Origin of the sequence: Actinomycetospora atypica, from assembly GCF_042653685.1 — a bacterium.
GTDB lineage: Bacteria > Actinomycetota > Actinomycetes > Mycobacteriales > Pseudonocardiaceae > Actinomycetospora > Actinomycetospora atypica.
Window position 1 is genome coordinate 1 of the sequence record NZ_JBHSIV010000003.1, and the last position, 56,579, is coordinate 56,579.

Sequence of the window (56,579 nt, forward strand, 5' to 3'; positions counted from 1 at the left end):
CATGCTGCGGCTGGCGCGCCGCCTGGCGGCCACGGGGCACGGTCGGGTGCTGCCCGCGCTGGAGCTCACGGCCGGCGCGCGCGACTCCGTGGGGCACTCCCCGGCGGCCCGCGCCGCGAACCTGGCCGCCCACCTGCGCGTGCGGGCGGGGCCGCTGCGCGACGCCGACCGGGGGCTGCCGGTGGTCCTGCTCGACGACGTCGTCACCACCGGCGCCACCGCGGTGGCCGCCGCCCGGGCCCTCGCCGGCGCGGGCCTGCCGGTCGACCTGCTGCTCGTGGTCACGGCCGTCGGGGCACGGCGTCCGGTGGTGCCGGGCGGGCGGGTCCCCCGGACGGGCGTACGCCCACCGAGGGCGATGGACCGTCCGGGGACGTCCCCCGACCCGGGGACGCTCTCCCGACACCTTCCCGCCACCCGCCGGACTCGATAGCGTGGCCACTCCCACCGGTCAGGCCGACCGAGAGGAGGGCGCGAACGTCGTTCCGCGACGCCACGGGTCGCGCAGGGCCGGGCCCCCGCCCCATCCCGCGACCACCTCGGACGAGGTCGGCCCACCGACGGGCTGCGCGTGGCACCGCTTCCTCTCTTCCCACGGGAGTTGAATGTGGAGATCGTCATCTGCGGCCGCAACGTCGAGGTCCCGGAGCACTTCCGCGACCACACGACGGAGAAGCTGACCCGTCTCGGACGGTACGACCACAAGATCATCAGGCTGTCCGTCGAGTTGTCGCACGAGCCCAACCCGCGCCAGGCCAAGACCTGCCAGAGCATCGAGATCACCGGCCGCGGCAAGGGCCCGGTCGTCCGCGCCGTCGCGTGTGCCGGCGACTTCTACTCGGCGCTCGACCTCGCCCTCGGACGCCTCGAGGAACGCATGCGCCGCCAGCACGACCGGCGGCTGCACAAGGCCGGACGCCGCCGCGTCACCGTCGGTGCCGGTGCTCCGGGCGACGGCCTCCCGACCTCGGGCGCCGAGCTGGACGAGGCCCTGCCCGAGTCGCTGCGCGAGGGCGACGACCAGGACCGCCACGACCACGCGCCCCTGCCCGAGCCCGACACGATCCCGGCCGCCCGCGAGGCGCTCGACGACCGCTTCGGTCGCGACGTCCAGGGGGACGGACCGGGGCGCATCGCCCGGGTGAAGGAGCACGAGGCGGTGCCGATGACCGTCGACGACGCGCTCTCCCGGATGGAGCTCGTCGGGCACGACTTCTTCCTGTTCTCCGACAAGGCCAGCGGCCGGCCCAGCGTCGTCTACCGCCGCCACGGCTACGACTACGGCGTCATCCACCTCGTGTAGCGACCGCGTGCCCGGTCCGGGGCAGCACGCCCCGGCCGGGCACGACGGCGGCGCGCTTACCATGGGTGCTGCGCCCGCAACGCTCGCGAGGTGCGCCGCGGCGGGGGCCGTCCGACATCGGTGGGCCTCACCGCGGTCCCGGGACGACCCGACAGGGTCGCCGGGGATGCCGATGAGAGCCAGCGACGACGAGGACGAGCGAGGTCACCCAACGTGGTGCTGAACCGACTGCTGCGGGCGGGCGAGGCGAGGACGGTCCGCCGTCTCGGCGCGATCGCCGACTACGTCGACACGTTCGCCGAGGAGATCGAGAAGCTCTCCGACGCCGAGCTGCGGGCGAAGACCGTGGAGTTCCGCGAGCGCTACGCCGGGGGCGAGTCGCTCGACGACATGCTGGGCGAGGCGTTCGCCGTGGTCCGCGAGGGCGCCTCGCGCACCCTGGGCCAGCGCCACTACCGCGTGCAGCTCATGGGCGGCGCCGCGCTGCACCTGGGCAACGTCGCCGAGATGCGCACCGGGGAGGGCAAGACGCTGGTCTCCACGCTGCCCGCCTACCTCAACGGGATCACCGGCGAGGGCGTGCACGTGGTCACCACCAACGACTACCTCGCGCGCCGCGACTCGGAGTGGATGGGCCGCGTCCACCGCTTCCTCGGCCTCACCGTCGGCGCGATCTACGCCGAGATGCCGCCCGACGAGCGCCGGGCCGCGTACGCCGCCGACATCACCTACGGCACCAACAACGAGTTCGGCTTCGACTACCTGCGCGACAACATGGCGTGGGCGCGGTCGGAGTGCGTCCAGCGAGGCCACGTCTACGCGATCGTCGACGAGGTCGACTCGATCCTCATCGACGAGGCCCGCACGCCGCTGATCATCTCCGGGCCCGCCGAGCAGAGCGCCCGCTGGTACTCCGAGTTCGCGCGGCTCGCCCCGAAGATGGTCAAGGACCTCCACTACGAGGTCGACGAGCGCAAGAAGACCGTCGGCGTCACCGAGGACGGCGTCTCGTTCATCGAGGACCAGCTGGGCATCGAGAACCTCTACGAGGCCGCGAACACCCCGCTGGTGGGCTACCTGAACAACGCGATCAAGGTCAAGGAGCTCTTCCTCAAGGACAAGGACTACATCGTCCGCGACGGCGAGGTGCTGATCGTCGACGAGTTCACCGGTCGCGTGCTCGCGGGCCGGCGCTACAACGAGGGCCTGCACCAGGCGATCGAGGCCAAGGAAGGCGTCGAGATCAAGCAGGAGAACCAGACCCTCGCGACGATCACGCTGCAGAACTACTTCCGGCTCTACGAGAAGCTCTCGGGCATGACCGGTACGGCCCAGACCGAGGCCGCCGAGCTGTCGAAGACCTACAAGCTGGGCGTCGTCCCGATCCCCACGAACCGCCCGCCGCAGCGCGTCGACCAGCCCGACCTGGTCTACAAGACCGAGGCCGCGAAGTTCGAGGCCGTGGCCGACGACATCGCCGAGCACTACGAGCGCGGTCAGCCGGTGCTGATCGGCACCACGAGCGTGGAGCGCTCGGAGTACCTCGCGAAGCTGCTGGTGCAGCGCGGCGTGGAGCACTCGGTGCTCAACGCCAAGTTCCACGAGCAGGAGGCCGGGATCATCGCCCAGGCCGGCCGCCGCAACGCGGTCACCGTCGCGACGAACATGGCCGGCCGCGGCACCGACATCGTCCTCGGCGGCAACCCCGACTTCATCGCCGACTCGGAGCTGCGGGCCAAGGGGCTCGACCCGGTCGAGATGCGCGAGGAGTACGAGGCGGCGTGGGACGACACCCTCGCCCGCGTCAAGGACGAGGTCCGGCGCGAGGGCGAGGAGGTCAAGAAGGCCGGCGGCCTCTACGTCCTCGGCACCGAGCGGCACGAGTCGCGCCGCATCGACAACCAGCTCCGCGGCCGCGCCGGCCGCCAGGGCGACCCCGGCGAGTCGCGCTTCTACCTCTCGCTGGGCGACGAGCTCATGCGGCGGTTCAACGGCGCCATGGTCGAGACGATCATGACGCGGTTCAACCTGCCCGAGGACATGCCGATCGAGGCGAAGATGGTCTCCCGGGCCATCCGCAGCGCCCAGACGCAGGTCGAGCAGCAGAACTTCGAGATCCGCAAGGACATCCTCGAGTACGACGAGGTCATGAACCAGCAGCGGACGGTGATCTACGAGGAGCGCCACCGCGTGCTCGACGGGGAGAACCTGTCCGAGCAGATGCAGAACATGATCGTCGACGTGGTCACCGCGTACGTCGACGGCGCCACCTCCGAGGGCTACAGCGAGGACTGGGACCTCGAGAAGCTCTGGGAGGGCCTCCGCCAGCTCTACCCCGTGTCGGTGCGCTGGGAGGACGTCTCCGAGGAGCACGACGACCTCGACCGCGACCTCCTCGTCGAGATCCTCACCGAGGACGCGCTGGAGGCCTACCGGCGCCGCGAGGCCGAGATCGACGGCATCGTGCCCGAGGGTGGGATGCGCGAGCTCGAGCGGCAGGTCGTCCTCTCGGTGCTCGACCGCAAGTGGCGCGAGCACCTGTACGAGATGGACTACCTCAAGCAGGGCATCGGTCTGCGCGCGATGGCCCAGCGCGACCCGAAGATCGAGTACAAGCGCGAGGGCTACGAGATGTTCGCCTCCATGATGGAGGGCATCAAGGAGGAGTCGGTCGGCTTCCTGTTCAACCTGACGATCCAGGTCGAGGAGGTCGCCCCGGTCGACGCCGTACCCGGCGCCAACCCGAACACCGACACCGCGATGCAGCCCGCCGTCCGCCCCGACGACGAGGACACCCGCCGCCGCTCCACCGCGGGCGCGGCCCCGGTCTCGGCGCCCACCCGGCCGGTCGGCCCGATGCCCACCGGGCAGCCGGCCCGGCCGCGGATGGTGCCGCCCGACCCCCAGCGCCCGGACCCGCAGCGCCCCGACCCCCAGCAGGCGGCCGCCTCCGCCCCGACCACCGCGATCCCCGCGGCCGGTCGTCCGGTGGACCGACCGAGCGGGCCCCACCAGGCCCCGCAGCAGACCGGGCCGGGCGCCCGCCCGAACGTCCCCACCGGACGTCAGGGCCGCCCGCGGCACGCGCCGCCGGCCGCGCCCGCGGCCGGTCAGGGCCCGCCCGCGCACGACACCGCCGCGGCCGGATCGGCCATGTCCCAGCTCGGCGGCGGCCCGGTGCCCCCGGCCCTGCGCGGGACGGGGCTCGGCGGGCACCGTCCGCAGCAGCTGAACTACTCGGGTCCCGACGAGCCCGACGGCGACCGGGCGCGCCACCGCGGCGGCAACGGGAACGGCAACGGGAACGCCCAGCAGGCCCGCCGGACCGAGACGCCGTCGCGCAACGCGCCCTGCCCCTGCGGGTCGGGCCGCAAGTACAAGCAGTGCCACGGGGCGCCCGCCCGCAGCTGAGCGGGGTTCACACGACGAGCAGCTCGGTCAGCCGCCACGTCGTCCGGTCGGTGGCGAGCTCGAAGCGCGCGGCGACGGCCCGGGCCCGCGGTGGCGGGCCGGGGCGGTCGTCGGGAACGGGTGCGCAGAGCGCGGCGGCCACCTCGACCGCCAGCACCGGCGTCCCGCCGGGGACCGGGGCGAGCACCGGGCACATCCGCAGGCCCCGGACCCGCGCACCCCGCGGGAGCCCGGCCCCGGTGGCGGCGACCCGCACCCGGTCGACGACCGCCGGGGGACAGATGCGGCCCAGGTGCTCCGGCGGCCGGCGCCCGTCGAGCACCTCGGCCACCGCCGCCAGCACCCGCAGCGCCACGGGCCCGACCTGCGACCGGGCGCCGGCCAGCGCCGCCTCCCACGCGGGGGTGGACGCCTCCGCGCGGGCGAGGGGCGGGGCCTCGTCCACGGGCCGGGCCGCCCGCTCGACGAGGTCTTCCACGAGGGGCCGCACCCGCGGGGGCGGCCGCCGGTCCATGCGGCGGGCGAGCCCCGGGCGGGTCCGCCCCCGCTCGCGGGGCCGGACCCCCACCGCCGGCGGCGTCCGGTCGGTCCCGCCTCCCGCCGGGGCCGGCCCGGCGTCGCCCGGTGCCAGGGTCATCGCGTCCTCCCGCCGTGGTGCCGCGGCGGCACCGGTCGGCGCCCGCCGTGGTCGCGGGCGGGAGGTCCCGCGACCGGGCTCGACTGTAGGACGGGCCCGCGCGGGGGAGGTGCCGTTCCGGGCAACTCGCGGTCCGTCAGACGATCGGGCGCCGCGTCAGCTCGAAGCAGGCGAGGGTCGCGGCGCAGGCGGCGTTGAGCGACTCGACGCCGGCCGCCATCGGGATCGCCACCGTGCCGTGCAGCTCGCCGCGGACCTCCTCGGTGAGGCCGTCGGTCTCCCCGCCCACCACGAGCGCGGTCCGCGGGGCCAGCTCGACGTCGAAGAGCGACGACGTCCCGGTCCCGTCGAGCCCGAGGAGCACGAACCCCGCCTCGGCGAGCGCCGCGACCCCGGCCGCCGCGGTCCCCGCCCGCAGCACCGGGGCGTGGAAGGCGATCCCGGCCGAGGCCTTGACCACCAGCGGGTCGATCGACGGGGCGCCGCGGCGGGGGAGCAGGACGCCGTCGAGGCCCGCCGCGGTGGCCGAGCGCAGGATCATCCCGACGTTGGCCGGGTTCGTCAGGCCGTCGAGCACGAGCACGCGGGCCCCGGCGTCGGGGCCGAGCGCGGCGAGGAACTGCTCGACGGTGCGCATCCCCGGCGCGACGACGTCGGCGATCACGCCCTGGTCCTGGCGCCCGTTGCCGGCGAGGACCTTCACCCGGTGCGCCGACGCCCGCTGCACCGTGATCCCGCGGGCCCTCGCGGCGTCGAGCAGGGGGCGGACCGAGCGGGCGTCCGCGTCGGAGGACAGGACCACCTTGTCGACCTCGAGCGCCGGGTCGGCGAGCGCCTCCAGCACCGGTTTGCGGCCGTAGACGGTGACGAAGCGGTCCTTGGGGGAGACCGGTTCCGCCGGTTCCTGGGGTGACATCGGCGACCACTCTCGCAGACGGGGCGCGTGGGGCGGCGTGCGAGGATCGACGTCATGCCGGACCGCCTCACGGCCCTGGACGCCTCCTTCCTCTACATGGACCAACCGACCACGCCGATGCACGTCGGGAGTGTCGCCGTCTTCCGCAAGCCCCGGTCCGGCTTCGACTACGAGCGCCTCGTCGACCTCATCTCCGGCCGGATCGGCCTGGTGCCGCGGTACCGGCAGAAGATCCGCCAGATCCCCTACGGGGTGGCCCGGCCGGTGTGGGTCGACGACACCGACTTCGACGTCACCTACCACGTGCGCCGCTCCGCGCTGCCCGGTCCGGGCACCGACCGGGCGCTGAACGAGCTGGTCGCCCGGCTGATGTCGCGCCCGCTCGACCACACCCGCCCGCTGTGGGAGATGTACCTGGTCGACGGCCTCTCCGGCGGCCGGGTGGCGATCGTCAGCAAGACCCACCAGGCGATGGTCGACGGCATCGCCAGCATCGACATCAGCCAGGTGGTGCTCGACGACTCGCCCGACGGCCGCGACGAGGCCGACGACGACTGGGTCGCCCGCCCCGAGCCGGCGCCGTGGCGGCTCGTGCTCGACGCCGTCGGCGAGGCCGTCGCCCGCCCCGGCAACGCCGTGGAGGCCGCCCACGCCGCGGTCCGCGACGCCGCCGACACCGTCACGAAGGTCGCCGGGGTCGCGGGCGGGCTGCTCTCGGCCGTGCGGACCGCGGTGCGCCCGGCGCCGACGAGCCCGCTCAACGTCCCGATCTCCACACAGCGCCGCTTCGCGCACACCCGCACCGAGCTCGAGGACTACCGCGCCGTCCGCCGCGCGCACGGCGGCACGATCAACGACGTCGTCCTCACGGTGATCGCGGGCGCGATGCGCAACTGGCTGCTCTCGCGGGGGGCCTCGGTCACCCCGACGACGACCATGCGCGCGATGGTGCCGATGTCGGTGCGCGGCGAGGCCGAGACCACCGGGTCGATCCACGGCGCCGGGCTGCTGGGCAACCGGATCACCTCCTACCTCGTCGACCTGCCGGTGGGGGAGCCGAACCCGGTGCTGCGGATGCACCACGTGGCGCACGCGATGCGCGAGCACAAGCAGTCGGGCCAGTCGGTCGGCGCGAACGCGCTGGTGCGGGTGGGCGGGTTCGCGCCGCCGACACTGCACGCGCTCGGCGCCCGCGCGGCGAGCGGGCTCTCCCGGCGGCTGTTCAACGTCGTCGTCTCGAACGTGCCCGGCCCGCAGCACGCGCTCTACGCGGGCGGCGCGCGGATGCTCGAGATGTACCCGGTGGTCCCGCTGGCGAAGGGGCAGTCGCTCGCCGTCGGCCTGACGAGCTACGACGGCGGGGTCTTCTACGGCTTCAACGCCGACCGCGACTCGATGGCCGACGTGGACGAGTTCGGCGACCTGGTGACGGAGGCCCTGGCGGAGCTCCTCGCGACGGTGCCGCGGTGACGGCCGGGAAGGGACGCCCGCCGTCGCGCCGGGGCCTCGTCCTCGGCACCGGGGGCTCGCTGGGCTACGCCTGGACGGTGGCCGCCCTCTCCACCTGGCAGCAGGCCACCGGCCACGACGCCCGCGAGGCCGACGTGATCGTCGGGACGTCCGCGGGGTCGATCGTGGCGTCGGCGCTGGCCAGTGGGGTCGCCGTCGACGACCTCGTCGAGCACCTGCTGCACCCGAAGCCGTCGTCGGACACCCCCCGTCCCCGCCGGGACGGAGCGCGGGGCGGCCTCCCGCCGCTGCCGCGCGTCGGCCCGGGCTCGATCCGCCTCCTCGCCGCCGTCGCGCGCGCCCCGAGCCGGTTCCCGCCGCTCGCGGTGGCGTCCGCGCTGCTGCCCGTGGGCCGCGCCGACACCTCGGGGGTGGTGCGGCTCGTGTCGTCGTTCGCGCCGGAGACCTGGCCGACCGAGCCGCAGCTGCGCATCGTCGCCACCGACTACGACAGTGGCGCCCGCGTGCCGTTCGGCCGCGACGGCGCCCCGCCCGCCTCCCCGGCCGAGGCGGCGAGCGCGTCCTGCGCCGTGCCGGGGTGGTTCAAGCCGGTGCGCATCGGCGGCCGGCGCTACGTCGACGGCGGGGTCTGCTCGGCCACGTCGGCCGACCTGCTGCTCGGGTCCGACATGCCCGCGCTCGACGAGGCGCTGGTGCTGGTCCCGCTGGCCCGGCGCGGGCGCGTGCGCCTGTCGGTGGGGGGCGCGGCCGACGGGCTCTTCCGTGGCATCGTCGGGGGCCGCAGTGCGCGGGAGATCGCCCGGCTCCGCGGGTCGGGACTGAAGGTCACCGCGCACGCCCCCGGCCCCGAGGAGCGGGCGGTGATGGGCTGGAACGTGATGGACGCCAGCCGGCAGGGCGACGTGGTGCGCACGGCGCTGCGGACGACGGCGGCCTGGTGGGCGCGGGAGGACAGGGACACGTGAGGATCGGCCTGGGCGAGCGGAGCGACGGGTGAGGATTTATGTCCCGACCACGGTGGCGGGTCTGCAGAAGCTGGTCGCCGACGAGCAGATCCAGCCGCTCTCCGGGACGGCGTTCGCCCTGACCCCGGCGCTGCGCGAGGAGTACGTGGCGGGCGACGAGGAGGAGCTCGAGTACGCCGCGATGAGCGAGGCGGCCCGGGCCTCGCTGCGGCTGCTCGCGAGCGAGCTGGGCTCCGACCCCGACACCCCGCCCCGCCGCGCGGTGGTCGCCGCCGACGTCGACGACGTGACCCTGCGCCCCGACCTCGACGCGGCCGTCGTCCGCGTGACGGGCCCGATCCCGATGCGCCGCCTCGCCGCGATCCACCTCGACGTCGCCGACGCCGGGGAGGCCGTGCGGCACGCGGCCCAGGTGATCGACGCGGCCGACCTGGGCGACGAGGACGCCGAGCTGGCCGTCGGGGACGCCCAGGACCACGACCTGGCCTGGTACGGGGTGCAGGAGCTGCCGTTCGTGCTGGAGCTCGAGGACCTCACGCCGTAGGCACGCGGCCCAGGAACGCCTCCCCGGCGCGCTCGCCCTCGGCGATCAGGCCCTGTAGGAAGGCCGGGGACCGGTCGCCCGCCGAGGCGGAGTCGAGCTGGCGGCCGAGCTCGATGCGCTCGATGCCGACCTCCCGGTAGCCGGCGCCCTCGAGGTACCCGGCGCGCAGGAACTCGTTGATCTTCTCGATCGTGTCGATCTCCTGCTCGAGGGAGAGGTTCGACGTCAGCTCCGCGCGCCGGTCGGCGATCGCGCCGGGCGAGCGTGGCTCGGTGGCGATGGTCCGCGGGAAGAGCTGGACGATCCAGATCGCGTCGGGCGCGAGCGCGGGCAGGTCGCGGACCGGCGGGTTCTCGGAGAACACGCCGTCCCAGTAGACGCCGTCGTCGGTCTCCACGGCCCGGAACAGGGTGGGGATGGCGGCGCTGGCCAGCACCGAGTCGACCGTGATCTCGCCGCGGCGCGAGTCGAAGCGCCGGAACCGCCCGGTGCGCACCTCCACGGCGCCGACCTGCAGCACCGGGCCCTCGTCGCGCGGCAGGGCGGCCAGGAGCCCGAAGTCGACCCAGCGCTCGAGCAGCTCGCGCAGCTGGGCCCGCGCGATCTGCGGGAACCGGTAGGGGTCGAAGGCGGGCAGCGGCAGCACGCCGAGGTCGCGCAGGCGCAGCAGGCCCACCCCGAGGGCGTTGCCGATCGCGTCGACCGGGCCGGTGGCGGCGTTGTCGCGCCAGAACCCGTCGAGCAGCTCCACCGCCCGGCGCGGCCCGCCGGTGCGGTAGCCGTACCAGGCGAGGAGGGCACAGATCGCGCCGCCGGACGTGCCGGTGAACGCGACCGGTTCGACCTCGGGGGAGCGGAGCAGCGGTTGCAGCACTCCGGCGGTGAACGCCGTCTGGCTGCCCCCGCCCTGACAGGCGAGCGCGACACGGACCACGTCGCCATGGTGCCCCGGTCGGGCCGGCCCTAGACGCCCTGTCGGGCGGCGACGGTGTCGGGCTGCTACGGCATCCCCTTGCGCCAGGCCGTGTAGCTCTGCAGCCGCCCGCCGCGGGGGCGGAAGAGCCAGGCCCAGGGGTGCACCTCGGCCGGTCCGACGGCCGCCGCGTGCCGCCGGAAACCCGGGACCGGGGCGAAGGTGACCGCCGGGCGTCGTCCGGACAGCTCCTCGGGCACCCGGCCGCGGTGGATCTCGACCGGGCGGCGGGTGGCCAGGTCGGCGAGGGTCTCGGTGAGGAACACCAGCCGCTTGCCCGAGAGCCGGAGCTTCGCGAGCAGCGGCTCGTCGAACACGAAGACCGCGGGCACGTCGGGGTGGGCGAGCAGGGCGGGGTCGTCGTCGCCGAGCGACTCCGCCGTCAGCCACACGGCGTCCACCGCCGAGGAGGACGGCGGCGTCGTCGCCGGCCCGCCGGTGGCCTCCGGGTCGGGGTCGCCGCGCAGTCCCTCGGGCGGGGTGAGGCTGGTGGTGCGCTGCTCGTCGGGCCAGTCGGCGATCGGGCAGTCGCTCTTCAGGACGCACTCGGCGCAGAGCTTCGGCGCCCGCTTCTGCACCTGCGACCGGGAGAACCCGTAGGCCTTGCCGGTGCCCGACCCCACGGTCCACTGCCAGCCCAGCCGGTTGGCCGCCCGCGAGCCGTCGAGCAGGTGGGTGAAGAACGCGTCGTCGCCGTCCTGCCAGCGGGCGCCGGCCCGCACGGTCCACTGGCTGGAGAGCCACATGCGGCACTGGTTGACCAGCCAGCCGTCGTCGTGGAGCTCGGTGAGGTTGACGTCCATGCAGTTCATGTCCCGCGGCCACGGGTCGTCCCAGGTCTCCGCCGGGCGGGGAGGGTTCGCGCGCAGGTCCTCGCCGAGCGCGGGCCCGATCCGGGCGTAGACGTGGCGGGCGTACTCCTGCCAGGCGAGCTCGTCGCGGTACTTCGTCCGGTCGCGCGTCGGCGCGTCGGCGACGTGCTCCCACAGCGCGGGCAGGGACAGCAGCCCGTACCGGATGTACGGGGACATCCGGGAGGCCCCGCGGCGCTCCGGGGGCCACACGTCGTTGCGGCGGCGGGCGTAGTCGGTGACGTCGAGCGCGGCCAGCGCCGCGTCCGCCGCCGTCTGCCCGCCCCGGAACGCCCCCGACGGCGCGGGGGTGTCGCAGGTCAGGTCACCCAGGTGCTCGGTGACGAAGGCGACCGCGGCGTCGGTGGTCGGGTCCGGGACGGGGAGCTGCACACGGCTGCGTACCCGCTCAGGCCGATGTGTCCCATCCGGCCTTGTCGAGCAGCTCGACCGAGACCTCCCAGAGCTGCCGGGCGGCCTCCGGGTCGAGGGCGTAGGCGCGGACCCCGTGGATGCCGTCCACGATCTCGTCGACCACCTCGGCCTCGTGGCAGTCCTCGAAGTAGCGGCCGCCGACGCCCGCGAGCTCGGGGGAGGTGGCGAGCAGCACGGAGGTGGCCGCGCCCTGCTCCGGGGTCTTCATGATCGGCGCGGCCGTGACGGAGAGCTCGTCGATGACCTTCGGGTCCCAGTGCTTCTGCAGGTTCGTCCAGATCCCGCCGGGCATGAGGGAGTTCGCGACGATGCCCTCGTCGGCCCAGCGGCGGGTGAGCTCCACGGCGAACAGCGCGTTCGCGGTCTTCGACTGCCCGTAGGCCAGGCCGGGGTCGTAGGCGCGCCGCTCGAAGAACAGGTCGTCGAACACCACCGGCGAGCTGCCGTGGCCGCTGGAGGACACCACGACGACGCGGGCGTCCCCGGCCGCGGTCAGCGCCGGGTGCAGGCCGAGCGTCAGGGCCATGTGCCCGAGGTGGTTGGTGGCGAACTGCAGCTCCCAGCCCTGCTCGGTGTAGGTCTCCGGGGTGTCCATGACGCCCGCGTTGTTCACCAGGACGTGCAGCGGGCCGGTCCAGGCGTCGGTGAAGGCGCGGACGGTGTCGAGGTCGAGCAGGTCGAGCCGGGCCGCGGTCACCCGGTCGTTCCCCGTGGTCGTCCGGATGTCGGTGACGGTGCGCTCGGCCGCGGCGAGGTCGCGGGCGGCCACGGTGACGGCGGCGCCGGCCGCCGCGAGGGCCCGCGCGGTCTCCACCCCGATCCCCGACGAGGCCCCGGTGACGACGGCGGTGCGCCCGGTCAGGTCGATGCCCTCGACCACCTCGAGCGCCGTGCTCGACGCGTCGAACGCCGTGGTGATGCCCATGTCGTGCTCTCCTCGATAGTGACCATCCGGTTGGTTTCCTACCGTAGCAGAGGAAGCCAACTGGTTGGTCACTCACGGCGGTGGCAGGCTCGCGGCCATGCCCCGCACCCTCGCGATCACCGGCGCGACCGACGGCCTCGGTCGTGCGCTCGCGCTCCGCCTGGCGGGCGACGACGTCCGCCTCGTCCTGCACGGCCGCTCGGCCGAGCGCCTCGACGACCTCGTCGCCGAGCTCGGGCCGGTCGCCGCCCACCCGCCGCTGACCGTGCGGGCCGACCTGGCCGACCTCGCCCAGGTCGCCCGCGCCGCCGACGAGATCGCCGAGCGCGCCGGCGAGCTGCACGTGCTGGTCAACAACGCCGGGATCGGCGGTGGGGAGCCCGACGGGCGGACCCGGCGCACCAGCGCCGACGGGTACGAGCTGCGGTTCGCGGTGAACTACCTGGCCGACTTCCTGCTCACCGAGAAGCTCCTGCCGCTGCTGCGCTCCTCCGCGGACGGCACGGCCTCCCGGGTCGTCCACGTCTCCTCCGGCGCCCAGCAGCCGCTCGACTTCGACGACCTCATGCTCGAGCGGCACTACGACGGCGGCCGCGCCTACGCGCAGTCCAAGCTCGCCCAGATCCTCTACGCGGTCGACCTCGCGGAGCGGCTCCCGGTCGAGGAGGTGGCGGTCAACGCCCTGCACCCGGGCACCTACATGCCGACCAAGATCGTCCTGTCCGAGGTCGGCCGGTCGGTCGACACCCTGGAGACGGGCGTGGAGTCGACCCGCCGACTCGCCGTCGACCCCCGCCTCGACGGCGTCACCGGCCGCTTCTACGACCGCTTGGAGCCGGCGAGCCCGAACCGGCAGGCCGCCGACCCCGCCGCCCGGGCGACGCTGCGGGAGCGGAGCCTGGAGCTGGTCGCCGGACACCTGGCATGAGCGACCCGCTCGACCGCGCCCGCGAGCTCGCCGCCGGCCCCGGACGACGCGTCCTCGGCATCGCGGGCGGCCCGGGCGCCGGCAAGTCGACCCTGGCGGACACGCTCGCCGGGCCGGGCACGGTCGTCGTCGGGATGGACGGCTGGCACCTGGCCAGCTCGACGCTGGACCGCCTCGGGCGCCTCGACCGCAAGGGCGCCCCCGACACGTTCGACGCCGCCGGCTACGTCGCCTTCCTCGAGCGCTTCCGGACGACCGCCGACACCGTCTGGGCGCCGGAGTACCGGCGCAGCGTGGAGGAGTCGATCGGCGGCGCGATCGAGATCCCGCCCACGACGACGCTGCTCGTCACCGAGGGGAACTACCTGCTGCTCGACTCCTCGCCCTGGGACCGGATCCGGGACCTGCTCGACGAGGCGTGGTTCCTCCGTCCCGACGAGGCCGTGCGCCGGGAGCGCCTGATCGCGCGGCACGTCGCCGTCGGCCGCACGCACGACGAGGCCGTCGCGCGGGCGGACGGGTCGGACGCGGCCAACGCCACGCTGATCGCCGCGACCGCGTCCCGCGCGGACCGGGTACTCGACGGTCCGTGAGCGACACCATCGTCGGGAAGCGCCTGAAGTACACCTACGGCAACGGCTGGGAGTACGAGCTCTACGTCAAGAACGACACCACCGTCGACTACCGGATCCACTCCGGGCTCGTCGGCGGGCGGTGGGTGCGCGACCAGTACGCCTACGTCGCGCGGCTGCGCGAGGGCGTGCACACCGTGCACTGGACCGAGCCGACGGGCACGTCGGTCTCGATCGTCGCCGACCTGGAGAACCGCACGACCCATGGGACGATCTTCTTCCCGCGCTGGGTGATGGACGACCCGCAGGCCACCGTGTGCTTCCAGAACGACCACCTCGACGAGATGCGCCGCCGCCGCGACGCCGGGCCGACCTACCCGATCGAGGTGGTCGACGAGCCGAGCGAGATCACGCTGCTCGAGGACCCGGGGCCGGACGACGAGACCGTGATCAGCGCCGCGCCGTGAGCCTCCCCGTTCCCGGCCTCGACTTCCTGGCGCACGTCGAGGTGGAGCTGGCCGAGCCGGTCGACCTCGGCGTCACCGACGCCGGGCACCGCCGGATCGTCCCGATCGTCGGCGGGACGGTGACGGGGGAGCGGTTCTCCGGCGTCGTCGTGCCGGGCGGCGCCGACTGGCAGGTGATCCAGGCCGACGGCGCCACCACGATCGACACGCGCTACCTGCTGCGCGCCGACGACGGTGCACACGTCTACCTCCGCACCGCCGGAGTGCGCTCCGGGCCCCCGGAGGTGCTGGCCGCGCTCGCCCGCGGGGAGGACGCCGACCCGTCGTCGTACTACTTCCGCGTGCACGCGACCTTCGAGACCTCCGCCCCGCAGCACGCGTGGCTGACGCGGGTCCTGACGATCGGCGTGGCCCGGCGGCGGGCGTCGGCGGTGGTCTACGACGCCTACACGGTCACCTGAGGCTCAGACCTCCCAGGCGGGGATGCGCAGCGAGGTGAGGACCCGGCGCAGGGCCTCGAGCCGGCCCGCGGAGAGCCCGCCCGCCTCGACCAGCGGGTCGAGGGCGCACTCCGGGTCGGCCGGCGGCCCGAGGTGCGAGCAGCCGCGCGGGCAGTTCTCGACGACGGCCGCGAGGTCGCCGAACGCGGCCACCACATCGTCGGGGGAGATGTGCGCGAGCCCGAACGACCGGATGCCGGGGGTGTCGACCACCCAGCCCCCGTCGGGCAGGGCCAGGGCCACCGCGGAGGTCGACGTGTGACGGCCCTTGCCGACGCCGCTCACCACCCCGACGGCCCGCAGGGCGTCCGGCACGAGGACGTTGACCAGCGTCGACTTCCCGACCCCGGAGTGCCCGATCAGCGCCGACACCTGGTCGCGCAGCATCTCGCGGAGCTCGCCCGGGTCCTCGTCCTGGCGCGTCACGACGATCGGGAGGTCGAGCTCGGCGTACTCGGCGGAGAACGGCCCGGGGTCGGCGAGGTCGGCTTTCGTCAGGCACAGCACCGGCTCGAGGCCCCCGGCGTAGGCCGCGACGAGGCAGCGGTCGACGAAGCCGGTGCGGGGGACCGGGTCGGCGAGCGCGGTGACGATCACGAGCTGGTCGGCGTTCGCGACGACGATCCGCTCGTAGGGGTCGGTGTCGTCCGCGGTGCGGCGCAGGACGCTCGAGCGCTCGGCGACCCGGACGATGCGGGCGAGGGTGTCGTCGGTGCCGGAGACGTCGCCGACGAGGTCGACCTGGTCGCCGACCACCACCGGGGTGCGGCCCATCTCGCGGGCCCGCATCGCGACGACGCGGACGTCGGGCTCGTCGTCGGGGGCGCAGGTCCAGCGGCCGCGGTCGACGCCGACCACCATCGCGGTGCGGGCGTCGGCGTGCTCGGGCCGGCGCTTCGACCGGGGGCGGCTGCCGCGGCCGGGGCGGACGCGGACGTCGGACTCGTCGTAGCGGCCGGCGGCGCTGCGGGGGCTCATCGGGCCGGTCCGTACATGGCCCGATCGTGACGTTGAGTGTCAGCATGGCCGCAGTGCTGACACCTCACGCCGGGACCCCCGCGCCGCCGACAAGCGCGGGCCAGTCGGTGGCGAAGTCGGGCAGCGTCTTCGTCGTCGCGGCCACGTCGTCGATCTCCAGGCCCGGCACGACGAGGCCGAGAAGGGCCCCGGCCGTGGCCATGCGGTGGTCGGCGTAGGCGCCCCACGGCCTCGTCGGGGCCAGGCCCGATGCGGGGTGCACCTCCAGCCCGTCCTCGGTCTCGGAGACCCGCGCCCCGAGCGACGTGCACTCCGCGACGAGGGCCGCGAGCCGGTCGGTCTCGTGTCCGCGGATGTGCCCGACCCCGCGCAGCCGCGAGTGCTCGCCCGACAGCCCGGCCACCACGGCGAGCGCGGTGACGGTGGGGGTGAGCTCACCGATCTCGCCGAGGTCGACGTCGACCCCGCGCAGCCGGTCGGGGCCCTGCACCGTGAGCCCCTCGGGACCTTCGTCCACCGAGGCCCCGAACGCCTCCAACGCCCGCCGGACCGCCGCGAGCGGCTGCAGGCCGGGGAGGTCGTGGCGGGACTGGTCGTGCCGCTCGGGGTTCGCGGCGGGTCGTCGCTCGGGCCAGCCGGTGATCGTCACCCGGCCCCCGGTGATCATGGCGGCGGCGAGGTAGACCGCCGCGCCCGAGAGGTCGGGCTCCACGACGAACCGCGCCTCGGGCGTCACGGGGCCGGGGGAGACCGCCCAGCGCTCCGTCTCGGAGGTGACGGTGACCCCGGACAGGCGCAGCATCGTCACGGTCATGTCGACGTGCGGCAGGGAGGGCACCGGGCCGTCACCGCGGTGGGTGACGACGACGCCGCGGTCGTAGCGCGCGCCGGAGAGCAGCAGGCCCGAGACGAACTGCGACGAGGCCGAGGCGTCCACCGTCACCGGCCCGCCCGCCACGGCGCCCGAGCCCAGCACGGTGAACGGCAGCCGGTGGGCGTCGGCGGGGTCGAGCGCGACGCCGAGCCCCCGGAGGCCGGCGAGCACCCCGCCCATCGGGCGGGTCCGCGCGTGCGGGTCGCCGTCGAACGCCACGGGCCCGTCGGCGAGCGCGGCGAGCGGCGGGAGGAAGCGCATCACGGTGCCGGCGAGGCCGCAGTCGACCCGGCCGGCCCGCAGCCGCTCGGGCGCGGTCACCGCGACGTCGATCGTCCCGTCCCGGCCCGCGGTGATCTCCGTACCGACGCCCAGGGCCGCGAGGCCGTCGACCATCAGCGTGGTGTCGCGCGAGCGCGCGGCGCCCGCCACGGTGCGGGTGGCGCCGTCGCCCGCCAGCGCGGCGAGGACGAGGGCGCGGTTGGTGACCGACTTCGAGCCCGGGACCGCGACGGCACCGTGCACCGGACCGTCGGCGGCGGGCGCGCTCCAGGGACTGCTCACGGCCCCATCCTGGCAGGATCGAGGACATGTGCGGTCGCTACGCCCTCGCCAAGGATCCGGCCGGTCTGGCCGAGGAGTTCGACGCGCGCGACGCCACCGACGGCGCGCTCGACACCCCGGAGTACAACGTCGCGCCCACGCTGACGATCCCGGGCGTCGTCGACCGCCACCCGCGCGACGACGACGGCACCCCCGACCCCTCGGCGGTGGAGCGCTCGGTGCGCGCGATGCGCTGGGGGCTCGTGCCGTCCTGGGCGAAGGACCTCTCGGTCGGCAACCGCCTGATCAACGCCCGGGCCGAGTCGCTCACCGAGAAGCCCGCCTTCCGTCGGGCCGCGGCGTCCCGACGATGCCTCGTGCCGGCCGACGGCTGGTACGAGTGGCTGCGCGACGGCAAGCACAAGACGCCCTACTTCATGACCTTCCGCGCCGACTCCGACCTCGCCGGGCACTCGCTCGCCCTCGCGGGGCTGTGGGAGACGTGGCGTCCGGAGAAGGGTGCCGACCCGCTGGTCTCCACGACGATCGTCACGACCGACTCCGCCGGCCCGCTCACCGAGGTCCACCACCGGATGCCGCTGGTGATCCCGGCCGCGCGCTGGGCCGAGTGGCTCGACCCCGACAACGACGACCCCACCGACCTGCTCGCGCCGTCCGAGGAGATCCTCGCCGCGATCGAGATGCGGCAGGTGTCGTCGAAGGTCAACAACGTGCGCAATCACGGGGCGGAGCTCGTCGAGGAGGTCCACGAGGTGCCCGAGCAGCAGGGGCTCGACCTCGAGGCGGTCAACCCGTCGTGATCGTCGAGCTCGACGACTTCGAGGTCGCGACGCCCCACGGGCCGGCCCGCGTCCTCCTGGAGAGCCCCGGCTACTGCGGCGGCCTCCTCGTCCTCGGCCACGGCGCGGGCGGGGGTGTCGAGGCCCCGGACCTGCTGGCGGCGGCCGAGAGCGCCCCGGTGCCGATCGCCGTGGCGCGGGTGCTGCAGCCCTACCGGGTCGCCGGGCGGAAGGCCCCGGCGCCGGCCGCGCAGCTCGACGAGGCCTGGGCGTGCGTCCTGGCCGAGCTGACCCGCCGCTTCCCCGACACCGACCAGGTCCACGGCGGGCGGTCGTCCGGCGCACGGGTGGCGTGCCGCGGCGCACTCGTGGCCGACCCCGCCCCGGTGGGCGTGCTCGCCCTCGCGTTCCCGCTGCTCGCGCCCGCCCGCAGGGACGGCACCCGGCCCGACCGGTCGCCCGAGATCGACGCGGTCGACGAGGCCGGGATCCCGGTGCTCGCCGTGTCCGGCGAGCGCGACCGCTTCGGCGTGCCGCCGCCGGCGCGGCACCGCGAGGTGGTCACCGTGAGGGGTGACCACTCGCTCAAGGCCCGCGGCCCGGTCCGCGACGCGGTCGCCCCGTGGATCGCCCGGTTCTTCCCGCCGCTGCCCGACGGGCTCGTGATCCTGTAGTCAGCCCGCCCGGCGACGCAGCTCCCGGAACAGGTCCCGCACGCGCTCGGCGGACGGCGCGACGACCGCCGGCTGCGGGCCGAGGCCCGACAGCGTCGTCGTCGTGACCGTCTCGCCCGGCACGAGCGTCTCGGTGACCCGCCGCAGCCGCCCGGTGGCGTCGACCCAGACGTCGACCGGCACGGCGGCGAGCGGGAGCTCGGCGCGCAGGCGGTCGGCGGCCCCCCGCAGGTCGGGCGCCACGACGGGCAGGCGGGCGAGGTCGACGCCGCCGCGGAAGTGGATCGTCGGCGTCCCCTCGATGGTCTCGGGCCCCACCACCCGGACGTCGTCGGTGAGGGCCTCGAGCACCGTCGCGAGGTCGGCGGGGTTACCGGTGATGCCGGTGGCGAGCTGGACGGTCGTGTCGGCGTAGAGCCCGAGGTCGACCCGGTCGAGGTCGACCGACACCCACGTGCGACCCCGGGCGATGTCGTTGATCGCGCGCGGCGGCAGGGCGCCGTAGGCGGTCCGTCCGACCGTCAGGGCGTCGACCCGCCCGAGGTCGCTGATGCGCAGCGCGAGGCTCGCGGCGCGCCCGCGCAGGTCGACCGACCCGGTGCCGCTGGTGGTGACCGACCGGTCGCGGGCGGGGCCGCGCGAGCTGACGGCGACGGTCGCGCCGCCGGCCGCGGCGGGCGCCGGGGCCGCGGACCGGACGGCCTCGGCGGTGCCCGGGTCGGTGCGGTCGCGGGCCGCGGCCCCGGCCGCGGTGTCGTCGCGGCCGATCCCCGTCCCGCCGAGGGACGAGCAGCCGCCGAGCACGGTCAGGGCCGCGAGCAGGACGGCCAGCAATCGTGTCCGTGCTGCCACGGGCCCAGTCTTCGGGCGGTGCCGCTGTCGTCGCCGGAGCCCGCGCGGGAAACCACCGGATCAGGGGGCGAACGCGCGCCGCGCCACCCGGGCCAGCGCGTCCCGGCGACGCGCGTGGTCGGGCGCCGGGTCGTCGGGGGCGGCGGAGACCACGGTCGCGGCGGGCGACCAGCTCATCGAGAGCGAGATGACCATCGAGTAGACGTCGCGGGGGTCGAGGTCGGGGTCGACGAGGCCCTCGGCCTGGGCGTCGCGCACCGCGGCCAGCTTGCGGGCCACGTCGTCGGGGATCGACGTGAGGAGGTCGCCGGTGGGCACCCGCTCGAGGCGCGCCCACGTGGCCAGCAGGATCACCGAGGGCTGCTGCAGGTAGGCGTCGTAGAGGCGCACGACGTAGCCGGGCAGGTCCCGCGCGTCGAAGGGGACGAGGTCGACGATGAGCGTCAGGTGCTCGGCGAAGACGGCGTCGAACAGCCCGTCCTTGGAGTCGAACCACGCGTAGATCTGCGCCTTGTTCGCCCGGGCGGCGTCGGCGATCCGGTCGACCCGCGCGCCCGCGATCCCGTGGCAGGAGAACTCCGCGGTCGCCGCGTCGAGCAGGCGGCGTCGGGTGGCACTCCCGTCCTTCGGCACGACAGGAGTGTAACCAACCGGTCGGTCACGCACCCGCGACGGCCGCCGTGACACCCCCGGCCGTCGCGACGAGGTCGGCGGGCGCGAGCTCCATCTGCAGTCCGCGTCGCCCCGCGCTGCAGAAGACGGTGTCGAAGGCGAGCGCGGAGTCGTCGAGCACGAGGGGGAGCCGCTGCCGGGTCCCCAGCGGGGAGATGCCGCCGGTGACGTAGCCCGTGAGGCGCTCCGCGGCCGCCGGGTCGGCCATCGTCGCCCGCTTGCCGCCGCGCGCCGTGGCGAGCGCCTTGAGGTCGAGCGACCCCGAGACCGGCACCATCGCCAGGACCGGCCGCCCGTCGACCTCCGCGACCAGGGTCTTGAACACGCGGTGCGGGTCGAGGTCGAGGGCCTCGGCCGCCTCGGTGCCGTACGCCGCCACGCCGGGCGCGGTGTAGGGGTGCGTGCTCACGGCCACACCCGCGCGGGCGAGCAGGGCCAGGGCCGGGGTCGCCGCGCGTGCCACGGCGAGCGACGCTAGCGGGGAATCCCCTCCCCGTCGCCCGTGTTCTCCCGGAAGGAAGAGGGAGAGGTGACATGCCGACGATGACGATGGAGCGGGCCGCCCCGGTGGCGGACCGCACCGTGATCCGGCTGCCCGACGGTTCGGCCGGGGGTGCCGCCGGCTCGACCGGGGTAGCCTCCCGTCGATCCGACGCCACGACCAGGACGTGGCGCGAAGGGAGCACGGTGTCCGAGGCGGTCGATGCAGCGGCGGTGGACGCCGCCACCGACGTGAGCCAGGGCGGGTCCACCCCCGCCGACCTGGAGACCGAGACGGTCGCGGATCGCGCGGCGCGTTTCGAGCGGGACGTCATGCCGATGGTCGACCAGCTGTACGCGGCGGCCATGCGGATGACCCGCAACCCTCCCGACGCGGAGGACCTCGTCCAGGAGACGGTGCTCAAGGCCTACTCGTCGTTCACGTCGTTCCGACCGGGGACGAACTTGAAGGCCTGGCTGTACCGCATCCTCACGAACTCCTACATCAACACCTACCGCAAGAAGCAGCGCCAGCCGCAGCAGAACTCCACCGACGAGATCACCGACTACCAGCTCTCGCAGTCGGCCGAGCACTCGTCGGCGGGCCTGCCCAGCGCGGAGGCCGAGGCGCTCGACCGGCTGCCGGACAACGACATCCGCGAGGCGCTGCAGGCACTGCCCGACGACTTCCGCATGGCGGTCTACCTCGCCGACGTCGAGGGGTTCGCCTACAAGGAGATCGCCGAGATCATGGGGACGCCGATCGGCACCGTGATGTCGCGGTTGCACCGCGGACGCAAGCAGCTGCGCGACGCCCTCACCGACACCGCCCGCGACCGCGGGTTCATCCGGGAAGAGGTGACCGGGTCATGAGCTGCGGAGAGGCCCACGAGACCGACTGCTCCGAGGTCCTCGCCGAGGTCTGGCTGCTGCTCGACCACGAGTGCGGCGAGGAGCGCGACGCCCAGCTGCGCCGCCACCTCGCGGAGTGCGGCCCGTGCCTCGCGCGCTACGGGCTCGAGGAGAAGGTCAAGACGCTGCTCGCGCGCTCGTGCAGCGGCGACCGGGCACCCGACACGCTGCACCGGAAGCTCCGCGAGCACATCCGGGCGACGGTGCTCGAGCAGGCCCAGGTGACCGTCGAGCGCACCCCCGCCGGCGGCACGGTGGTCGAGGTCAACTCGACCCGCGTGGAGTCCTGGCGACAGGGCTGACGACACACGAAGGGCCCCCGGTGATCACCGGGGGCCCTTCGTCGTCCTCGGACGGCATGCGCGTCAGCTGTTGGGACGCTTGCCGTGGTTGCTGGCCTTCTTCTTGCGGTCCCGCTTCTGGCGTGCGCGCTTCGACATGAGCCGATTCTCCCACGCGCCCTCACCCGGGCCCGTCGATGGTTGGATGACGCCGTGGCTGACGAGATCCGCGCGGAGATGGTGGCGAACGTCCTCGAGGTCGTGGCCGCCGCGGGCACGGCCGTGACGGACGGCGACACGATCGTCCTCCTCGAGTCGATGAAGATGGAGATCCCGGTGCTCACCGAGGTGGCGGGCACGGTGGTGTCCGTCGCGGTCAAGGAGGGCGACGTGGTGCAGGGGGGCGACCTGATCGCCGTCATCGAGAGGACGGAGTGACCCGCACGTGTCGACGCTGAGCTTCCTGCTCGCGACGCACACGTCGCTCTCCGGCGACGAGGTCGCGCACCTGCAGCGGCTCGCCTCGGAGTGGCAGCTGCTCTCCGACCTCTCGTTCGCCGACTTCCTGCTCTGGGTGCCGGTCACCTCGGAGACCGGGGAGCCGTACTTCCTCTGCGTCGCCCACAGCCGCCCGACGACCGCGCCGACCGCGCATCCCGAGGACATGGTGGGCGGCACGGCCACCGCGGCGCAGCACCCGCAGCTGCGGCGGGCGCTCGGCGACGCCACGATGCGCCGCGAGGAGCAGCCCCGCTGGCACCGGGGCCGGTCGATCCGCCGGGAGGTCGTGCCGGTCGGCCACGGCCCGGGCGAGCGCGGCGACGGGGGTGGGGGCAAGCGGGTGATCGCGGTCCTCGGGCGCGACACGAACCTCGCGGCCCCGCGGGTCCCCTCCACGCTCGAGATCTCCTACCTGGCCGTCGCGGGCGACCTCTGCCAGATGATCGCCGACGGCACGTTCCCCGCCCCGGGGGGCGACGACGAGGGCCGGTCGTCGCCGCGGGTGGGCGACGGGCTCGTGCGGGTCAGCACCGTCGGCACGATCCTCTACGTCAGCCCCAACGCCGCGTCGGCGTTCCACCGGCTCGGCTGGACCGACGAGCTCGTCGGCGCCGACCTGCCGACGGTGGCCCGGCGGGTGTCGGCGGACCCCTTCGAGGGCGCCGAGACCGTGACGATGCTGCGCGACGCGCTCGCCGGCACCCCCTCGGCCCGCACCGAGATCGAGAGCCGCGGGGCGACGGCCGTGGTGCGCGCCCTGCCCCTGCGCCCCCGCGGCGTGCCGGCCGGCGCGCTCGTGCTCGTCCGGGACGTCACGGAGGTGCGGCGCCGGGACCGGGCGCTGATGAGCAAGGACGCGACGATCCGCGAGATCCACCACCGCGTGAAGAACAACCTGCAGACGGTCGCGGCCCTGCTGCGCCTGCAGGCCCGGCGGACCCGCCACGAGGAGGCCCGGTCGGCGCTGTCGGAGTCGATGCGCCGGGTGGCGTCGATCGCGCTGGTGCACGAGTCGCTCGCGGCGTCGGTCGACGAGCGGGTCGACATCGACGAGGTGCTCGCCGGCGTGGTGCCGATGATGAACGACCTCGTCCGCCCCGGGACCGGGGTGGAGCTGCGCCGGGAGGGCCGGGCGGGCGTGCTCCCGGCCGTGATGGCGACGCCGCTCGTCCTGGTGGTGACCGAGCTCGTCTCCAACGCCCTGGAGCACGGCTTCCCGGTGGCGACGCCGCAGTCGGTGCCGGGCACCGTCCGCATCGTCGCCACCCGCACCGCGAGCCTGCTGCAGATCGACATCTCCGACGACGGGCTGGGCCTGCCGGAGACCTTCTCGCTGGAACGGGCGCCGGGGCTCGGCCTGCAGATCGTGCGCACGCTCGTCGACTCCGAGCTCGGCGGCACGCTCTCGCTGCGCCCCGACCCCGACGGCGGCACCCGGGCGGAGCTCCGGATCCCCCTCAACCGCCGCTGAACCGGCCGCTGACGCACGAAAGGCACCTCCGGCGGACCGAAGGTGCCTTCCGTGTGTTCACGTCGAGCGCGAGGCGGACGCGTGGGGAGCGAGCGTCCGCCCCGGGTGGATCAGGCCTGCGCGTCGACCCGCACGCCGTAGCGCTTCATGGCACGGCGCTCGTCCTCGTCGGCCCCGCCCCAGACACCGGCGTCCTGGCCGGACTCGAGGGCCCAGGTCAGGCACTCCGACATCGCCGGGCAGCGACGGCACACGGCCTTCGCCTGGGCGATCTGCGTGAGAGCGGGGCCACTCGTCCCGATGGGGAAGAACAGTTCCGGGTCCTCGTCGCGGCAAGCAGCGTCGTTCCGCCAGTCCATCGTGCTGGTCTCCTCAGCTGGGTGCGCCTCGGGGTGCGCACCTGGTTGCGTCGTCGTGGGCGATTCCGTCGGCTGCGGAATCCCCTGGAACCGTGGTACCGGTCCCTGCGTACCGTTCTCGTATGCGGGGAGTCGGGGTCTCCGGCCTCCGACCTGCGACGTCCTTGCCGCCGGCCGGACATCGGAGGTGATGTCCGTCTCCCGTGCCCTCCGGTTCCGGCTGATCGCTCCGGTTCCCGGGGACCGGCCGTGCAGTTCTGCTCTCGCATTCCTGCCCGGCTCTCGCGGGGGATGACCAAGAATCTGCAGGAGGATCGCCTACGGATCGAGCCCCAAGCGGCTCGACGGGCTTGCGCGGGCGGTGAGTGGAGATGGGCGCACCGTGACGGGACGAGGACTGCGACGAGCGGAAAACGCGGCACGACGAGGCGCAGACCCGGACGCCGAGGGGCGACGAGCGGTCTCTAGGATCGCACCGAGGCCTCCCGCTTCCCGGGATCGACCCGCCGGAGTCCCCCGAAGGCCGGATCAAGTCGCCGTTCACCGGGCTGCGACCGACGCCTGTCGGCCTGCGAGGTGACCCGGGTCACCGCCCGGACGGGTCGGACGACGCCGGATCGCGTCAGACCACGACCCGCAGGGCGTCGGGTACGGCCACGAACTCCACGTCGCTGCGTCGCCCGAGGTGGTCGCCGTCGACCTGGAGGTTGACCGGCTCGTCCGAGGTGATCCGCAGGGCGGGGACGTCGTCGTCCCGGATCACCGAGCCCAGCGACCGGAAGCCGCCGTCGGTCAGGATCTGGTGGACGGTGCGCGCGATCGTCGGCAGGCCCAGGTTCCGCATGCCGAACAGGCCCAGGCCCGTCTCGAACGAGCAGCCGGGGTTGGTGCGCACCGCGGACCCACCGAGGTAGGTCCACGGGTCGGTGTTGGAGACGATCGCCATCTTCGCGCCCTCGATCGGCTCCCGGCCGGGGACCTCGATCGTCAGCGTCGGCGGGTTCGCCCGGGCCCGGGCCCAGCGGCGGAACGCGGTCCGCACGTAGCGGGTGGGCGTGGCCTCGCGGCCCCGGTCGCGCTGGTGCTCCATCGCGGCGATCACGTCGGCGTCCCAGCCGAGCCCGGCGTTGAAGCTGAACCACCGCTCGTCGGCCCGCCCGAGCCCCACCGATCGGCTGCGGCCCGCGGCGAGGGCCCCCAGCAGCTGGTGGGTGGCCTCCAGCGGGTCGCGGGGGACGCCGAGGGCCCGCGCGAAGACGTTGGCCGAGCCGCCGGGCACCACGCCCAGCGCGGGCAGCCGGGGGTGCGGGCCGTCGACGAGCAGGCCGTTGAGGGCCTCGTTCACGGTGCCGTCCCCGCCGAGGACGACGACGACGTCGACCCCCTCGGTCGCCGCGCGGGCGGCGAGCTCGGCGGCATGGCCCCGGTAGCGGGTGGCCACCACCTCGAGCTTGACCTCGCTCGCGAGGGCGTAGGCGATGACGTCGCGTCCGGCCGCCGTGGTGGTGGTGGCCGAGGGGTTGGCCACGAGCAGGGCGCGCACGGCACTCACCGTAGCGCCGCGGTCCCGCGCGTTGGGCCGGGCGTGGTGCACGCATCGCCCGGGCGCGGCGCCACCTACTCTGGAGAGGTGGTGACGACCTCTCCGCCCCGCCCGGTCGTCGTGGCGTCGGCGGTGTGCGCGCTGCAGGGTCTGGCGCTGTTCGTGGGCGGGATCGTGCTGCTCGTGCTCGAGGGCACGGTGGCGGTGTGGGGGTTCGTCATCCTGCTCGGCGCCGCGGTCGCGGCGGCCGGCGTGGCCCTGGCCCGCGGCTCCCGGGGCGCCCGCGGACCCGTCGTCGTCGCCCAGCTCATCGGCCTGGGCGTGGCGTTCTACGCGGGGGTGACCTCGTCCCGGCCCGACCTCGGGGCCCCGCTCGCCGTCGTCTGCGCGGCCGTCCTCGCCGGGGTGCTCTCCCGGGCCGGGCGCGACTGGGCCGAGCAGTAGGGACCCGGCGCAGTGCCGCCCTAGTTCCGGTCGGCCGGTGGGGGCGGCGGCTCGACGAGCCCGCCCGGGGCGTTGAGCAGGTCGATGCGGTGCTCACCGCGCTCGTGGCCGAGCACGGTCACCGACGCCGGGTCGAAGGCGAAGCCGACCCCGGCCGAGGGCGCCAGGGAGAGGTAGCGGGCGATGAGCACCCGCGAGGCGTGGCCGTGCCCGACGAGGATGACGTCGCGGACCGCGAGCTCGGCGTCCGCGTCGGCGATGACGCGGTCGATGCGCGCCGCGATCTGCTCGTGGGTCTCGCCGTGCGGCACCGGGTGCGTCCACACCGTCCAGCCCGGGTCCTCCGTGCGGATGTCGGGCGTGGTGCGGCCCTCGTAGTCGCCGTAGTCCCACTCCGCGAGGTCCTCGCGGACGTCGTCGACCGTGAGCCCGGCGAGGGCGGCGGTGTCGCGGGCGCGCCGGCGGGGGCTGCACCAGACCACCGGGTCGGGCTGCGCGTCGCCACGCAGCACGGAGAGCAGGTGGCCGGCCGTGCGGGCCTGCTCCTCGCCGCGCTCGGTCAGGGGGAGGTCGGTCCGCCCCGTGTGCTGCCCCGAACGCGACCACTCGGTCTCGCCGTGACGCAGCACGAACACGCGCCCGACCGGGCTCTCGCTCACTGCACTCTCCCCACCCTCGCCGGACACGACGACGCCCGCCCCGGATCGTCGGGACGGGCGTGTCGGGAAACGCAGGACCTCAGGCGGCAGCCTTCTTGGTCTCCCAGAAGATGTCCGAGATCTCGTTGATGTACCCGAGGAGCTCGTCACCGGTCTGCGGGTCGGTGGACCCCTTCGTGCCGGTGGCGCCGGCGGCCTTGGTGGCCTTGTTGAACAGCTCGTGGAGCTGCGGGTACTTCTCGAAGTGCGGCGGCTTGAAGTAGTCCGTCCACAGCACCCACAGGTGGTGCTTCACCAGGTCGGAGCGCTCCTCCTTGATCTGGATCGCGCGCTCCTTGAACACCGGGTCGTCGGAGTCCTGGTACTTCGACTGGATCATCTTGACCGACTCGGCCTCGATGCGAGCCTGTGCCGGGTCGTACACGCCGCAGGGGAGGTCGCAGTGCGCGGTGGCCTCCAGGCGCGGACGGAGGATGCTCGTGAGCAGTCCCATGTCGCCTCCCTTCGTGCCCCCCACCCGTGCGGGGGGCGGTGATCGTTCCGACCGCCGCCCAACCTACTCCCGCGCGCCACCCCGGGCAGCCGAGGTGAGGTGAGGGCGACCAGGCGGGGCGACGGGCGGCGACGGAGGGCATCGGTGCAGGTGGGGCGGGGTCTCCGAGCGGCGTTTTCGCGTGCGCTCGCCGGGGTACCGCGCCGCGTCCTGGTCCGCGGCGACTCCATGGCGCCGACCCTGCACGACGGCGACGTCGTCCTCGCCGTCCCCGCCCTGGCGCCCCGGGCGGGGGACGTCGCCCTCGTCCGCTGGCCCGCGCGGCCGGGACAGCTCTCGGTCAAGAGACTGGCGCTGCCGTGGGATCCGACGGAGCCCGACGAGGGCGGCTGGTTCGCCGTCGGCGACCACGCCACGTCGTCCACCGACTCCCGCACGCTGGGCCCGGCGCAGGCGTCGGCGGTCGTCACTCACCGTCTGTGGCCGCACCCGGGCCGGCTGCCGCGCCGCTGACCCACCTCCGTGTCGATCACGCCCGGACGGCCGCGACTCCGCGACACCGCGTCGTCACGATCGGTGGATCCATCGCCGTGTCGGTAGCGTCATGCCGCCATCCCGCGACAGTCCCAGGTATCGGGCGACAGGATCGGGGAGCGGCGTGGGTGACGAGCGGGGACCGTGGATCGGCTCGGCGTGGATGGTGTCCACCGAGGCGGGTCCGGCCCGTGCTCCGCGGCCCCGCGTCCTGCTGTCCTGGGGCGTCGGGCTCGTCGTGATGCTCGGGGCCCTCGGCGCCGCCGGCCCCGCCGCGCCGGTGACGGCCGCGCTCACCCTGCCCCCGCCCGACACCAGCGAGATCGGCGCCACCGGCCGCGTGCCCGAGGCGGGCGTCCCGCCCGTGCCCGGCGACCTGCTCCCCCCGGGCCTGCCCGACCTCGGCGGCACCGGCACCGGCAGCCTCGGCGGCGCCGACTCCGGCATCCCCGAGACCGTGCTCGCCGCCTACCGCGGCGCCGAGACCGCGATGGGGCGCACCGCCCCGGGCTGCGGGCTCACCTGGCCGCTCGTGGCCGGGATCGGCAAGGTCGAGTCGAGCCACGCCTACGGCGGCTCGGTCGACGCCTCCGGCACCACCACCCGCCCGATCCTCGGTCCGGCGCTGAACGGCACCGGCGGGAACGCCTCGATCACCGACACCGACGGCGGCGCCCTCGACGGCGACACCACCTGGGACCGCGCCGTCGGCCCCACCCAGTTCATCCCCACCAGCTGGGAGGTCTACGGCGCGGACGGCAACGGGGACGGCCGGTCCGACCCCGACAACGTCCACGACGCCGCCCTCGCCACCGGCCGCTACCTCTGCGCGGGGGGCACCGACCTCGACACGCCGTCCGGGCGCCACGACGCGGTCTTCCGCTACAACCACTCCGAGTCCTACGTCGCGACCGTGCTCCGCTGGGCCGACGGCTACGCCTCCGGCGCGCTGCCCGTGCCCGACTCGACCGGCGGCATCCCCGACCCCGCGCCCGCCTCCGACCCCGGCTCCGACATCCTCGCCGCCGGCTCGCCCGCCAGGCTCGCCGCGCTGCCGCAGCCCCTCCCGACGACCCCCGGGCCCGGCTCCGCGCCGCCGCCCGGGCTGCTCGGGGGCTCGCCGGTGGCCGCTCCCGGGCCGGGTGCCCCGGCGCCGCTCCCCGTGGCCGCGGGTGCGGCCCTGTCGTCGGGTGCGTCGTCGTCGTCCGTGGCCGCGCCGCCCGTCGTCGCGCTGCCCGAGCGACCGCCGTCGCCCGCGCGGCCCGAGGCCGGCACCACCACCCCCGCCGCGCCCACCACTCCTCGACCGACGACCCCCGGGCCGACCACGACCACGCCCGCCCCGCCGTCCACCACCACGACCACCGCGCCCCCGACCACGACGACCACCGCCGCGGCCGCCGCGCGCTGCCAGAGGTCGCTGCCGACGGTGGCGAAGGCGTTCGCCGTGCCGGTCGCCCAGCTCACGGCGGCCACCGGCGCCGGCCCGAAGGCCGGTCAGGTCACCTGCACCGTCAGCCGGAGCGGGAAGCCGCTCGTGGTGGCCGTCGTCGCCACCACCGCCTCGGCCCCCGCGCCCACGGCGCCCGCCGGGGTGCACCGCGCCGCTGCCGGGGGACGGGTGATGCTCGCGGTGCCGCCCGGCGCCGGGGTCCCCGACGCCACGGCGCGCACCGCCCTCGCGTCCCTCGCCGCCGCCTGGGGCTGAGTGCCTGGGCCAGAGCGTTGCATGATCAACAGACCGTCACGTGGGTCAAGACCACGCCCCGAGCCACGTGAGGTTCCGTTGGACGCGTGCCGACAGGGTCAGGAGCCGCTGAGCTCCGCGACCCGGGCGCGGCAGGCCTCGGCGTCGGGCAGCGCGCCCGCCGCGAGGGCCTCGGCGAGGGTCGGGGCGTCCGTGTCCTTGTCGGAGAGCACCAGCTCGTCGGCCGGGAGGTACTCCGTCCACGGGAGGGCGAGCTCCGGGTCGAGCGGGCTCACGCCGTGCTCCGCGGTCGGGTTGTAGGGCGTGGAGCAGAGATAGGTGGCCACGGTGTCGTCGGCCAGGGCGAGGAAGGCGTGGCCGAGCCCCTCGGAGAGGTAGACCGCCCCCAGGCCCTGCCCGTCGAGCCGGACGGCGTCCCACCGGCCGAACGTGGGGGAGCCGACGCGGATGTCGACCACCACGTCGAGCAGCGCGCCCGCGGTGCAGACGACGTACTTCGCCTGCCCGGGGGGTACGTCGGCGTAGTGCACCCCCCGGACGACACCGCGCCGGGATACGCTCGTGTTGGCCTGCGCCACATGCAGCGGGTGCCCCACGGTCCTGGCGAACACCTCCGCCTGGAAGGGCGCCGCGAACGCACCGCGCGCGTCGGGGAAGACCGGCGGGGTGAACGACCACGCACCGGGCACCGCGAGTTCCTTGGCGTCCACGGCGACGGACCGTACCGGCCCCGCGGCATCCTCCGTGTGACCGGCCGGACCCCACCGGAGCGCAGACAACGGCGCGGGGACCCGACAGGATCGACGGGTCCGGGCCACCCACGCCCGACCTGCCCCGCGCGCGCCCACCCGCGTCGCGCCGACGGACCCGGTCGATCGACCGCGCAGCCCGTACCCCTGTCCTCCCGTCGCGCCCGCCGGCCCCGTCCCGGGCCGCGACCACCACAGGCCCACCACAGCAGGAGCAACCGTGAGCAGCACCAGCCCCGCCCCCGCCGGGACGAACGAGGCCGACACGAGCGGCCGCGGCCTGACCGACGACGAGATCTTCACTCCGCACGAGGGGGGCAAGCTCTCGATCACGCCGACCGTGGCGCTGGAGGGCCGTCGTGACCTCTCCATCGCCTACACGCCCGGGGTGGCGAAGGTCAGCCGGGCGATCGCCGACGACCCCGCGCTGACCGCCCGCTACACGTGGACCCACCGGCTGGTCGCCGTCGTGAGCGACGGGACCGCCGTGCTCGGCCTGGGCGACATCGGCCCGCGGGCCTCGCTGCCGGTGATGGAGGGCAAGTCGGCCCTGTTCAAGGCGTTCGCCGACCTCGACTCCATCCCGCTGGTGCTCGACACCACCGACGTGGACGAGATCGTCGCGACCCTGACCCACCTGCGCCCGAGCTTCGGCGCGGTGAACCTCGAGGACATCGCCGCCCCCCGCTGCTTCGAGATCGAGCGCCGGCTCATCGAGGCGCTCGACTGCCCGGTGATGCACGACGACCAGCACGGGACGGCCATCGTCGTGCTGGCCGCCCTGCGCGGGGCGGTCGCGGCGCTCGGGCGGGAGCTGGAGCCGCTGAAGGTCGTCGTCTCCGGGGCGGGGGCGTCCGGCGTGGCCTGCGCCAAGATCCTGCTCGCGGCCGGGGTGACCGACGTGACCGTGCTCGACTCCCGCGGGGTGATCCACGCCGGGCGGGAGAACATGAACGTCGCGAAGTACGAGCTGGCCGACCTCACCAACCCGCGCGGCCTGCGCGGCGACCTCGCCACGGCCCTCGAGGGGGCCGACGTCTTCCTCGGGCTCTCGGGCTCGACCGTCCCCGAGTCCGTCATCGCGTCGATGGCCGAGGACTCGATCGTGTTCGCCCTGTCGAACCCCGACCCGGAGATCGACCCCGCGATCGCGCGGAAGCACGCGGCCGTGGTGGCCACGGGGCGCAGCGACTACCCGAACCAGATCAACAACGTGCTCGCGTTCCCGGGCGTCTTCGCCGGGGCCCTCGACGCCGCCGCCCGCCGCATCACCGAGCACATGAAGCTGGCGGCGGCCGACGCCATCTTCCGCATCGCCGCCGAGGAGATCGGGGTCGAGCACATCGTGCCCAGCGCGCTCGACCCGCGGGTGGCCCCGGCCGTCGCCGCGGCGGTCGCCGAGGCGGCGGGGTCGGACGGCGTGGTGCGCACGCATGTGGCCGAGGTGACGGCGACGGACTCCTGAGATGGCGACGACCTAAACGTGACGAGACGAACGGCACGGACGTCCGGGTGAGGCGAATGCGTCGATCGTGCTCCGAATGCCGGTCACCATTCGTCAGGTACCGCTGGTGACGGCCGGATCGCACGCTTCGTGCCGGCCGACACGCGTCTGAGTGAATGCGAACCTGATGTAACGACACGCGGTGGAGCGTGTGCCGTTCGTCGCCCGAGCCCGCCGTCCGTGTACCGCTCACCGTCCGAGTTGAGACGAACACGGAGGACTTGATGCACGCGGTCGCGCCAGGGCGATCGGTCGGCGCGTCGAGGCACTCGACGGGGTGATGCGGGCGGACCCCCGCGGGGTCTGCTTCGTTGCGTTGATCAGACGGTGGGCGAGCGACCCGATCGGGTCGCGTCCGGATACCCATCGGTGTGAGGAGTCGATCGCGTGAGCGGAGCGGGGCGCATGCCACGGCTCGCCGTCGTCCGGACGTCGGACGGCGACGGGGTCGCCGCAGCGCGCGTCCGGGACGCCGAGGTCGACCAGGTGCCCGCCCAGTCCTGCCCCGACGCCTCCCGCGCCGACGTCGACCGTCGGGAGCAGGGACCGGTCGACGCGGACACGCTCCCGACCGTCCCGCGGGCGCGCCCCGCCCGCGGCGGTGCGCCCGCCGCCCCCGGGTCCGTCGCTCCCACGACGACGGCCCGGCCCTCGCCCCGGCCGCGACGGACCTTCCCGGTCCCCGGGGCCCGGTCCGCCGCGGACGACCGCCGTCCGGCCGCGGTCGACGCCGCCACCATCGCGGCCGCCCCCGTCGCCGACCCGCTGCTCGAGGTCCTCCCCGACGGCCCGGCCGTCGTCTACGACACCGAGGGGCTCGTCGTCGCGGTCTCCCCGGAGCTCGCCTGCCTCGCGGCCAGGCCCGCCCCGGAGCTCGTCGGGCTCCCGCTCGACGCCGTCGTCGTGACCTCCGGGTCGGCGGGCGGCACCAGCGAGCGCGGCGAGGTGCTGCGGGCGGGTGCCCCGCCGGTCCCGGTGCGCCTCCTGCGCTGGAGCCGGCTGCCGGGCAGCGCCCACCGCGCCCTCGTCCTCGTCGACGTCAGCGACGCCACGGGGACCGCCGACGTGCGCCGCACCGTCGACGCCGCGGTCGCCGACGAGCGCCGCCGCCTCGAGGAGCTGACCCGCCTCGCGGGCGTCGGGTCCTGGGAGCACGACGCCACCCGCGGCTCCTGGTCCTTCACCTCCGTGGCCCGCGCCCTGTGGGGCCTCCCGCCCACCGGCACCTACGGCCTCGCCTCGCTCGCCGAGTGCGTCCACCCCGCCGATCGCGGTCGGGCCTCCGCGCGCTGGGACGCCCTGCTCGAGCAGGGGACCCCGCTCGACATCGAGGTCCGCGCCTCGCACGACCCGATGCGGATGCTGCACGTCCGGGGCGCCCGCACCGCGGTCGCCGGGCGCGCGGTGATCGTCGGGTCCGTCGAGGACGTCACCGAGCGGCGCGCGATCGAGACCCGGCTGCGGACGTCGTCGCAGCGCTTCACCGATCTGCTCGCCGTCGCGCCGGTCGGCGTCGCGATCTTCGACGACCACGAGCGCCTCGTGCAGGCCAACCAGTCGCTGTGCCGGCTGCTGGGGGAGGGGCAGGAGACGCTGCGCGGCCGCCGCGCCGACGAGCTGCTCGACCTCGCCGCCGAGTCGGGCACCCCGACCCCGCTGCTGGCCCGTCCCGCCGGGTCGGCGGGCTCGATCAGCTGGTCGTGCGCCGCGCGGGCCCTGCGCCGCCGCGAGCGCGGGGCCCGGGGCTCGGCGACCGAGGCCGTGTGGTGCGAGCTGCACGTGTCGGTGTCGGTCGACGACACCGGGCACGCCACCCACCTCGTCGTCTTCACCGACGTCACCGAGAACCGGCGGGTCGAGGCGTCGCTGCGCCACCAGGCCATGCACGACGAGCTCACCGGCCTGCCCAACCGCCGGGCGCTGACGCGCACGGTGTCCCGCCTGCTCGCCGGGCCCACCGCGCGACGCACTGCGGTCCTGTTCTGCGACCTCGACAACTTCAAGCGGGTCAACGACTCGCTGGGCCACGACGCGGGCGACGAGCTGCTGGTGTACCTGGCCGAGCGGCTGCGCGAGGGCCTGCCGCCCGGCTGCAGCGCGACCCGGCACTCCGGCGACGAGTTCGTGGTGGTCTGCGCCGACGTGGACGCGCACGGCGGCCTCGACACGCTCACGGAGGTCGTCGGGAAGCTCCTGCGCACGGCGGTGCCCGTGCACGGGCAGCTGGTGCGGGTGTCGGCGACGATCGGCGCCGCGGTCGGGGCGGCCCTCGGGCTGCCCAGCGTGGCCGGGGAGTTCGTCGGCGACCCGGCCGGCGACCCGGTGGGGCAGATCCTCGAGGCGGGCGGCTGGGACGTCGCGTCCGCCGCCTTCCCCGTCCACCCGGCCACCGGCGACCTGATCCGGTTCGCCGACGCGGCGCTGTTCGAGGCCAAAAGCGGGAGCACCCGTTTCGCCCTCGCCGACGAGGCGATCATGCGGGGCGCGGACGAGGCGCTGCGCATGGAGTCGCAGCTGCGCCAGGCGATGGTCAACGACGAGCTCGTCCTGCACTTCCAGCCCGTGGTCGGCCCGGACGGCAGCGTGCAGACCGCCGAGGCGCTCGTGCGCTGGCAGCACCCCGAGCACGGCCTGATCTTCCCCGACAAGTTCCTGCCGATCGCCGAGGCCGCGGACCTCATGGGCGACCTCGACCGCTGGGTGCTGCGCTCGGCCGTGCGGCAGGCGGCGACCTGGCCGTCCTACGGCGACCGGCCGGCGGCGTCGGTCGCGGTGAACCTCGCCGGGCTGCTGCCCGGCGACCCCGACTTCCTCACCACGGTGCACGAGATCGTCACCGAGTCCGGGCTGCCGTGGGACCGGCTGGTGCTCGAGCTCGTCGAGACCTGCCTCGCCGACCTCCCGCCCTCGACGCTGCGCGAGATGAACGAGCTCATCGCCGCGGGCGTGCGGTTCGCGGTCGACGACTTCGGCACCGGCTACTCGTCGCTCTCGCGGCTCACCGGGCTGCCCGCGCAGATCGTGAAGCTCGATCGCGGGTTCGTCCGCGGCGTCGCCACGGGGGAGTCCGACCGGGCGGTGGCCCGTGCGGTCGTCGAGCTCGCGGCGGCCATCGGGCAGACGTGCGTGGCGGAGGGCGTCGAGGACGCCGACCAGTTCGCGGTGCTCCGGGACCTCGGGGTCGACGCCTACCAGGGCTGGCTGTTCGCCCGGGCGATGCCGTCGGCGAAGCTCGCCGAGCTGATCCGGCGGGGCCCGATCGCCCCCGAGGTGGCCGACGCCTCCTGATCGGGCGGCTTCGTGAGCGGAGCTCGCGGGGGTCGGCTACGGTTCTGCGACCCAGGCGGCCGGCGAGGCGCCGCCCGTGGCCCGCGGAGGACGTCGCGGTGATCGAGTTCTCCGACGTCGGCAAGTCCTATCCGGACGGCACCGTCGCTCTCCAGTCGCTCTCCCTCACCGCGAAGGCCGGTGAGATCACGGTGCTCGTCGGGCCCTCGGGCTGCGGCAAGACCACCACGCTGCGCATGGTCAACCGGATGGTCGACCCGACGGCGGGCAAGGTCCTGCTCGACGGGGTCGACGTGTCCGGGCAGGACCCGCCGACCCTGCGCCGCGGCATCGGCTACGTCATCCAGAACGCCGGCCTCTTCCCGCACCGCACCGTGCTCGACAACATCGCCACGGTCCCGATGCTGCGCGGCACCGGCAAGGCCGAGGCGCGCCGGCACGCGGGCGAGCTGCTCGAGCGGGTCGGCCTCGACACGAGGATGGCGAACCGCTACCCGGCGCAGCTCTCGGGCGGCCAGCAGCAGCGGGTGGGCGTCGCCCGCGCGCTGGCCGGCGACGCGCCGGTGCTGCTCATGGACGAGCCGTTCTCCGCGGTCGACCCCGTGGTGCGCGCCGACCTGCAGGACGAGCTCCTGCGCCTGCAGTCCGAGCTCGGCCGCACCATCCTGTTCGTCACCCACGACATCGACGAGGCCATCCGCCTCGGCGACATGGTCGCGGTCCTGCGGGTCGGCGGCACGCTCGCCCAGTTCGCGCACCCCTCGGAGCTGCTCGCCGCCCCGGCCGACGACTTCGTCGCGGGCTTCGTCGGGCGCGACCGCGGCTACCGGCGCCTGCAGTTCGTCGGGGCCGGGGAGCTGCAGCTCAAGGACTTCCCGTCGAAGGGCGACGGCTGGCTGCTCGTCGTCGACGACGACAACCGGCCCACCGCGTGGCGCCAGGGCGACGAGCACGTCGCGCTCGGCGCCGTGCACCACGAGGGCGAGTCGCTGCGCAGCGCGCTCGACGCCGCGCTCAGCTCCCCGTCGGGACGCGGGGTCGCCGTGGACGACGACGGCCGCCTGCTCGGCGGGATCGAGCCGGAGGCCGTCATCACCCTGCTGCACTCCACGGATTCCTCCCCCGGCGCTCCGCTCGCCGAGGGCGAGGGCGCCCTGCGATGAGGCTCTTCGGGGCGGACATCCTCCCGCTGGCGCTCGAGCACATCGTCCTCGCGCTCGTCCCCGTGTTCGTCGGGCTGGTCGTCAGCCTGCCGCTCGGCTGGTGGGCGTGGCGCGCCCCCGCGGCCCGGCGCATCCTGCTGCCGGTCACCGGGGTGCTCTACACGATCCCGTCCCTGGCGCTGTTCGTCGTCATGCCGATCATCCTCGGCACGCGCATCCTCGACCCGGTCAACGTGGTCGTCGCGCTGACGGTCTACGCGGTGGCGCTGCTCGTGCGCAGCGTGGTCGACGGTCTGGACGAGGTTCCCGACGAGGTCATGACCGCGGCGGTCGCGATGGGCTACCGCCCCTTCGGCCTGCTCACCGGGGTCCAGCTCCCGCTCGCCGTGCCGGTGCTCATCGCCGGGGTCCGGGTGGCCACGGTGAGCTCCTTCAGCCTCGTCGCGGTCGGCGCGATCATCGGCCAGGGAGCGCTCGGCACCCTGTTCACCCAGGGGTTCGAGCGCTTCTACACCGCCCAGATCGTGTTCGGCCTCGTCGCGATCGTCGTCCTGGCCCTGGTGCTCGACGCGGTGTGGGTCCTCGTCGGGCGGCTCCTCGCGCCCTGGGCCCGCCGCGTCACGTCCCCGGCGAAGGGGGTGTGACGTGCTGACGAGCCTGGTCGACTGGTTCTCCGCCCCCGCCCAGTGGTCCTCGACCACCGGGATCCCCGCCCGGCTGCTCCAGCACCTCGGCTACACCGCGCTCGCCGTGCTGGTCGGCGCCGTGATCGCCATCCCGGTCGGCGCCGTCATCGGCCACACCGGCCGCGGCCGGCTCGTGGTGGTCGGCGCCGCCAACGGTCTGCGCGCCCTGCCCGAGCTCGGGGTCCTGGTGCTGTTCGTGCTGCTCATCGGCCTGGGGCTGACCCCGGTCGTGCTCGCCCTGACGCTGCTCGCGATCCCGCCGCTGCTCGCCGGGACCTACGCGGGGGTCTCGGGCGTCGACCGGGCCGCCGTCGACGCCGCGCGCGGCATGGGCATGACCGAGCGGCAGATCCTGCTGCGGGTCGAGATCCCCAACGCGCTGCCGCTGATGGTCGCCGGGCTGCGCACCGCGGTGCTGCAGGTGGTGGCCACCGCGACCATCGCCGCGTTCGTGTCCCTCGGCGGCCTCGGGCGCTACATCGTCGACGGCCAGGCACAACGCGACTTCACGCAGATGGCGGGCGGCGCGATCCTCGTCGCCCTGCTCGCGATCGTGCTCGAGGTGACGCTGCAGGGTCTGCAGCGCGCCGTGACCCCCGGCCGCCGCGCCGTCCGACAGTCCGTACCGAAGGAGACCGCCTCGTGAGATCCGCCCGCCTCCTGGGGGCTGCGCTCGTCGCCGCCGCCACCCTCCTGCTCACCGCGTGCGGTGGCGGGGGAGGAGACCCGCTCCAGCAGCAGCCGCAGCCCCCGTCGGCGGCCGACACCATCCGGGTCGGCTCGGCCAACTTCACCGAGAACCGCCTGCTCGCCGAGATCTACGCGACCGCGCTGTCGATCCGCGGCGTGAAGGTCGAGCGCCAGTTCGGCATCGGCAGCCGCGAGACCTACTTCCCCGGCCTGCGCGACGGCTCGATCGACCTCGTGCCCGAGTACACCGGCAACCTGCTGCAGTACCTGGACGCCCAGGCCACCGCGACCGCCCCGGCCGACGTCTACGCCCAGGTCACGCAGAAGCTGCCGCCGCCGCTGAAGGTGCTCCAGGCCAGCCCGGCCGAGGACAAGGACGCCGTGGTGGTCACCCGCGCGTTCGCCACCCAGAACAACCTGACCTCGCTCGCCGACATCGGGCGGCTCTGCCCGACGATGGCGTTCGGTGGCCCGCCGGAGTTCCAGACCCGGCCCTACGGCATCCCCGGCATCCAGAAGACCTACGGGTGCACGTTCAAGGAGTACCGCTCGCTCGACGCCGGTGGCCCGCTCACCGTCGCCGCGCTGCGTGACGGCTCGATCCAGGCGGCCGACCTGTTCACCACCGACGCCTCGATCCCGAACAACGACTTCGTCGTCCTCGCCGACCCGCAGTCGAACTTCGCGGCGCAGCAGGTGGTGCCGCTGGTCAACGGCAACAAGCTGACGAACCCCGCCGTGGCCGACGTGCTCAACCTGATCTCGCAGAAGATGGACACGGCGACGCTGACCGACCTCAACCGGCGGCTCGACGCGCCCGACAAGCCCGACCCCGCCCAGGTGGCCCGCGACTGGCTCAGCGCGGCCGGGATCGGCTAGGTGCCTCCGGCTCGTGAGCACTTTTCCGTGCCAGGGCACGGAAAAGTGCTCACGAGGACGTCAGTCCACATCGTCGTCACGCGCCAGGAACACCGCGAACCGGTCGGCCGCGCCGGCGTGCTCGGGGTGGGCGTCGACGAAGGCGCGGAGGCGGTCGGCGACGAAGGCCAGGGAGACCTCCTCGTCGCCGCGCCGCTCCTCCAGCTCCTCGATCCCGCGGTCGGTGAAGTACACGGCCGCTAGTCGATCGCCTCGGCGATCAGCGCCTTCTGCTCGACCTCGTGGACCTTCGCGACCCCGGCCGCGGGGGCGGCCATGCGGCGGCGCGAGATGCGGCGCAGGCCGCGCAGCCGCTGGATCTTCTCCGGCAGCATGAGCCCCAGGAACGGCCACGCGCCCTGGTTCGCCGGCTCCTCCTGGACCCAGGCGATGTCGTCGGCCGTGGAGTACCGGTCGAGGATCGCCGAGATGTCGTCGCCGGCGATCGGGTAGAGCTGCTCGAGCCGCACGATCGCGATGTCGTCGCCCTTGCCGGCCTTCTCCCGCGCCGCCACCAGCTCGTAGTAGATCTTCCCGGCGCAGAGCAGGACCTTCGACGCGCCGGAGGCCTTGGCGTCCGAGGTGAACGACGGGTCGTCGAGGATCGGGCGGTAGCCGCCGGAGGTGAACTCCTCCACCGGGCTCACCGCGGCCTTGTTGCGCAGCATCGACTTCGGCGTGAAGACGACCAGCGGGCGGCGCACGCCGTCGAGGGCGTGGCGGCGCAGCAGGTGGAAGTAGTTCGACGGCGACGACGGCAGCGCGACGGTCATCGAGCCCTCCGCGCACAGCTGGAGGAACCGCTCGATGCGCCCCGAGGTGTGGTCGGGGCCCTGGCCCTCGTGGCCGTGGGGGAGGAGCAGGACGACGTCGGAGGTCTGGCCCCACTTCGCCTCACCGGACGAGATGAACTCGTCGATGATCGACTGGGCGCCGTTGACGAAGTCGCCGAACTGGGCCTCCCAGAGGACCAGCGCGTCGTGGTTCACGACCGAGTAGCCGTACTCGAAGCCGACCGCGGCGAACTCGGAGAGCGCCGAGTCGTAGGGCATGAACTTGCCCTGGTCGTCGGTGAGGTGGCGCAGCGGGAAGTACTCCTCGCCGGTCTTGCGGTCGATCAGCACCGAGTGGCGCTGGGTGAAGGTGCCGCGCCGCGAGTCCTGGCCGGAGAGCCGGACGAGCTTGCCGTCGATCAGCAGCGAGCCGAACGCCAGCAGCTCGGCCCAGGCCCAGTCGATGCCGTCGCCGGTCTCCGGGTCGGCCGCCTTGCCGCGCCGCTCGAGCACGGGCTTGACGCGCGGGTGGACGTTGAAGCCCTCCGGCGGGTGGGTGAACGCGTCGGCGATCGTCGTGACGACCTCGAGCGGGACGTTCGTCTGCAGCGAGTTCGGGACCCGCTGCTCCCACTCGACCGACGGGCTCGGCTCGATCTCGGCCTTCTCGAGCTCGCGGACCTCGTTGAACACGTGCTCGAGCTGGCTGCCGTAGTCGCGCAGCGCGTGCTCGGCCTCGTCGAGCGAGATGTCGCCGCGGCCGATCAGCGACTCGGTGTAGGTCTTGCGCACCGAGCGCTTCGCGTCGATGACGTCGTACATCTCGGGCTGGGTCATCGAGGGGTCGTCGCCCTCGTTGTGGCCCCGGCGCCGGTAGCAGACCATGTCGATGACGACGTCGGAGTTCCAGCGCTCGCGGAACTCGACGGCCAGGCGCGCCGCCCAGACGCACGCCTCGGGGTCGTCGCCGTTCACGTGGAAGACCGGCGCGTCGATCATCTTCGCGACGTCGGTGCAGTAGTGCGTGGAGCGGGTGTGCTCCGGGGCGGTGGTGAAGCCGACCTGGTTGTTCACGACGACGTGCACGGTGCCGCCGGTGCGGTAGCCGCGCAGCAGCGCCAGGTTCAGGGTCTCGGCGACCACGCCCTGGCCGGCGAAGGCGGCGTCGCCGTGCATGGCGACGGGCAGCACGGTGAAGCCGTCGGGGCCCTTGTCGAGCATGTCCTGCTTGGCCCGGACGATGCCCTCGAGCACCGGGTCGACGGCCTCGAGGTGCGACGGGTTGCTCGTCAGGGAGACCGTGGTCTCGCCGTCGCCGAACATGCGGAAGAACTTGCCCTCCGCGCCCAGGTGGTACTTCACGTCGCCGGAGCCGTGCGCCTGGCCCGGGTCGAGGTTGCCCTCGAACTCGCGGAAGATCTGCGAGACCGGCTTCCCGACGATGTTCGCGAGCACGTTGAGGCGGCCGCGGTGCGGCATGCCGATGACGACCTCGTCCATCTCGTGCGCCGCGGCCTCGTCGAGCACCGCGTCGAGCAGCGGGATGACGGTCTCGGCGCCCTCGAGCGAGAAGCGCTTCTGCCCGACGTACTTGGTCTGCAGGAAGGCCTCGAACGCCTCGGCGGCGTTCAGCTTCGACAGGATGTACTTCTGCTCGGCCGCCGTGACCTTCTGGTGCGGGACCTCGATGCGCTCCTGCAGCCAGGCCCGCTTCTCCGGGTCGAGGATGTGCATGTACTCCACGCCGATGGTGCGGCAGTAGGAGTCGCGCAGCACCCCGAGGATGTCGCGCAGCTTCATGCACGATCGGCCGGCGAACCCGTCGACCGGGAACTCCCGGTCGAGGTCCCAGAGCGTGAGCCCGTGGCTCTGGATGTCGAGGTCGGGGTGCTTGCGCTGCGGGTGGTCGAGCGGGTCGGTGTCGGCCATCATGTGGCCGCGGTTCCGGTACGCGTCGATCAGCTCGAGGATGCGGGCCGTCCGGTCGATGTTCGACTCGGGCAGGTCCTGGCTCCACCGGATCGGCTCGTACGGGATGCGCAGGGCCGCGAAGATCTCGTCGTAGAGGCCCTCCTCGCCCAGCACCAGGTGGTGGATGGTGCGCAGGAAGTCGCCCGACTCGGCGCCCTGGATGATCCGGTGGTCGTACGTCGAGGTCAGCGTGATGATCTTGCTGATGCCCATGTTCGCCAGGCGCTCGTCGCTGGCGCCCTGGAACTCGGCGGGGTACTCCATCGCGCCGACGCCGACGATCGTGCCCTGGCCGACCGTCAGGCGGGGCACCGAGTGGTTGGTGCCGATGGTGCCCGGGTTGGTGAGGCTGATCGTGACCCCGGAGAAGTCCTCGGTGGTCAGCTTGCCGCCGCGCGCCTTGCGGACCACGTCCTCGTAGGCGGCCCAGAACTGCGCGAAGTTCATCTTCTCGCAGCCCTTGAGGGCGACGACGACGAGCGAGCGCGACCCGTCCTTGCCCGGCAGGTCCATCGCGAGGCCGAGGTTGACGTGCCCCGGGTCGACGACCGCGGGCTTGCCCTTCGGGTCGGTCCCGTAGTGCCGGTTCATGTTCGGGAACCGGCTCAGGGCCCGGACCATCGCGTAGCCCAGCAGGTGCGTGAAGGAGACCTTCCCGCCGCGGGTGCGCTTGAGGTGGTTGTTGATGACGATGCGGTTGTCGGCCAGCAGCTTCGCCGGGACCGCGCGCACGCTCGTCGCGGTCGGCAGCTCCAGCGAGGCCTGCATGTTCTTGGCGATCGCGTTGGCCGCGCCGCGCAGGGGCGACACCGTCTCGGCCGAGTCGCCGTCGTTCGCCTTGGCGGGGCTGGTGGAGCCGGCGGCGGGCTTGGCCTCGCCGCGCGACTCGCCCTGCGGCTGCGCCTGCTCCTGCGGCCGGTCCTGCCGGGGCTTCGGCGCGTCCTGCCTGCTCTCTCGGCTCTGCTGCGGCGCGTCCTGCTTCCCGGTGGACTGCTGCCCGGTGTCCTGCTTCGCGGCGCTGCCGTTGGAGGCGCTGCCCGTCGAGGCGGACTTCTCGGCCGGGGTCGCGCTCTTCGCCGCGCCGCCCGTGCCCGAGCCGCTCGACCCGTTGCCCGCCGTGCGGCTGGCGCCCGAGGACGCGGACCCCGACGCCGACCCGTTGCCCGAGCTCCCGGTCGAGGAGCCCGACCCGCTGCCGGCCACGCTCGTCCCGTCGTCGGGCGCGTAGTCGGCGAAGAACTCGTGCCATGCGGCATCGACGGAGTCCGGGTCGGCCAGGTAGCGCTGGTACATCTCGTCGACCAGCCACTCGTTGGGACCGAACTGTGCTGCCGGGCTGCTGGTCGACACGGCTGGAAATCGCCTCAATCACGTGCGGAAGTGGGACGGGTCCAGGTTAGCGCTCCGTGGTGCGGCGGGTGGGGGCCGTGTCGCCCACTGCACCGGTACACGGGCGGCTCAGGTGAAGCTCGACCGCAGCACCTCGACCCCCGGGGCCGTGGTCACGACGAACCCCGCGGCCTCGCCGGGCGGCACGGAGGAGCTGAGTCGGCACTCCATCTCGGCAGTTCCGGTGCCGACGAAGGCGCCCGCCCCGACCGGACGGCCCGACCGGTCGACCACGGCGACCTGGTAGGCCCGGCCCGGCTCGAACCCGCGGGCGGTGAGCACCACCTCCACCCCCCAGGTGTGGTCGATCCTCGCCGCGTCGGCCTGCACGCCCTCGGCGAGCGACTCCACGGCCACCGGCTCGCGCGGTCCCGCGGCGTCGCTGAGCCCGAGTCCGTACCCGGCGCCGAGCCCGGCGAGGGCGATCAGCAGCGCGCCCGCCGCCACGAGCAGCCCGACGCGCGGGCGGCGCCGGCGCGGCGCAAGCGGCAGCACCTCGCGTGGGGCCTCCGCACGCCCGGTCTCCTCGCGCCCGGTCTCCTCGTCCTGGAGGCGCCGCAGGACGTCGTCTAACCCCAGGGGGGCCGGGGCCGGTCCGTCGCTCGCGTCCGGGTCGACCCCGCGCAGCGGACGCGCGAGCGGGGCGATCGTCGCGAGCTCGGCGCGGCAGGAGGCGCAGCCGGCCAGGTGGGCGTCGACCTCGGCCCGCTCGCCCGCGTCCAGGCCGCCGAGGACGTAGGCGCCCAGCCGCTCGTGCAGGACGCGGTGGTCGCGGTCCTCGGGTGGCGGGGTCACAGCGGTACTCCCATGTCGTCCATGATCGTGCGCAGGTTCCGCAGCCCGTAGAACACCCGGCTGCGCAGCGTCCCCACCGGGACGTCGAGCTCGGTCGCGACCTCCGCGTAGGGCCTGCTCCGCAATGCCGTCTCGACGATGGCCGCGCGCTGGTCGCCGCCGAGCCGCCCGAGGGCCTCCTCGAGGAACCAGGCCGTGACGAGGTCGTCGGTGAACGAGCGGCCCGGTTCGCGGGAGGCCCGCTCGGCCACCTCGCCGAGCACGCCGGGGTCGGTCGGCAGGCCGGGGCGGGCGCGGTCGTGGCGGACCTGGTCGACGACCAGGTTGCGGGCGATCGTGAACAGCCAGACCCGCAGGCTCGCCACCCCCGCGTCGTAGCGCTCGGCGTGCCGCCACGCCCGCACGAAGACCTCCTGGACCACGTCCGCGGCCGCCGCCGGGTCGCGCAGGTGCCGGGTGGCGAAGCGCAGCAGCTCGCCGGCGTGGGTCCGGTAGGCGGCCTCGAGGTCGGCCGGACGGCGCAGGTCGAGCACCGCGACGGCGCCACCGTCGACCTCGTCCACCCCTGCCCCCCGGCTCGCTCCCGCGTCGTGTGCCACCGCCCCCCGCGTCGCGATGGCACCCGTCGTCATGGGCGTGGGTACGGGAGCGGACCGGCCGGCGTTCACCGGAACTCTCCCGGAGATCGCGTGAACGCGGGCTACGGGCCGTCCGTAGGGAGGGGCGAAACCGGATGATCCGCCCAGGAGGCCCCCGTGCGCCGTACCACCGTCAGACTCGCCGCCCTGTCCGCCCTCACCGTCGGGGCGCTCGCGCTCTCCGGCCCCGCGGCGTTCGCGCAGGACACCCAGGTCGAGGAGCCGTCGACCTTCACCAGCATGTTCACCGCGATGGCGACTCCCGACACGGTGATCGGGACGAACAACCAGCCCGCCCCCGGGCAGCCGGGCGCGACCGGGACGTTCGACTACCGGATCAACTCCGACGAGGAGATCATCTGCTACGACCTCCGCCTCGAGGGCGTCACCGGCGAGTACCAGAGTCCGGCCCGCACGGCCACGCACATCCACGAGGCCGCCCCCGGCATGGCGGGCCCGCCGCGGATCGCCTTCCCGAACCCGCAGGGCGACGGCGACACCCGCACCAGCTCCGGCTGCCTGAAGGGCCCGTTCACCACGGGGGTCATGGCCAACGGGCAGGACACCGGCACCGGGTTCTCGCTCAAGAAGATCGAGGCGAACCCCGCGGCCTTCTTCGGTGACTCCCACACCGCCGGCTTCACCGCCGGTGTCGTCCGCGGGCAGCTGACGGCCGTCCCGATGGGCGGCGTGGAGACCGGTGCCGGCGGCGCAGCGGACTCCGCGGCCCCCGTCGCGGTCGGCGCGGCGGCCCTCGTCGCCGTGGGCGCGGCCGGTGCCGTGGCCTACCGCCGGGTGCGGAGCTGAGCACGGTCCCGTCCCGTCGACCGCCGGGGCCGCGCGCCGCGGCGGTCGTCGCCGCCGTCGTGTGCCTGCTCGTGCTCCTCGTGGGCTGTGCCGGCCCGGTCCCGACGACGACCGCCGCATCCGCCCCCGCCCCCGCTCCGGCTCCGGCTCCCGCCCCCGCGGCGGCCGACCGGATCGCGCCGGTGTCGGTGCGGGTGCCGGCGATCGACCTGGCGCGCGACGACGTGCAGCGGCTCGGCCTCGCGGCCGACGGCAGCGCCGAGGTGCCGGCCGACTACGGGCGCGTCGGCTGGTTCGCCGGCGGGCCGGGCCGGGAGTCGGCGCAGCGCCGGGGTCCGACCGTGCTGCTGGGCCACGTCGACTCCCGCAGCGGGCCCGCCGTGTTCTACCGCCTGCGGGACCTGCGGCCGGGCGACGTCGTCGAGGTCGGGCGCGCGGACGGCAGCCTGGCGCGGTACGCGGTGACGCGCAGCGAGCAGGTCGCGAAGGATCGCTTCCCCACGTTCGCGGTGTTCGGGGCGACCCGGGACGACGTCCTGCGGCTCGTCACCTGCGCCGGGGCGTTCGACCGGGGGGCCCGGAGCTACACCGACAACCTCGTGGTGCACACGGTCCGAATCTGAACCGCCACCCGGGGTGTCTGCGGAGACCGGGAACGGGGTCGTGGCGTCGAGGGGGTGCCACGACCCCGTTCCCGTATCCTGCGGACCTAGCCGACGCGGACCAGCGGGTCGGCCCCGGCGTCCCCGGCGGTGGTGCCGACGATCTCCTCGGCGTCGTCCGCGGTGGCCGCACCGGTGCGCCAGAGGAGCGCGTACCGGCCGTCGCGGGCCAGCAGCTCGTCGTGGGAACCCTCCTCGACGATGCGCCCGCCGTGCAGGACGACGATGTGGTCGGCGCGCGACGCGGTGGCCAGGCGGTGGGCCACGACGAAGGTGGTGCGCCGCGCGGCCACCCGGTCGCCCGCGGCGAGCACGGCCGACTCGGTGGCCGGGTCGAGCGCCGCCGTGGCCTCGTCGAGCAGCAGCAGCGCCGGGTCGACCAGCTCGGCGCGGGCGAGCGCGACCAGCTGGCGCTGACCCTGGGAGAGCCCGCCGCCGCGCTCGCCGACCGGCTGCCGGAACCCGGCGGGCAGGGAGGCGACGACGTCGAGGGCACCGACCCGGCGGGCGGCCTCCTCGATCTCGGCGGGCGTGGCGTCGGGGCGGCCGTAGGCGATGTTCGAGGCGATGTCGCCGACGAACAGGTGCGCCTCCTGCGGCACCACCCCCAGGCGGCGGCGCAGCTGGGTGAGGTCGTAGCGGCGGACGTCGACCCCGTCGATCAGCACCGAGCCCGACGTCGCGTCGTAGAACCGGGCCACCAGCTTGACGACCGTCGACTTGCCCGCGCCCGTGGCGCCGACCAGCGCCACCGTGCGCCCGGCCGGGACGTGCAGCACCACGTCGGAGAGCGCGTCGCGGTCGGCCCCCGTGTAGGCGAACCCGACGTCGCGCAGCTCGACCTCGCCGCGCAGGTGGTCGACCGGGACGGGGTCGGCCGGGGCCGGCACCGACGTCGGGGTGCGCAGCAGCTCGGAGATGCGGGTGAGCCCGACCCGGGCCTGCTGGTAGCCGTCGAAGACCTGGGAGAGCTGCTGCACCGGCCCGAAGAACATCGCGAGGTAGAGCAGGAACGCGACGAGCACGCCCGAGGTCAGGTCGCCGGTGGCCACCCGCGCGGCGCCGACCCCGAGCACCGCGGCCTGCGCGACGTCGGAGAGCAGGTTGGCGCCGGGGAAGTACGTGGCGATGAGCCGCTGCGCGCGCAGCCGGGCCCGCCGGTAGGCGTCGCTGTTGCCCGCGAACCGGGCCGCCGAGCGCTCCTCGTGGGTGTGCGCCTGCGCGACCCGCAGGCCCGCGACGTTCTCCTGCAGGTCGGCGTTGACCACGCTGACCCGCTCGCGGGCCTCGGCGTAGGCCACCGAGGACAGCCGCCGGAAGACGATCGTCGCGACGATGAGGACCGGCATCACCGAGAGGGCCACGAGACCGAGCTCGAGGTCGGTGAGCAGCAGGGCCGTGGCCACGCCGAGCACCGTGAGCAGCGCGACGACGGCCTGCGCGAGCCCCGTCTGCAGGAACGACGAGAGCGCGTCGACGTCCGTCGTCATCCGGGTCATGATCCGGCCGCCGAGCTCGCGCTCGTAGAAGTCGAGCCCGAGGCGCTGGAGGTGGGCGAAGCTGCGGACGCGCAGCAGGTAGAGCCGGCTCTCGCCGACCCGGGCGGTGAGCACCGTCTGGAAGAACACGACCACCCAGTCGATCGCGATCACGGCCAGCCCGATGCCGACCGCGAGCGCGAGGATCGAGGGAGCGCGCCCGTTGATGCCGCCGTCGACCGCGACCCGCGCGAGCGTGGGGAAGGCGAGCGTCGCGAGGGCGTCGACGGCGACGAGCCCGATCACCGCGGCGAGCGCCCACCGCACCGGCCGGAGCAGGTGGGCGAGGCGGAAGCCGGGATCGGGCGTCGTCGGGTCCTCGCCGTAGAGCTCGGGCCGCTCGTCGGCGGGCGGCAGCGTGGCCAGGGCCGCCTGCATCTCGCGCGAGGAGACGGTGCCGTCGAGCCCCGCGGAGACGTCGGGCGTCCCGCGGTCGCCCGCCGGGGCGTCGCCGGGCCCGCCGGGAGCGGGGGCCTCGGGCCAGAGGGCGGGCGTGATCCCGTCGGGCCCCGGCTCGGCGCGGGGCTCGGTGACCGGCTCGTCGATCGTCTCGCCCGGACCCGCGAGCAGGGCGTTGAAGAGCGCGCAGCGGGCGGACAGCTCGGTGGCGGTGCCGACGTCGACCACCCGGCCCTCGTCGAGCACGGCGATCCGGTCGGCGAGCGCCAGCGTGGAGCGGCGGTGGGCGATGACGAGCGTGGTGCGGTCGGCGGTGACGGTGCGCAGGGTCTCGCCGATGGCCGCCTCGGTGGTGGCGTCGACCGCGCTGGTGGCGTCGTCGAGCACCAGCAGCCGGGGGTCGTAGAGCAGGGCGCGGGCGAGGGCGATGCGCTGGCGCTGGCCGCCGGAGAGGGTGAGGCCCCGCTCGCCGACCGTGGTGTCGTAGCCGTCGGGCAGCTCGCGGACGAAGTCGTCGGCCTGCGCGGCGCTCGCGGCCGCCCGCACCTGCTCGTCGGTGGCGTCGGGGCAGCCGTAGGCGATGTTGGCGCGCACGGTGTCGGAGAAGAGGAAGGCCTCCTCGAAGACCACGCCCACCGTGCGGCGCAGCGAGTTCAGCGACAGGTCGCGGACGTCGTGGTCGGCGACCCGCACCGACCCGCCCTGGACGTCGTAGAAGCGCGGGATGAGCAGCGCGATCGTCGACTTGCCCGAGCCCGCGGTGCCGATCACCGCCATCGTCTCGCCCGCCTCGACGCGCAGCGACAGCCCGTCGAGCACCGGCTCGGAGCGGGCGTAGCCGAACCGCACGTCGTCGAGCTCGAGGGCGACGGGGCCGGTGGGGACGTCGACCCGCCCGGGAGCCGCGGTGTCGTCCTTGATGTCGGGCTGGGAGTCGATCAGCTCGTAGACCCGCTCGACGCCGGCGCGGGCCAGCTGCCCGGTGACGACGACGGCCGCGACCATCCGGGCCGGCCCGATCAGCGCGGCGATGTAGGTGACGAAGGCGAGGAACACGCCGATGCTGATCTGGCCGGTGAGGGCGAGCCAGCCGCCGAGCGCGAACACCGCGAGCTGCCCGACGGTGGGCAGGGCCGCGAGCGTGGGGGTGAGCCGGGCCGTGAGGCGCGCGGCGCGCAGCCGCTCGCCGTAGAGCCGCGCGGCGGTGTCGGCGAGCTCCGCGGTCTCGCGGTCCTCCTGACCGAACCCCTTCACCACGCGGACGCCGGTGACGGCCTCCTCGACACCCTGCGCCACCTCGGCGGCGCTCTGCTGGGAGGCCCACGTGGCGGGGAACAGCTTCCGGCGCATCACGGTGGTGAAGACGAGGGCCACCGGCAGGGTCACCAGGGCGACCACCGTGAGCAGGGGCGAGAGGAAGGCCATGATCACGATGGAGACGGCGACCTGGGCGAGCGTGCCCACCGAGTAGGGCACCATCCCGAGCAGGCCCTGGACCTGCTGGAGGTCGGAGTTCGCCCGGGACACCACCTGGCCGGTGCGCAGCGCGTCCTGCCGGGGGCCGTCGAGCCGCGAGATCGAGCCGAACACCCGCCGCCGCAGGTCGTGCTGCACCGACAGCGACAGCCGCCCGCCGAGGTAGCGCCGCAGGAACGCCATCGCGAACTTCACCAGCGCCAGCCCGACGACCGCCGCGACCAGCAGGCCGAGGCCCTCGGTGGAGCCGGCCACCGCGCGGTCGACCGCCACGGCGGTCAGCAGCGGCCCCACCGACTCGAGCCCGACACCGAGCACGGAGGCCCCGACGGACGCGGTGGTCAGCGCGCGGTGGCGCCAGCAGTCGTGGACGAGGCGGCGGACCCAGCCGCGGCCGTTCTCGTCGGGGGCGGCGATGCGGAGGCCGGTGGTGGTGGAGGAGGGGGCCTCGGGTGAGGCGGGGTCGGGCACGTATCCCAGGTTAGGTCGGGCCGGCGGGGCGAGCGCAGCGACGGGGAATGGGAGCAGTCACGCTGCCCGGACGGCGAGGGAGAGCCCCGGCACTCCGGCCGCGCCGGTGCTGTGGTGGAATGCACCCGTGCTGCTCCGCGTCCGCATCGACCCGTTCTGGGTGAGCCGGCGCGCGCACGTGTTCGACCAGTTCTGTCGCTGACGGTCGACCTCCGTTCCCCGCTCGCGGCCCCCCGGCCCCGGGGAGCGTTCACACCGGCCCGTCACGCGAACACGGCCGACCACGCATCCGAGGCATCGTCATGACCGCGGTCCTGTCCACCCCCTCCTTCCTGCCCCGCACGCTGCACGGCGACCGCCGCCGCTGGCACGACGGGCCGACCCCCGTGAGCCTCGCCGACCTCGGGGCGCTGACCCGCCAGGTCGCCGCCGAGGTCGTCGCCGGCCACCACGACGTGCGGGTCGACGCGGCGAACCGCTGGTCGCGGCGCCTGCACGCCGACCCGCACCTCGACGTCTGGCTGATCAGCTGGGCCACCGAGCAGGCCGCCGAGCTGCACGACCACGGCGGCTCGATCGGCGCCCTCACCGTGGTGAGCGGGGAGCTCACCGAGTGGCGCTGGAGCGCCGGGCACGCCGACGACCACCTCGTCACGGCGGAGGAGCTCGCCGCGGGCGGACCGGGCCTGCGGCGCCGGGCGCTGACCGCGGGCTCGGGCGCGGCCTTCCCGCTCGGGCACGTCCACGACGTCTCGAACCGCCGCGCCGGCGCCGCCGTCAGCGTGCACGCGTACTCCCCGCCGCTGTCGACGATGTCCTACTACGCGGTCGAGCGCGGGACGCTGACCCGCACGCGCTCCGAGCTCGTGGAGTCGGGAGCGTCCCCGGAATGACAGCATCCCGGGAATGACGACGATCGCCGACCTCCTCGCCGCCGCCCGGGCCCGGCTCACCCGGCTGGAACCCGCCGACGCCGCGGCGGTCGTCGAACGGGGCGGGCACCTGGTCGACATCCGCCCCGGCTGGCAGCGGGTGGCCGAGGGCGAGGTGCCCGGGGCGATCGTCATCGAGCGCAACCACCTGGAGTGGCGCCTCGACCCCACCTCCGACGCCCGCGTGCCCGAGGCGACCGACCACGACGTGCCATGGGTGGTGCTGTGCTCGGAGGGCTACACGTCCTCGCTGGCGGCGGCGGCCCTGCAGGACCTCGGGATCCACCGGGCCACCGACGTCGTCGGGGGCTTCCGGGCCTGGAGCGCCGTGGGCCTGCCGACCGCCCCGGGGACGGGCGCGCCGCCGGACTACGCCGGTCCCCACGAGGCCTGACGCGGCGGTCGTCGGGAAGGCATGATTCTCGCCATGCCGGACACGCAGACGTGGATCACCGAACTGACGCCGCTGTCGTTCCTGCGCCGGTCGGCCGGGGTGTACCCGGACAAGACCGCCATCGTCCACGGCGCGCAGCGCTGGACCTACGCGGAGTTCTCCCGCGACGCGCAGCGCCTCGCGCGGGCCCTGCGGGCGAGCGGGGTTCAGCCCGGCGACCGGGTGGCCTGCCTGCTGCCGAACGTCCCGGCGATGCTGCACGCGCACTTCGGTGTCCCGCTGGCCGGCGCGATCCTGGTCGCGGTCAACACGCGCCTGTCGGCCGAGGAGGTCCGCTACATCCTCGACCACTCCGGCGCGACGATGCTGATCGTCGACTCGACGCTGACGGCCGCCGTCGACCCGATCCGCGAGTCGCTGGAGACGGTGCGCGAGATCGTCGTGCACGTCGACCCGGAGGGTCCTGACTCCGGTGACGACGGCTATGCGGAGCTGCTCTCGCGCGGCGACGAGGGCGAGGACCTCTCGTGGGACGTCGACGACGAACGCTCGACCATCACGATCAACTACACCTCGGGCACCACCGGCAAGCCCAAGGGCGTGCAGTACCACCACCGCGGCGCGTACCTGAACTCCTTCGGCGAGATCGTGCACAGCTACCACGACCCGTCGAGCGTCTACCTCTGGACGCTGCCGATGTTCCACTGCAACGGCTGGTGCACCCCGTGGGCGATCACCGCCATCGGCGGCACGCACGTCTGCCTGCGCGAGGTCCGCGGGGACGCGATCTGGGCGCTGATCGGCGAATACCGCGTCACGCACCTCAACGGCGCGCCCACCGTCGTCACGACGATCATGAACGCGGCCGAGGCGGAGAAGCTCGACTACCAGCTGGTGGTCACCACCGCGGGCGCCCCGCCCAGCCCGACGACGATCCTCGAGATGGAGCGCCTCGGGTTCCGGGTGGTCCACGTGTACGGGCTCACCGAGGTCTACGGGCCGTACACGGTCTGCCAGTGGCAGGACGACTGGGCCGGGCTCGATCCGGAGGAGCGCGCCACGCTGCAGGCCCGCCAGGGCGTCGCGATGGTGCAGGCCGACCCGGTGCGCGTGGTCCAGGTGCTCGACGAGGACCTCGACCCGGCCGAGTACCCCACGGTCGACCTCGTCGACGTGCCCGCCGACGGCACGACGATGGGCGAGATCGTCATGCGCGGCAACAACGTGATGAGCGGCTACTACCGCGACGACGACGCGACCGCGAAGGCCTTCGCCGGCGGCTGGTACCACTCCGGTGACCTCGGCGTGATGCACCCCGACGGCTACGTCGAGCTCCGCGACCGCGCGAAGGACATCATCATCTCCGGCGGCGAGAACATCTCGACCGTCGAGGTGGAGCAGGCGGTGCTCTCGTTCCCGGCGGTGCTCGAGGCCGCGGTGGTCGGGGTCCCCGACGAGCAGTGGGGCGAGCGGCCGAAGGCGTTCGTCACCCTGCGGCAGGGGCAGAGCGCGGAGCCGGCGGAGATCATCGAGCACGTGAAGAAGGCGATCGCCCGGTACAAGGCGCCGCGCGAGGTCGAGATCATCGACGAGCTGCCGAAGACCTCGACCGGCAAGATCCAGAAGTTCGAGCTGCGCGCCAAGGGATGATGTGGGGCAAGCCCTCGTGAGCACTTTCCGGGGTCATAGGCCCGGAAAGTGCTCACGAGGCGTAGCCACACCCCGTTGCGGGGAAGGCTCCGTCGACCGTGCACGATGCACCCCACGCGGGACGACAGGAGCGTTGAAGACGTGAGCGAGCAGTTCGCCGAGCAGGCCGACGTGGTCGTCGACAACGACACGAGCGCCCTCGACGCGGAGCCGTCGGTGATCCTCGACGAGGACCGGCTGGGAGCCGACCCGCTCGAGGACGGCATGGACACCGCCGAGGGCTACAGCCGCGACGTGCGCCTGGGCGGCACCGCGGAGTACGAGCAGACCGACACCCTCGACGAGCGCCTCCCGCAGGAGGAGCCCGACGTCGGCGGCACCGAGGAGCCGGGCCGCCCGATCGCGGCGACCCCGGCGATGGAGCTCGACGAGTCCGTGGACGACCCGGAGCACGCGGTCGACGGGGTCGGCGACTTCGGCACCACCGGCGCGCCGGTCGACGACCCGCTCGACCCCGAGGGCGCCGTCGAGGCGGAGCTGCTCACCGAGGCGGGCGGCGAGGTCGAGCTCGGCCTCTCCTCGGCCGAGGGCGCGAACGAGGAGACGGGCCTGCCCGCCGATTCGGCGATCGGCGAGGTCGCCGGCGTCGAGCCCGGCTCGCCCACCGAGGGCGCCGAGCAGCAGGCCCTGCACGTCGAGCAGGAGAGCTGACCCTGAACCGCCTCCTCGCCCTCGACCGCCGCGTCCTCACGGGGATCGCGGCGGTCGTCGTCGTGCTGGTGGTGTTCGCGGCCGGGGCGCTGGCCGGCGGCTGGCGCCCCTTCTCCTCCGAGCCCGCCGTCTACACGTTCGGTCCGGGCGCCGACCTGCCCGCGTTCACCCTGTTCAACGGCCAGTGCGCCACCGGCCGCATGGGGTCGGGCGCCACCTACACCGACTCGAGCAACGCGCCGTGCGGCAACCCGCACGACATCGAGGTCGTCGGGACGTCCACGCCCCTGAACTCGAGCCGCGAGGTCTCCTACCCGGGGGAGTCGTCGCTCGCGGACTTCGGCCGGGCGTTCTGCGTGATGGTCGTGGCCTCCGGCCAGGTCGCGCCCTCGGCGAGCGGCGTCGACAAGTCCGACCTGACCGTCACGGCGATCGTGCCCGGGCAGGCGGCGTTCGACGAGCCGAACGGGACGGCGTCGGGCTCGTCGGGAGGCCGTCTGGTCTCCTGCGTGATCAGCCGCACGGACGGCGAGAAGCTGACGGACCGCTTCTCCGTGATCTGAGGTCTTCCGCCCGGAGGGCGAGCGGAGCGACGGGATTTCCATCCTGTGAAGTTCCCGTTGCCCCGAGCGGGTGTGACGCGCACCATCTCCGGCTATGGCCGACGCCGCTGCCACGCAGCTCAACGACCCCGTCGCCCGCCGCCGCCTCAAACGGCGGGCGGTGGTCGCCTCGACCGTCGGCACGACGATCGAGTGGTACGACTTCTTCCTCTACAACACCGCCGCCGCCCTCGTCTTCGGGCCGCTGTTCTTCAACAACGCCGAGGCGGGCGGGGTGCTCCTCGCGTTCTCGACGCAGTTCGTCGGGTTCGCCGCCCGCCCGCTCGGGGCCGCCATCTTCGGTCACTACGGCGACCGGATCGGCCGGAAGTACTCGCTCGTCGCCACCCTGCTGATCATGGGCGGGGCCACCGTGATCATCGGTCTGCTGCCCACCTACGCGACGATCGGGGTCTGGGCCCCGATCCTGCTGACCGTGCTCCGGATCCTGCAGGGGATCGGGGTCGGCGGGGAGTGGGGCGGCTCGGTGCTCATGTCGATGGAGTGGGGCACCCGCAAGCAGCGCGGCCTCATGGCGGCGTGGCCCCAGGCGGGCGTGCCGATCGGACTCGCGCTCGGCACCTTCGTCGTCTGGGCCTTCGCCGGCCCCGACTTCCTGAACGGCGGCTGGCGCTGGCCGTTCATCGCCTCGATCGTGCTCATCGCGATCGGGCTCGTGGTGCGTCTGACGGTGCTCGAGTCGCCGGCGTTCGCCGCCGTCCGCTCGCGCGGCGCCGTGGCGAAGCTGCCCTTCGTCGACGTCTTCAAGTACCAGTGGCGCGACGTCCTCAAGGCCCTGTTCGTCCGCACCGCCGAGCAGGCGCCGTTCTACCTGTTCACCTCGTTCGTGCTGGTCTACGGCACGCAGCAGCTCAAGCTCGAACGGTCCGACCTGCTGCTCTACCTCATCGTCGCCGGGGCCCTGGGCATCGTCTCGGTGCCGTTCTTCGGGTGGCTCTCCGACGTCATCGGCCGGCGGATCGTCTACGGCGCGGGGGTGGTGCTCACCGGGCTGTACGCCTTCCCCTACTTCGCCCTGCTCGATACGCGGGCGGGCGGGCTGGTGATCCTGGGCATGATCCTCGGACTCGTCTTCCACGACATGATGTACGGCCCGCAGGCGGCGCTGATCTCGGAGTCGTTCGGCACCGGGGTCCGCTACACCGGCGCCGGGCTGGGCTACCAGCTCGCGTCGATCACGGCGGGCGGGCCGGCCCCGCTGATCGCGACGGCGGTGCTCGCGTCCACGGGGGACACCTTCTGGATCTCGATCTACATCATCGGCTGCGCGGTGGTGTCGCTGATCGCCCTCGTCCTCATGCACCCGCGGCCGCCGGACGCCGACGACGAGCACTCCGAGGAGGACGCCGCGGTGCCCGTGGTCCCGGGGGAGGCGGCGCGTAGGTAGGGGGATCATGGGGGGCGATGCCGATCGCCCCCCTCACCCCGGACGCCCTGCTCGACCGGCTCACCGAGGCCGTGCACGCGCTCCCCGTTCCCGACGAGGGGTCGGTGCGGGTCCTCGTCGACGGCGCGGCCGCCGCCCGGCCCGACACCTGGGCCGACGGGCTCGTCGACCGGCTCCGCGCGCTGTCCCGCCCGGTGCTGCGGGTGTCGGCGTGGGACTTCCTGCGCCCGGCGTCGGTGCGCCTCGAGCGGGGCCGCACCGACCCCGACGCCTTCTACGACGACTGGCTCGACGCCGGCGCCCTCGTCCGCGAGGTGCTGGCGCCGGCCCTCGTCGGGAAGCCGGTGCTGCCGCGGCTCTGGGACGTGGCGACCGACCGGGCCGTGCGGGTCGACCGGGTGCCGTTCGGGCCCGGGGGAGTGGTGCTGGTCGACGGGCCGCTCCTGCTCGGGCGCGGGCTGCCGGCGGAGCTCGAGGTGCACGTCGCCATGTCGTCGGCCGCACTCGCCCGGCGCACCCCCGACGACGAGGCGTGGACGCTCCCGGCGTACGCGCGCTATGTCGAGGAGGTCTCGCCGGAGAACCTGGTGCCGTTCGTCGTGCTGGCCGACCACCCCGACCGCCCGGCCCTGCGCACGCCGTGATCGACATCCGTGCGGCAGAGGTGGTCACTCAGCGAGCGCCCTGCCGCGCGGACGTCGATCAAGGGGTCGCAGCCGGAGGAAGATCTCGTTCCACGGCGCGGAGTGGGGCCGGGACCGATCGGTCCGCGCCGCCCGGCGAGATCTTCGGGGGGCCGGATGTCAGCGATGGCACATCGCTGACATCCGACGTCAGCGACGTGCCATCGCTGACACCCCGCACCCCGGGTTGAGCAGCCCGTCGGGGTCGAGCGCGGCCCGGACCCGCCGCATCACCTCGAGCGCCCCCGGGTCGCCGAGCTCGGCCAGCGCCGCCGCCTTCGCCCGGCCCACCCCGTGCTCGCCCGACACCGCCCCGCCGAGCGCCACCCCGGCCGCCAGCACCTCGTGCAGCGTCGCGTGCAGGGCCTCCGGGTCGGGCTGGAACACCGCGAAGTGCACGTTGCCGTCGCCGGCGTGCCCGCAGCCGAGCACCTTCGACCCGTGCGCCGCCCCGATCTCGCGCGAGCGCCCGATGAACGCCGCCATCGCCGACCGCGGCACCACCACGTCGACGATCTCGTCGGCGCCCCGGGCCTTGATGGTCCAGAACGTCAGCTCGCGGGCCTCGACGAGCCGGCGCGCCGAGCCCTCGGGCAGCACGTACACG

The 56,579-nt window shown here is 74.4% G+C and carries 55 protein-coding genes and 1 pseudogene (1 of these 56 running past the window's edge); 34 read left to right on the plus strand and 22 right to left on the minus strand.

Annotated elements, in window-relative coordinates:
• The 3 genes and pseudogenes from ACFPBZ_RS03205 to secA all read left to right on the plus strand — a co-directional run.
• Window positions 1-433: pseudogene (locus ACFPBZ_RS03205) on the plus strand (hypothetical protein); the annotation flags it as partial.
• Window positions 434-607: 174 nt separating this feature from the next.
• Window positions 608-1,303 carry a ribosome hibernation-promoting factor, HPF/YfiA family gene (hpf, locus tag ACFPBZ_RS03210; protein ID WP_378034560.1) on the plus strand — a complete coding sequence of 232 codons (696 nt, stop codon included), beginning with the start codon at window positions 608-610 and terminating at the stop codon, window positions 1,301-1,303.
• Between the two features lie 213 nt (window positions 1,304-1,516).
• Window positions 1,517-4,714: a preprotein translocase subunit SecA gene (gene secA, locus ACFPBZ_RS03215; RefSeq protein ID WP_378034561.1), complete on the plus strand. Its 3,198-nt coding sequence runs from the start codon at window positions 1,517-1,519 to the stop codon at window positions 4,712-4,714.
• A gap of 7 nt (window positions 4,715-4,721) precedes the next feature.
• Here the strand turns inward: secA and ACFPBZ_RS03220 are convergent, their stop codons facing one another.
• Window positions 4,722-5,351 (minus strand): Rv3235 family protein, encoded by a 630-nt coding sequence (locus tag ACFPBZ_RS03220; protein WP_378034562.1) that lies wholly within the window; start codon window positions 5,349-5,351, stop codon window positions 4,722-4,724.
• A gap of 136 nt (window positions 5,352-5,487) precedes the next feature.
• The gene (locus tag ACFPBZ_RS03225) at window positions 5,488-6,267 is read right to left on the minus strand and encodes a TrmH family RNA methyltransferase (protein WP_378034563.1); all 780 of its coding nucleotides are present in this window, start codon (window positions 6,265-6,267) and stop codon (window positions 5,488-5,490) included.
• 54 nt (window positions 6,268-6,321) lie between these two features.
• Between ACFPBZ_RS03225 and ACFPBZ_RS03230 the strand changes: the two genes are divergently transcribed.
• The 3 genes from ACFPBZ_RS03230 to ACFPBZ_RS03240 are packed head-to-tail and all read left to right on the plus strand — an operon-like array spanning window position 6,322 to window position 9,246.
• Complete coding sequence (locus tag ACFPBZ_RS03230; protein ID WP_378034564.1) at window positions 6,322-7,737, plus strand: WS/DGAT/MGAT family O-acyltransferase; 1,416 nt, start codon at window positions 6,322-6,324, stop codon at window positions 7,735-7,737.
• The gene (locus ACFPBZ_RS03235; protein ID WP_378034565.1) at window positions 7,734-8,702 is read left to right on the plus strand and encodes a patatin-like phospholipase family protein; all 969 of its coding nucleotides are present in this window, start codon (window positions 7,734-7,736) and stop codon (window positions 8,700-8,702) included. The genes ACFPBZ_RS03230 and ACFPBZ_RS03235 overlap by 4 nt, the downstream gene beginning before the upstream one ends.
• A gap of 28 nt (window positions 8,703-8,730) precedes the next feature.
• The gene (locus tag ACFPBZ_RS03240) at window positions 8,731-9,246 is read left to right on the plus strand and encodes a DUF6912 family protein (protein ID WP_378034566.1); all 516 of its coding nucleotides are present in this window, start codon (window positions 8,731-8,733) and stop codon (window positions 9,244-9,246) included.
• Here ACFPBZ_RS03240 and ACFPBZ_RS03245 read toward each other — a convergent pair.
• From ACFPBZ_RS03245 to ACFPBZ_RS03255, 3 genes are all read right to left on the minus strand, one after another.
• Window positions 9,236-10,180, minus strand: a complete 945-nt coding sequence (locus tag ACFPBZ_RS03245) for a patatin-like phospholipase family protein (RefSeq protein WP_378034567.1) — start codon at window positions 10,178-10,180, stop codon at window positions 9,236-9,238. The two genes, ACFPBZ_RS03240 and ACFPBZ_RS03245, sit on opposite strands and share 11 nt — an antisense overlap.
• Before the next feature lie 65 nt (window positions 10,181-10,245).
• Window positions 10,246-11,463, minus strand: coding sequence for an FAD-binding domain-containing protein (locus ACFPBZ_RS03250; protein WP_378034568.1), 1,218 nt, complete (start codon window positions 11,461-11,463; stop codon window positions 10,246-10,248).
• A gap of 16 nt (window positions 11,464-11,479) precedes the next feature.
• Complete coding sequence (locus tag ACFPBZ_RS03255; protein ID WP_378034569.1) at window positions 11,480-12,430, minus strand: SDR family NAD(P)-dependent oxidoreductase; 951 nt, start codon at window positions 12,428-12,430, stop codon at window positions 11,480-11,482.
• Between the two features lie 97 nt (window positions 12,431-12,527).
• Between ACFPBZ_RS03255 and ACFPBZ_RS03260 the strand changes: the two genes are divergently transcribed.
• Genes ACFPBZ_RS03260 through ACFPBZ_RS03275 form a run of 4 tightly spaced genes read left to right on the plus strand, consistent with a single transcriptional unit; the run spans window position 12,528 to window position 14,858 of the window.
• Window positions 12,528-13,358 (plus strand): SDR family NAD(P)-dependent oxidoreductase, encoded by an 831-nt coding sequence (locus ACFPBZ_RS03260; RefSeq protein ID WP_378034570.1) that lies wholly within the window; start codon window positions 12,528-12,530, stop codon window positions 13,356-13,358.
• Window positions 13,355-13,951, plus strand: coding sequence for a nucleoside/nucleotide kinase family protein (locus ACFPBZ_RS03265; RefSeq protein WP_378034571.1), 597 nt, complete (start codon window positions 13,355-13,357; stop codon window positions 13,949-13,951). The genes ACFPBZ_RS03260 and ACFPBZ_RS03265 overlap by 4 nt, the downstream gene beginning before the upstream one ends.
• Window positions 13,948-14,397 (plus strand): phenolic acid decarboxylase, encoded by a 450-nt coding sequence (locus ACFPBZ_RS03270; RefSeq protein WP_378034572.1) that lies wholly within the window; start codon window positions 13,948-13,950, stop codon window positions 14,395-14,397. Before ACFPBZ_RS03265 ends, ACFPBZ_RS03270 begins: the two co-directional genes overlap by 4 nt.
• Entirely contained in the window at window positions 14,394-14,858 is a 465-nt protein-coding gene (locus ACFPBZ_RS03275; protein WP_378034573.1) for a DUF3237 domain-containing protein, read from the plus strand. Before ACFPBZ_RS03270 ends, ACFPBZ_RS03275 begins: the two co-directional genes overlap by 4 nt.
• 3 nt (window positions 14,859-14,861) lie before the next feature.
• Here the strand turns inward: ACFPBZ_RS03275 and rsgA are convergent, their stop codons facing one another.
• Both rsgA and aroA read right to left on the minus strand, forming a co-directional pair.
• On the minus strand, window positions 14,862-15,875 hold the full coding sequence (gene rsgA / locus ACFPBZ_RS03280; protein WP_378034574.1) for a ribosome small subunit-dependent GTPase A: 1,014 nt from the start codon (window positions 15,873-15,875) through the stop codon (window positions 14,862-14,864).
• A gap of 64 nt (window positions 15,876-15,939) precedes the next feature.
• The gene (gene aroA / locus ACFPBZ_RS03285; RefSeq protein WP_378034575.1) at window positions 15,940-17,313 is read right to left on the minus strand and encodes a 3-phosphoshikimate 1-carboxyvinyltransferase; all 1,374 of its coding nucleotides are present in this window, start codon (window positions 17,311-17,313) and stop codon (window positions 15,940-15,942) included.
• A gap of 26 nt (window positions 17,314-17,339) precedes the next feature.
• Here aroA and ACFPBZ_RS03290 point away from each other — a divergent pair, with 26 nt between their 5' ends.
• Both ACFPBZ_RS03290 and ACFPBZ_RS03295 read left to right on the plus strand, forming a co-directional pair.
• Window positions 17,340-18,113, plus strand: a complete 774-nt coding sequence (locus ACFPBZ_RS03290) for an SOS response-associated peptidase (protein WP_378034576.1) — start codon at window positions 17,340-17,342, stop codon at window positions 18,111-18,113.
• The gene (locus ACFPBZ_RS03295) at window positions 18,110-18,766 is read left to right on the plus strand and encodes an alpha/beta hydrolase family protein (protein WP_378034577.1); all 657 of its coding nucleotides are present in this window, start codon (window positions 18,110-18,112) and stop codon (window positions 18,764-18,766) included. Before ACFPBZ_RS03290 ends, ACFPBZ_RS03295 begins: the two co-directional genes overlap by 4 nt.
• Here ACFPBZ_RS03295 and ACFPBZ_RS03300 read toward each other — a convergent pair whose 3' ends face one another.
• Genes ACFPBZ_RS03300 through ACFPBZ_RS03310 form a run of 3 tightly spaced genes read right to left on the minus strand, consistent with a single transcriptional unit; the run spans window position 18,767 to window position 20,753 of the window.
• Window positions 18,767-19,618, minus strand: a complete 852-nt coding sequence (locus ACFPBZ_RS03300) for an SCO4651 family lipoprotein (RefSeq protein WP_378034578.1) — start codon at window positions 19,616-19,618, stop codon at window positions 18,767-18,769.
• Window positions 19,619-19,678: 60 nt separating this feature from the next.
• Complete coding sequence (locus tag ACFPBZ_RS03305) at window positions 19,679-20,251, minus strand: TetR/AcrR family transcriptional regulator (protein WP_378034579.1); 573 nt, start codon at window positions 20,249-20,251, stop codon at window positions 19,679-19,681.
• 25 nt (window positions 20,252-20,276) lie between these two features.
• A complete protein-coding gene (locus tag ACFPBZ_RS03310) occupies window positions 20,277-20,753 on the minus strand; it encodes an aminoacyl-tRNA deacylase (RefSeq protein ID WP_378034580.1) in 477 nt (158 codons plus the stop codon).
• Window positions 20,754-20,824: 71 nt separating this feature from the next.
• Here ACFPBZ_RS03310 and ACFPBZ_RS03315 point away from each other — a divergent pair, with 71 nt between their 5' ends.
• Together ACFPBZ_RS03315 and rsrA are read left to right on the plus strand one after the other, a co-directional pair.
• Window positions 20,825-21,643 carry a sigma-70 family RNA polymerase sigma factor gene (locus ACFPBZ_RS03315; protein ID WP_378034581.1) on the plus strand — a complete coding sequence of 273 codons (819 nt, stop codon included), beginning with the start codon at window positions 20,825-20,827 and terminating at the stop codon, window positions 21,641-21,643.
• Window positions 21,640-21,984, plus strand: a complete 345-nt coding sequence (gene rsrA / locus ACFPBZ_RS03320; protein WP_378034582.1) for a mycothiol system anti-sigma-R factor — start codon at window positions 21,640-21,642, stop codon at window positions 21,982-21,984. Before ACFPBZ_RS03315 ends, rsrA begins: the two co-directional genes overlap by 4 nt.
• A 63-nt stretch (window positions 21,985-22,047) precedes the next feature.
• Here rsrA and ACFPBZ_RS03325 read toward each other — a convergent pair whose 3' ends face one another.
• The gene (locus ACFPBZ_RS03325; protein ID WP_378034828.1) at window positions 22,048-22,122 is read right to left on the minus strand and encodes a 50S ribosomal protein bL37; all 75 of its coding nucleotides are present in this window, start codon (window positions 22,120-22,122) and stop codon (window positions 22,048-22,050) included.
• Window positions 22,123-22,176: 54 nt separating this feature from the next.
• Here ACFPBZ_RS03325 and ACFPBZ_RS03330 point away from each other — a divergent pair, with 54 nt between their 5' ends.
• Both ACFPBZ_RS03330 and ACFPBZ_RS03335 read left to right on the plus strand, forming a co-directional pair.
• Window positions 22,177-22,401, plus strand: coding sequence for a biotin/lipoyl-binding carrier protein (locus tag ACFPBZ_RS03330; RefSeq protein WP_378034583.1), 225 nt, complete (start codon window positions 22,177-22,179; stop codon window positions 22,399-22,401).
• Between the two features lie 7 nt (window positions 22,402-22,408).
• Window positions 22,409-23,935, plus strand: coding sequence for a sensor histidine kinase (locus ACFPBZ_RS03335; protein ID WP_378034584.1), 1,527 nt, complete (start codon window positions 22,409-22,411; stop codon window positions 23,933-23,935).
• A 110-nt stretch (window positions 23,936-24,045) separates the two neighbouring features.
• Here ACFPBZ_RS03335 and ACFPBZ_RS03340 read toward each other — a convergent pair whose 3' ends face one another.
• On the minus strand, window positions 24,046-24,294 hold the full coding sequence (locus ACFPBZ_RS03340) for a WhiB family transcriptional regulator (RefSeq protein ID WP_378034585.1): 249 nt from the start codon (window positions 24,292-24,294) through the stop codon (window positions 24,046-24,048).
• A 622-nt stretch (window positions 24,295-24,916) separates the two neighbouring features.
• On the minus strand, window positions 24,917-25,837 hold the full coding sequence (locus ACFPBZ_RS03345) for a diacylglycerol/lipid kinase family protein (protein WP_378034586.1): 921 nt from the start codon (window positions 25,835-25,837) through the stop codon (window positions 24,917-24,919).
• A gap of 90 nt (window positions 25,838-25,927) precedes the next feature.
• Here ACFPBZ_RS03345 and ACFPBZ_RS03350 point away from each other — a divergent pair, with 90 nt between their 5' ends.
• Complete coding sequence (locus ACFPBZ_RS03350) at window positions 25,928-26,281, plus strand: hypothetical protein (protein ID WP_378034587.1); 354 nt, start codon at window positions 25,928-25,930, stop codon at window positions 26,279-26,281.
• Window positions 26,282-26,301: 20 nt separating this feature from the next.
• Here the strand turns inward: ACFPBZ_RS03350 and ACFPBZ_RS03355 are convergent, their stop codons facing one another.
• Entirely contained in the window at window positions 26,302-26,940 is a 639-nt protein-coding gene (locus ACFPBZ_RS03355; RefSeq protein ID WP_378034588.1) for an acid phosphatase, read from the minus strand.
• Between the two features lie 79 nt (window positions 26,941-27,019).
• Window positions 27,020-27,433 (minus strand): superoxide dismutase, Ni, encoded by a 414-nt coding sequence (sodN, locus tag ACFPBZ_RS03360; RefSeq protein ID WP_465251506.1) that lies wholly within the window; start codon window positions 27,431-27,433, stop codon window positions 27,020-27,022.
• A gap of 150 nt (window positions 27,434-27,583) precedes the next feature.
• Between sodN and ACFPBZ_RS03365 the strand changes: the two genes are divergently transcribed.
• Window positions 27,584-27,946 (plus strand): S26 family signal peptidase, encoded by a 363-nt coding sequence (locus ACFPBZ_RS03365; protein WP_378034830.1) that lies wholly within the window; start codon window positions 27,584-27,586, stop codon window positions 27,944-27,946.
• Window positions 27,947-28,091: 145 nt separating this feature from the next.
• Window positions 28,092-29,675: a lytic transglycosylase domain-containing protein gene (locus ACFPBZ_RS03370; RefSeq protein WP_378034589.1), complete on the plus strand. Its 1,584-nt coding sequence runs from the start codon at window positions 28,092-28,094 to the stop codon at window positions 29,673-29,675.
• A gap of 98 nt (window positions 29,676-29,773) precedes the next feature.
• On the opposite strand, the gene ACFPBZ_RS03375 is transcribed toward ACFPBZ_RS03370, so the two are convergent.
• Complete coding sequence (locus ACFPBZ_RS03375) at window positions 29,774-30,385, minus strand: dTDP-4-dehydrorhamnose 3,5-epimerase family protein (protein WP_378034590.1); 612 nt, start codon at window positions 30,383-30,385, stop codon at window positions 29,774-29,776.
• A 319-nt stretch (window positions 30,386-30,704) separates the two neighbouring features.
• Between ACFPBZ_RS03375 and ACFPBZ_RS03380 the strand changes: the two genes are divergently transcribed.
• The 6 genes from ACFPBZ_RS03380 (at window position 30,705) to ACFPBZ_RS03405 (ending at window position 38,634) form a co-directional block, all read left to right on the plus strand.
• On the plus strand, window positions 30,705-31,889 hold the full coding sequence (locus ACFPBZ_RS03380) for an NAD(P)-dependent malic enzyme (protein WP_378034831.1): 1,185 nt from the start codon (window positions 30,705-30,707) through the stop codon (window positions 31,887-31,889).
• A 426-nt stretch (window positions 31,890-32,315) separates the two neighbouring features.
• Window positions 32,316-35,216: a putative bifunctional diguanylate cyclase/phosphodiesterase gene (locus ACFPBZ_RS03385; protein WP_378034591.1), complete on the plus strand. Its 2,901-nt coding sequence runs from the start codon at window positions 32,316-32,318 to the stop codon at window positions 35,214-35,216.
• Window positions 35,217-35,314: 98 nt separating this feature from the next.
• Window positions 35,315-36,379 carry an ABC transporter ATP-binding protein gene (locus tag ACFPBZ_RS03390; protein ID WP_378034592.1) on the plus strand — a complete coding sequence of 355 codons (1,065 nt, stop codon included), beginning with the start codon at window positions 35,315-35,317 and terminating at the stop codon, window positions 36,377-36,379.
• A complete protein-coding gene (locus ACFPBZ_RS03395; protein ID WP_378034593.1) occupies window positions 36,376-37,023 on the plus strand; it encodes an ABC transporter permease in 648 nt (215 codons plus the stop codon). Before ACFPBZ_RS03390 ends, ACFPBZ_RS03395 begins: the two co-directional genes overlap by 4 nt.
• 1 nt (window position 37,024) lies before the next feature.
• Complete coding sequence (locus ACFPBZ_RS03400; protein ID WP_378034594.1) at window positions 37,025-37,711, plus strand: ABC transporter permease; 687 nt, start codon at window positions 37,025-37,027, stop codon at window positions 37,709-37,711.
• The gene (locus ACFPBZ_RS03405; RefSeq protein WP_378034595.1) at window positions 37,708-38,634 is read left to right on the plus strand and encodes an ABC transporter substrate-binding protein; all 927 of its coding nucleotides are present in this window, start codon (window positions 37,708-37,710) and stop codon (window positions 38,632-38,634) included. The genes ACFPBZ_RS03400 and ACFPBZ_RS03405 overlap by 4 nt, the downstream gene beginning before the upstream one ends.
• A gap of 60 nt (window positions 38,635-38,694) precedes the next feature.
• Here the strand turns inward: ACFPBZ_RS03405 and ACFPBZ_RS03410 are convergent, their stop codons facing one another.
• The 4 genes from ACFPBZ_RS03410 to ACFPBZ_RS03425 form a co-directional block, all read right to left on the minus strand.
• The gene (locus ACFPBZ_RS03410) at window positions 38,695-38,868 is read right to left on the minus strand and encodes a DUF6104 family protein (protein WP_378034596.1); all 174 of its coding nucleotides are present in this window, start codon (window positions 38,866-38,868) and stop codon (window positions 38,695-38,697) included.
• 5 nt (window positions 38,869-38,873) lie between these two features.
• Window positions 38,874-42,767, minus strand: coding sequence for a multifunctional oxoglutarate decarboxylase/oxoglutarate dehydrogenase thiamine pyrophosphate-binding subunit/dihydrolipoyllysine-residue succinyltransferase subunit (locus ACFPBZ_RS03415; RefSeq protein ID WP_417281521.1), 3,894 nt, complete (start codon window positions 42,765-42,767; stop codon window positions 38,874-38,876).
• Between the two features lie 108 nt (window positions 42,768-42,875).
• Window positions 42,876-43,601, minus strand: a complete 726-nt coding sequence (locus ACFPBZ_RS03420; RefSeq protein WP_378034597.1) for an anti-sigma factor family protein — start codon at window positions 43,599-43,601, stop codon at window positions 42,876-42,878.
• Complete coding sequence (locus tag ACFPBZ_RS03425) at window positions 43,598-44,164, minus strand: sigma-70 family RNA polymerase sigma factor (RefSeq protein WP_378034598.1); 567 nt, start codon at window positions 44,162-44,164, stop codon at window positions 43,598-43,600. Before ACFPBZ_RS03425 ends, ACFPBZ_RS03420 begins: the two co-directional genes overlap by 4 nt.
• Before the next feature lie 192 nt (window positions 44,165-44,356).
• Between ACFPBZ_RS03425 and ACFPBZ_RS03430 the strand changes: the two genes are divergently transcribed.
• Window positions 44,357-45,046, plus strand: a complete 690-nt coding sequence (locus ACFPBZ_RS03430) for a CHRD domain-containing protein (RefSeq protein ID WP_378034599.1) — start codon at window positions 44,357-44,359, stop codon at window positions 45,044-45,046.
• A 59-nt stretch (window positions 45,047-45,105) separates the two neighbouring features.
• Entirely contained in the window at window positions 45,106-45,669 is a 564-nt protein-coding gene (locus ACFPBZ_RS03435; RefSeq protein ID WP_378034600.1) for a sortase domain-containing protein, read from the plus strand.
• Window positions 45,670-45,755: 86 nt separating this feature from the next.
• Here ACFPBZ_RS03435 and ACFPBZ_RS03440 read toward each other — a convergent pair whose 3' ends face one another.
• Window positions 45,756-49,538: an ABC transporter ATP-binding protein gene (locus ACFPBZ_RS03440; protein ID WP_378034833.1), complete on the minus strand. Its 3,783-nt coding sequence runs from the start codon at window positions 49,536-49,538 to the stop codon at window positions 45,756-45,758.
• 356 nt (window positions 49,539-49,894) lie between these two features.
• On the opposite strand from ACFPBZ_RS03440, the gene ACFPBZ_RS03445 reads away from it, so the two are divergent.
• The 7 genes from ACFPBZ_RS03445 (at window position 49,895) to ACFPBZ_RS03475 (ending at window position 55,933) form a co-directional block, all read left to right on the plus strand.
• Entirely contained in the window at window positions 49,895-50,485 is a 591-nt protein-coding gene (locus ACFPBZ_RS03445; protein ID WP_378034601.1) for a cysteine dioxygenase, read from the plus strand.
• Window positions 50,486-50,498: 13 nt separating this feature from the next.
• Window positions 50,499-50,918 carry a rhodanese-like domain-containing protein gene (locus ACFPBZ_RS03450; protein ID WP_378034602.1) on the plus strand — a complete coding sequence of 140 codons (420 nt, stop codon included), beginning with the start codon at window positions 50,499-50,501 and terminating at the stop codon, window positions 50,916-50,918.
• A gap of 33 nt (window positions 50,919-50,951) precedes the next feature.
• Window positions 50,952-52,568 carry an acyl--CoA ligase family protein gene (locus tag ACFPBZ_RS03455; RefSeq protein WP_378034603.1) on the plus strand — a complete coding sequence of 539 codons (1,617 nt, stop codon included), beginning with the start codon at window positions 50,952-50,954 and terminating at the stop codon, window positions 52,566-52,568.
• 141 nt (window positions 52,569-52,709) lie between these two features.
• Window positions 52,710-53,279, plus strand: a complete 570-nt coding sequence (locus tag ACFPBZ_RS03460) for a hypothetical protein (RefSeq protein ID WP_378034604.1) — start codon at window positions 52,710-52,712, stop codon at window positions 53,277-53,279.
• 62 nt (window positions 53,280-53,341) lie between these two features.
• Entirely contained in the window at window positions 53,342-53,842 is a 501-nt protein-coding gene (locus ACFPBZ_RS03465; RefSeq protein WP_378034605.1) for a hypothetical protein, read from the plus strand.
• A 94-nt stretch (window positions 53,843-53,936) separates the two neighbouring features.
• Window positions 53,937-55,289, plus strand: coding sequence for an MFS transporter (locus ACFPBZ_RS03470; RefSeq protein WP_378034606.1), 1,353 nt, complete (start codon window positions 53,937-53,939; stop codon window positions 55,287-55,289).
• Between the two features lie 17 nt (window positions 55,290-55,306).
• Complete coding sequence (locus tag ACFPBZ_RS03475; RefSeq protein ID WP_378034607.1) at window positions 55,307-55,933, plus strand: nucleoside/nucleotide kinase family protein; 627 nt, start codon at window positions 55,307-55,309, stop codon at window positions 55,931-55,933.
• A gap of 189 nt (window positions 55,934-56,122) precedes the next feature.
• On the opposite strand, the gene ACFPBZ_RS03480 is transcribed toward ACFPBZ_RS03475, so the two are convergent.
• Window positions 56,123-56,579, minus strand: the 3' portion of a protein-coding gene (locus ACFPBZ_RS03480; protein WP_378034608.1) for an FAD-binding oxidoreductase. 929 nt of this gene lie beyond the right edge of the window; only the last 457 of its 1,386 coding nucleotides appear in the window; its start codon lies off the right edge, out of view; the stop codon is at window positions 56,123-56,125.

What these genes read in the sequence shown, in the direction of transcription:
- ACFPBZ_RS03265 (WP_378034571.1), top strand. Translation starts at nt 13,355, where the DNA reads ATGAGCGACCCGCTCGACCGCGCCCGCGAGCTCGCCGCCGGCCCCGGA.
- ACFPBZ_RS03395 (WP_378034593.1), top strand. Translation starts at nt 36,376, where the DNA reads ATGAGGCTCTTCGGGGCGGACATCCTCCCGCTGGCGCTCGAGCACATC.
- rsrA (WP_378034582.1), top strand. Translation starts at nt 21,640, where the DNA reads ATGAGCTGCGGAGAGGCCCACGAGACCGACTGCTCCGAGGTCCTCGCC.
- ACFPBZ_RS03225 (WP_378034563.1), bottom strand. Translation starts at nt 6,267, where the DNA reads ATGTCACCCCAGGAACCGGCGGAACCGGTCTCCCCCAAGGACCGCTTC.
- sodN (WP_465251506.1), bottom strand. Translation starts at nt 27,433, where the DNA reads ATGGGACTGCTCACGAGCATCCTCCGTCCGCGCCTGGAGGCCACCGCG.
- ACFPBZ_RS03255 (WP_378034569.1), bottom strand. Translation starts at nt 12,430, where the DNA reads ATGGGCATCACCACGGCGTTCGACGCGTCGAGCACGGCGCTCGAGGTG.
- ACFPBZ_RS03475 (WP_378034607.1), top strand. Translation starts at nt 55,307, where the DNA reads ATGCCGATCGCCCCCCTCACCCCGGACGCCCTGCTCGACCGGCTCACC.
- ACFPBZ_RS03445 (WP_378034601.1), top strand. Translation starts at nt 49,895, where the DNA reads ATGACCGCGGTCCTGTCCACCCCCTCCTTCCTGCCCCGCACGCTGCAC.
- ACFPBZ_RS03230 (WP_378034564.1), top strand. Translation starts at nt 6,322, where the DNA reads ATGCCGGACCGCCTCACGGCCCTGGACGCCTCCTTCCTCTACATGGAC.
- ACFPBZ_RS03455 (WP_378034603.1), top strand. Translation starts at nt 50,952, where the DNA reads ATGCCGGACACGCAGACGTGGATCACCGAACTGACGCCGCTGTCGTTC.
- rsgA (WP_378034574.1), bottom strand. Translation starts at nt 15,875, where the DNA reads ATGAGCCCCCGCAGCGCCGCCGGCCGCTACGACGAGTCCGACGTCCGC.
- ACFPBZ_RS03315 (WP_378034581.1), top strand. Translation starts at nt 20,825, where the DNA reads ATGCCGACGATGACGATGGAGCGGGCCGCCCCGGTGGCGGACCGCACC.
- ACFPBZ_RS03220 (WP_378034562.1), bottom strand. Translation starts at nt 5,351, where the DNA reads ATGACCCTGGCACCGGGCGACGCCGGGCCGGCCCCGGCGGGAGGCGGG.
- ACFPBZ_RS03450 (WP_378034602.1), top strand. Translation starts at nt 50,499, where the DNA reads ATGACGACGATCGCCGACCTCCTCGCCGCCGCCCGGGCCCGGCTCACC.
- ACFPBZ_RS03340 (WP_378034585.1), bottom strand. Translation starts at nt 24,294, where the DNA reads ATGGACTGGCGGAACGACGCTGCTTGCCGCGACGAGGACCCGGAACTG.
- ACFPBZ_RS03470 (WP_378034606.1), top strand. Translation starts at nt 53,937, where the DNA reads ATGGCCGACGCCGCTGCCACGCAGCTCAACGACCCCGTCGCCCGCCGC.
- ACFPBZ_RS03260 (WP_378034570.1), top strand. Translation starts at nt 12,528, where the DNA reads ATGCCCCGCACCCTCGCGATCACCGGCGCGACCGACGGCCTCGGTCGT.
- ACFPBZ_RS03290 (WP_378034576.1), top strand. Translation starts at nt 17,340, where the DNA reads ATGTGCGGTCGCTACGCCCTCGCCAAGGATCCGGCCGGTCTGGCCGAG.